The organism is Bradyrhizobium sp. 157 (genome assembly GCF_023073815.1).
Lineage (GTDB): Bacteria > Pseudomonadota > Alphaproteobacteria > Rhizobiales > Xanthobacteraceae > Bradyrhizobium.
This window is the reverse complement of sequence record NZ_JADPKF010000120.1, coordinates 1-55,598: the sequence shown is the minus strand read 5'-3', so window position 1 is coordinate 55,598 and position 55,598 is coordinate 1. Positions and strand designations below refer to the sequence as shown.

55 protein-coding genes, 1 pseudogene and 1 riboswitch (1 of these 57 running past the window's edge) are annotated in these 55,598 nt (G+C 62.4%); of the genes and pseudogenes, 25 read left to right on the top strand and 31 right to left on the bottom strand.

The window, feature by feature from the left end; genetic code table 11:
* From IVA95_RS35910 to IVA95_RS35900, 3 genes are all read left to right on the top strand, one after another.
* A protein-coding gene (locus IVA95_RS35910) for a lectin (protein WP_247515135.1) crosses the window boundary here: on the top strand, positions 1-2 show a 2-nt sliver of it. The gene continues 628 nt to the left of window position 1, outside the view; only 2 of the gene's 630 nt are visible here; the start codon falls outside the window, past its left edge; its stop codon straddles the left edge of the window (only 2 of its three bases are visible, at positions 1-2).
* A gap of 129 nt (positions 3-131) precedes the next feature.
* Positions 132-407, top strand: coding sequence for a hypothetical protein (locus IVA95_RS35905; protein ID WP_247514811.1), 276 nt, complete (start codon positions 132-134; stop codon positions 405-407).
* Between the two features lie 233 nt (positions 408-640).
* Positions 641-1,348, top strand: coding sequence for a glutathione S-transferase (locus IVA95_RS35900; protein ID WP_247514810.1), 708 nt, complete (start codon positions 641-643; stop codon positions 1,346-1,348).
* A 124-nt stretch (positions 1,349-1,472) separates the two neighbouring features.
* Here IVA95_RS35900 and IVA95_RS35895 read toward each other — a convergent pair whose 3' ends face one another.
* The 5 genes from IVA95_RS35895 to IVA95_RS35875 form a co-directional block, all read right to left on the bottom strand.
* A complete protein-coding gene (locus tag IVA95_RS35895) occupies positions 1,473-1,832 on the bottom strand; it encodes a GFA family protein (RefSeq protein ID WP_213246127.1) in 360 nt (119 codons plus the stop codon).
* 16 nt (positions 1,833-1,848) lie between these two features.
* Positions 1,849-2,523 carry an isoprenylcysteine carboxylmethyltransferase family protein gene (locus IVA95_RS35890; protein ID WP_247514809.1) on the bottom strand — a complete coding sequence of 225 codons (675 nt, stop codon included), beginning with the start codon at positions 2,521-2,523 and terminating at the stop codon, positions 1,849-1,851.
* A gap of 90 nt (positions 2,524-2,613) precedes the next feature.
* The gene (locus tag IVA95_RS35885; protein WP_247514808.1) at positions 2,614-2,799 is read right to left on the bottom strand and encodes a hypothetical protein; all 186 of its coding nucleotides are present in this window, start codon (positions 2,797-2,799) and stop codon (positions 2,614-2,616) included.
* Between the two features lie 155 nt (positions 2,800-2,954).
* Entirely contained in the window at positions 2,955-3,431 is a 477-nt protein-coding gene (locus IVA95_RS35880; RefSeq protein ID WP_247514807.1) for a hypothetical protein, read from the bottom strand.
* An 86-nt stretch (positions 3,432-3,517) separates the two neighbouring features.
* Positions 3,518-4,069: a hypothetical protein gene (locus IVA95_RS35875; protein ID WP_247514806.1), complete on the bottom strand. Its 552-nt coding sequence runs from the start codon at positions 4,067-4,069 to the stop codon at positions 3,518-3,520.
* Positions 4,070-4,285: 216 nt separating this feature from the next.
* Here IVA95_RS35875 and IVA95_RS35870 point away from each other — a divergent pair, with 216 nt between their 5' ends.
* Positions 4,286-5,938 carry a fumarate hydratase gene (locus tag IVA95_RS35870; protein WP_247514805.1) on the top strand — a complete coding sequence of 551 codons (1,653 nt, stop codon included), beginning with the start codon at positions 4,286-4,288 and terminating at the stop codon, positions 5,936-5,938.
* The gene (locus IVA95_RS35865; protein WP_247514804.1) at positions 5,935-6,609 is read left to right on the top strand and encodes a DUF429 domain-containing protein; all 675 of its coding nucleotides are present in this window, start codon (positions 5,935-5,937) and stop codon (positions 6,607-6,609) included. The genes IVA95_RS35870 and IVA95_RS35865 overlap by 4 nt, the downstream gene beginning before the upstream one ends.
* 13 nt (positions 6,610-6,622) lie before the next feature.
* Here IVA95_RS35865 and IVA95_RS35860 read toward each other — a convergent pair whose 3' ends face one another.
* The 4 genes from IVA95_RS35860 to IVA95_RS35845 form a co-directional block, all read right to left on the bottom strand.
* Entirely contained in the window at positions 6,623-6,919 is a 297-nt protein-coding gene (locus IVA95_RS35860; RefSeq protein ID WP_065730525.1) for a hypothetical protein, read from the bottom strand.
* A 130-nt stretch (positions 6,920-7,049) separates the two neighbouring features.
* Positions 7,050-7,607 carry a septation protein IspZ gene (locus tag IVA95_RS35855; protein ID WP_247514803.1) on the bottom strand — a complete coding sequence of 186 codons (558 nt, stop codon included), beginning with the start codon at positions 7,605-7,607 and terminating at the stop codon, positions 7,050-7,052.
* Between the two features lie 40 nt (positions 7,608-7,647).
* Positions 7,648-8,226, bottom strand: coding sequence for a hypothetical protein (locus IVA95_RS35850; protein WP_247514802.1), 579 nt, complete (start codon positions 8,224-8,226; stop codon positions 7,648-7,650).
* Between the two features lie 289 nt (positions 8,227-8,515).
* The gene (locus IVA95_RS35845; RefSeq protein ID WP_247514801.1) at positions 8,516-9,919 is read right to left on the bottom strand and encodes a carotenoid oxygenase family protein; all 1,404 of its coding nucleotides are present in this window, start codon (positions 9,917-9,919) and stop codon (positions 8,516-8,518) included.
* A 111-nt stretch (positions 9,920-10,030) separates the two neighbouring features.
* Between IVA95_RS35845 and IVA95_RS35840 the strand changes: the two genes are divergently transcribed.
* Positions 10,031-10,765: a TetR/AcrR family transcriptional regulator gene (locus tag IVA95_RS35840; RefSeq protein WP_247514800.1), complete on the top strand. Its 735-nt coding sequence runs from the start codon at positions 10,031-10,033 to the stop codon at positions 10,763-10,765.
* 70 nt (positions 10,766-10,835) lie between these two features.
* Here the strand turns inward: IVA95_RS35840 and IVA95_RS35835 are convergent, their stop codons facing one another.
* Both IVA95_RS35835 and IVA95_RS35830 read right to left on the bottom strand, forming a co-directional pair.
* The gene (locus IVA95_RS35835) at positions 10,836-11,168 is read right to left on the bottom strand and encodes a hypothetical protein (RefSeq protein ID WP_247514799.1); all 333 of its coding nucleotides are present in this window, start codon (positions 11,166-11,168) and stop codon (positions 10,836-10,838) included.
* A 108-nt stretch (positions 11,169-11,276) separates the two neighbouring features.
* Positions 11,277-11,825 (bottom strand): hypothetical protein, encoded by a 549-nt coding sequence (locus IVA95_RS35830; protein WP_247515134.1) that lies wholly within the window; start codon positions 11,823-11,825, stop codon positions 11,277-11,279.
* Positions 11,826-12,038: 213 nt separating this feature from the next.
* Between IVA95_RS35830 and IVA95_RS35825 the strand changes: the two genes are divergently transcribed.
* Entirely contained in the window at positions 12,039-12,722 is a 684-nt protein-coding gene (locus tag IVA95_RS35825; RefSeq protein ID WP_247514798.1) for an SET domain-containing protein, read from the top strand.
* Between the two features lie 81 nt (positions 12,723-12,803).
* Here IVA95_RS35825 and IVA95_RS35820 read toward each other — a convergent pair whose 3' ends face one another.
* The 3 genes from IVA95_RS35820 to IVA95_RS35810 are packed head-to-tail and all read right to left on the bottom strand — an operon-like array spanning position 12,804 to position 14,229.
* On the bottom strand, positions 12,804-13,445 hold the full coding sequence (locus IVA95_RS35820) for a methyltransferase domain-containing protein (RefSeq protein ID WP_247514797.1): 642 nt from the start codon (positions 13,443-13,445) through the stop codon (positions 12,804-12,806).
* Positions 13,446-13,480: 35 nt separating this feature from the next.
* On the bottom strand, positions 13,481-13,771 hold the full coding sequence (locus tag IVA95_RS35815) for a DUF6522 family protein (RefSeq protein ID WP_247514796.1): 291 nt from the start codon (positions 13,769-13,771) through the stop codon (positions 13,481-13,483).
* Positions 13,772-13,800: 29 nt separating this feature from the next.
* A complete protein-coding gene (locus IVA95_RS35810) occupies positions 13,801-14,229 on the bottom strand; it encodes an Rrf2 family transcriptional regulator (protein WP_247514795.1) in 429 nt (142 codons plus the stop codon).
* Between the two features lie 96 nt (positions 14,230-14,325).
* Between IVA95_RS35810 and IVA95_RS35805 the strand changes: the two genes are divergently transcribed.
* Together IVA95_RS35805 and IVA95_RS38910 are read left to right on the top strand one after the other, a co-directional pair.
* Positions 14,326-14,784 (top strand): group III truncated hemoglobin, encoded by a 459-nt coding sequence (locus IVA95_RS35805; protein WP_247514794.1) that lies wholly within the window; start codon positions 14,326-14,328, stop codon positions 14,782-14,784.
* Complete coding sequence (locus IVA95_RS38910) at positions 14,784-14,918, top strand: hypothetical protein (RefSeq protein ID WP_256470369.1); 135 nt, start codon at positions 14,784-14,786, stop codon at positions 14,916-14,918. Before IVA95_RS35805 ends, IVA95_RS38910 begins: the two co-directional genes overlap by 1 nt.
* Positions 14,919-15,055: 137 nt before the next feature.
* Here the strand turns inward: IVA95_RS38910 and IVA95_RS35800 are convergent, their stop codons facing one another.
* Complete coding sequence (locus IVA95_RS35800) at positions 15,056-15,454, bottom strand: hypothetical protein (RefSeq protein WP_247514793.1); 399 nt, start codon at positions 15,452-15,454, stop codon at positions 15,056-15,058.
* A gap of 40 nt (positions 15,455-15,494) precedes the next feature.
* Positions 15,495-15,716, bottom strand: a complete 222-nt coding sequence (locus tag IVA95_RS35795) for a hypothetical protein (RefSeq protein ID WP_247514792.1) — start codon at positions 15,714-15,716, stop codon at positions 15,495-15,497.
* A gap of 100 nt (positions 15,717-15,816) precedes the next feature.
* On the opposite strand from IVA95_RS35795, the gene IVA95_RS35790 reads away from it, so the two are divergent.
* The 3 genes from IVA95_RS35790 (at position 15,817) to IVA95_RS35780 (ending at position 18,524) form a co-directional block, all read left to right on the top strand.
* The gene (locus IVA95_RS35790; RefSeq protein ID WP_247514791.1) at positions 15,817-16,638 is read left to right on the top strand and encodes a helix-turn-helix transcriptional regulator; all 822 of its coding nucleotides are present in this window, start codon (positions 15,817-15,819) and stop codon (positions 16,636-16,638) included.
* A 260-nt stretch (positions 16,639-16,898) separates the two neighbouring features.
* Entirely contained in the window at positions 16,899-17,564 is a 666-nt protein-coding gene (locus IVA95_RS35785; protein WP_247514790.1) for a DsbA family oxidoreductase, read from the top strand.
* 129 nt (positions 17,565-17,693) lie between these two features.
* On the top strand, positions 17,694-18,524 hold the full coding sequence (locus IVA95_RS35780) for an NIPSNAP family protein (RefSeq protein ID WP_247514789.1): 831 nt from the start codon (positions 17,694-17,696) through the stop codon (positions 18,522-18,524).
* Here the strand turns inward: IVA95_RS35780 and IVA95_RS35775 are convergent.
* From IVA95_RS35775 to IVA95_RS35760, 4 genes are all read right to left on the bottom strand, one after another.
* The gene (locus tag IVA95_RS35775; protein WP_247514788.1) at positions 18,433-19,377 is read right to left on the bottom strand and encodes a cupin-like domain-containing protein; all 945 of its coding nucleotides are present in this window, start codon (positions 19,375-19,377) and stop codon (positions 18,433-18,435) included. The two genes, IVA95_RS35780 and IVA95_RS35775, sit on opposite strands and share 92 nt — an antisense overlap.
* Positions 19,378-20,523, bottom strand: coding sequence for a GNAT family N-acetyltransferase (locus IVA95_RS35770; RefSeq protein ID WP_247515133.1), 1,146 nt, complete (start codon positions 20,521-20,523; stop codon positions 19,378-19,380). It abuts the gene before it with no gap.
* A gap of 225 nt (positions 20,524-20,748) precedes the next feature.
* The gene (locus tag IVA95_RS35765; RefSeq protein ID WP_247514787.1) at positions 20,749-23,475 is read right to left on the bottom strand and encodes an EAL domain-containing protein; all 2,727 of its coding nucleotides are present in this window, start codon (positions 23,473-23,475) and stop codon (positions 20,749-20,751) included.
* 78 nt (positions 23,476-23,553) lie between these two features.
* Positions 23,554-24,660, bottom strand: coding sequence for a FecR family protein (locus IVA95_RS35760; protein WP_247514786.1), 1,107 nt, complete (start codon positions 24,658-24,660; stop codon positions 23,554-23,556).
* 228 nt (positions 24,661-24,888) lie between these two features.
* Here IVA95_RS35760 and IVA95_RS35755 point away from each other — a divergent pair, with 228 nt between their 5' ends.
* Entirely contained in the window at positions 24,889-26,577 is a 1,689-nt protein-coding gene (locus IVA95_RS35755) for a POTRA domain-containing protein (RefSeq protein ID WP_247514785.1), read from the top strand.
* 2 nt (positions 26,578-26,579) lie between these two features.
* On the opposite strand, the gene IVA95_RS35750 is transcribed toward IVA95_RS35755, so the two are convergent.
* The gene (locus IVA95_RS35750) at positions 26,580-26,975 is read right to left on the bottom strand and encodes a hypothetical protein (protein ID WP_247514784.1); all 396 of its coding nucleotides are present in this window, start codon (positions 26,973-26,975) and stop codon (positions 26,580-26,582) included.
* 237 nt (positions 26,976-27,212) lie between these two features.
* Between IVA95_RS35750 and IVA95_RS35745 the strand changes: the two genes are divergently transcribed.
* Together IVA95_RS35745 and IVA95_RS35740 are read left to right on the top strand one after the other, a co-directional pair.
* Positions 27,213-28,661, top strand: coding sequence for a caspase family protein (locus IVA95_RS35745; RefSeq protein ID WP_247514783.1), 1,449 nt, complete (start codon positions 27,213-27,215; stop codon positions 28,659-28,661).
* 57 nt (positions 28,662-28,718) lie between these two features.
* On the top strand, positions 28,719-30,752 hold the full coding sequence (locus IVA95_RS35740; RefSeq protein WP_247514782.1) for a pyrroloquinoline quinone-dependent dehydrogenase: 2,034 nt from the start codon (positions 28,719-28,721) through the stop codon (positions 30,750-30,752).
* Between the two features lie 831 nt (positions 30,753-31,583).
* Here IVA95_RS35740 and IVA95_RS35735 read toward each other — a convergent pair.
* Positions 31,584-32,045, bottom strand: coding sequence for a PaaI family thioesterase (locus IVA95_RS35735; RefSeq protein WP_247514781.1), 462 nt, complete (start codon positions 32,043-32,045; stop codon positions 31,584-31,586).
* A 243-nt stretch (positions 32,046-32,288) separates the two neighbouring features.
* On the opposite strand from IVA95_RS35735, the gene IVA95_RS35730 reads away from it, so the two are divergent.
* From IVA95_RS35730 to IVA95_RS35720, 3 genes are all read left to right on the top strand, one after another.
* Entirely contained in the window at positions 32,289-32,567 is a 279-nt protein-coding gene (locus IVA95_RS35730) for a hypothetical protein (protein ID WP_247514780.1), read from the top strand.
* Between the two features lie 80 nt (positions 32,568-32,647).
* Positions 32,648-32,878 (top strand): hypothetical protein, encoded by a 231-nt coding sequence (locus IVA95_RS35725; RefSeq protein WP_247514779.1) that lies wholly within the window; start codon positions 32,648-32,650, stop codon positions 32,876-32,878.
* Between the two features lie 111 nt (positions 32,879-32,989).
* Positions 32,990-33,325: a PilZ domain-containing protein gene (locus IVA95_RS35720; protein WP_247514778.1), complete on the top strand. Its 336-nt coding sequence runs from the start codon at positions 32,990-32,992 to the stop codon at positions 33,323-33,325.
* Positions 33,326-33,341: 16 nt separating this feature from the next.
* On the opposite strand, the pseudogene IVA95_RS35715 reads toward IVA95_RS35720, so the two are convergent.
* Positions 33,342-33,583 (bottom strand): annotated as a pseudogene (locus IVA95_RS35715) (hypothetical protein).
* A gap of 213 nt (positions 33,584-33,796) precedes the next feature.
* Positions 33,797-33,976 carry a hypothetical protein gene (locus IVA95_RS35710; protein ID WP_213246058.1) on the bottom strand — a complete coding sequence of 60 codons (180 nt, stop codon included), beginning with the start codon at positions 33,974-33,976 and terminating at the stop codon, positions 33,797-33,799.
* Between the two features lie 1,686 nt (positions 33,977-35,662).
* Here IVA95_RS35710 and recA point away from each other — a divergent pair.
* The 3 genes from recA (at position 35,663) to IVA95_RS35695 (ending at position 38,848) form a co-directional block, all read left to right on the top strand.
* Complete coding sequence (gene recA, locus IVA95_RS35705; RefSeq protein ID WP_213246056.1) at positions 35,663-36,751, top strand: recombinase RecA; 1,089 nt, start codon at positions 35,663-35,665, stop codon at positions 36,749-36,751.
* Positions 36,752-36,861: 110 nt separating this feature from the next.
* On the top strand, positions 36,862-37,869 hold the full coding sequence (locus tag IVA95_RS35700) for a hypothetical protein (RefSeq protein WP_247514777.1): 1,008 nt from the start codon (positions 36,862-36,864) through the stop codon (positions 37,867-37,869).
* 181 nt (positions 37,870-38,050) lie between these two features.
* Positions 38,051-38,848, top strand: a complete 798-nt coding sequence (locus tag IVA95_RS35695) for a hypothetical protein (protein WP_247514776.1) — start codon at positions 38,051-38,053, stop codon at positions 38,846-38,848.
* 59 nt (positions 38,849-38,907) lie between these two features.
* On the opposite strand, the gene gcvP is transcribed toward IVA95_RS35695, so the two are convergent.
* The 3 genes from gcvP to gcvT form a co-directional block, all read right to left on the bottom strand.
* Positions 38,908-41,796 carry an aminomethyl-transferring glycine dehydrogenase gene (gene gcvP / locus IVA95_RS35690; protein ID WP_247514775.1) on the bottom strand — a complete coding sequence of 963 codons (2,889 nt, stop codon included), beginning with the start codon at positions 41,794-41,796 and terminating at the stop codon, positions 38,908-38,910.
* Between the two features lie 172 nt (positions 41,797-41,968).
* The gene (gene gcvH / locus IVA95_RS35685) at positions 41,969-42,334 is read right to left on the bottom strand and encodes a glycine cleavage system protein GcvH (protein WP_247514774.1); all 366 of its coding nucleotides are present in this window, start codon (positions 42,332-42,334) and stop codon (positions 41,969-41,971) included.
* A gap of 41 nt (positions 42,335-42,375) precedes the next feature.
* Positions 42,376-43,521, bottom strand: a complete 1,146-nt coding sequence (gcvT, locus tag IVA95_RS35680; protein ID WP_247514773.1) for a glycine cleavage system aminomethyltransferase GcvT — start codon at positions 43,519-43,521, stop codon at positions 42,376-42,378.
* A 139-nt stretch (positions 43,522-43,660) separates the two neighbouring features.
* A riboswitch (glycine riboswitch) is annotated at positions 43,661-43,751 on the bottom strand.
* 211 nt (positions 43,752-43,962) lie between these two features.
* On the opposite strand from gcvT, the gene alaS reads away from it, so the two are divergent.
* Positions 43,963-46,635, top strand: a complete 2,673-nt coding sequence (gene alaS, locus IVA95_RS35675; protein ID WP_247514772.1) for an alanine--tRNA ligase — start codon at positions 43,963-43,965, stop codon at positions 46,633-46,635.
* A 77-nt stretch (positions 46,636-46,712) separates the two neighbouring features.
* Here the strand turns inward: alaS and IVA95_RS39225 are convergent, their stop codons facing one another.
* A complete protein-coding gene (locus IVA95_RS39225) occupies positions 46,713-46,904 on the bottom strand; it encodes a hypothetical protein (RefSeq protein WP_346658095.1) in 192 nt (63 codons plus the stop codon).
* A 97-nt stretch (positions 46,905-47,001) separates the two neighbouring features.
* On the bottom strand, positions 47,002-47,982 hold the full coding sequence (locus IVA95_RS35665) for a tripartite tricarboxylate transporter substrate-binding protein (protein WP_247514771.1): 981 nt from the start codon (positions 47,980-47,982) through the stop codon (positions 47,002-47,004).
* Between the two features lie 170 nt (positions 47,983-48,152).
* On the opposite strand from IVA95_RS35665, the gene IVA95_RS35660 reads away from it, so the two are divergent.
* Positions 48,153-49,724 (top strand): winged helix-turn-helix domain-containing tetratricopeptide repeat protein, encoded by a 1,572-nt coding sequence (locus tag IVA95_RS35660; RefSeq protein WP_247514770.1) that lies wholly within the window; start codon positions 48,153-48,155, stop codon positions 49,722-49,724.
* A 661-nt stretch (positions 49,725-50,385) separates the two neighbouring features.
* Complete coding sequence (locus IVA95_RS35655; protein ID WP_247515132.1) at positions 50,386-51,414, top strand: fatty acid desaturase; 1,029 nt, start codon at positions 50,386-50,388, stop codon at positions 51,412-51,414.
* A 123-nt stretch (positions 51,415-51,537) separates the two neighbouring features.
* Here the strand turns inward: IVA95_RS35655 and IVA95_RS35650 are convergent, their stop codons facing one another.
* Positions 51,538-53,301 carry an adenylate/guanylate cyclase domain-containing protein gene (locus tag IVA95_RS35650; protein ID WP_247514769.1) on the bottom strand — a complete coding sequence of 588 codons (1,764 nt, stop codon included), beginning with the start codon at positions 53,299-53,301 and terminating at the stop codon, positions 51,538-51,540.
* 303 nt (positions 53,302-53,604) lie between these two features.
* Between IVA95_RS35650 and IVA95_RS35645 the strand changes: the two genes are divergently transcribed.
* Complete coding sequence (locus tag IVA95_RS35645) at positions 53,605-54,600, top strand: acetylserotonin O-methyltransferase (protein ID WP_247514768.1); 996 nt, start codon at positions 53,605-53,607, stop codon at positions 54,598-54,600.
* 216 nt (positions 54,601-54,816) lie between these two features.
* Here IVA95_RS35645 and IVA95_RS35640 read toward each other — a convergent pair whose 3' ends face one another.
* The gene (locus IVA95_RS35640) at positions 54,817-55,323 is read right to left on the bottom strand and encodes a DUF3455 domain-containing protein (protein WP_247514767.1); all 507 of its coding nucleotides are present in this window, start codon (positions 55,321-55,323) and stop codon (positions 54,817-54,819) included.
* Positions 55,324-55,598: the final 275 nt, after the last annotated feature.

Here is a 55,598-nt window from a genome sequence, read left to right as displayed (position 1 = left end):
GATCAGGCGGCGGTTTGCGCTCCTCCTATGGGAGAGGAAGTTATCGTAGATGACGGAACGGGCCTGGTCTGCCGCCTGATCTCGGAACTCCTGATTGTCTGGGGAGTTTTGATCGGGTTGGAGGCCTTGCCATGAAACGTCTGCTTGTCGCGTTGATTTTGACCGTCCTGGCGCCCACAACGGTGGCGCTGGCCGGCAACACGTCGTCGAATTCCAGTTCCAACTCATCGAACGGCGTTCACACCCGTGTCGATACCATCACAACGGACGATGCCCGTGGGCGGAGAATTTACGAGCGGCGCAGCGTCCGCATCGACGCTGATCGCGGACGACCGACATACATGCGTAACGCCGTTCGCGAACGCTACGGCCCGATGCGCCGCTGGCACCGTGGAGATGACGATTGAAACGATTTGCGGCCGATCCGATATCTGACGAGGAGGACGTCGCTCTGGTCGACAACATTCCCGGCGCCGGGCGGTGAAGCTCGTCAATTTTCAAGCTTTGTCGATCAAGCCGCCCCAGAGGCGGCTTTTTTATTTGCGCCGCTTTCGGAAGCAAGTCCGCAGCGTCTGGCGTGACGAACGAATGGCGGGATGATTTGTTGGGCCTGTCAAACCGGCATCAGGAGGTGCCTTCGATGCATTACGAGCTTTACTACTGGCCGACCATTCAGGGCCGCGGCGAGTATGTGCGTCTCGCGCTGGAAGAGGCCGGCGCCGGCTATACCGACGTGGCGCGCCACGGCAACGGTATGGCCGCGATGACGCGCATGATGGAAGTCGGGAAGGGAACGCCGCCCTTCGCGCCGCCATTCCTGAAAGCCGGGAAGCTCGTGATCGGGCAGACCGCCAACATCCTGCTTTATCTGGGCTCGCGGCACGGGCTGGCGCCGAAGGCGGAAGCCGGCAGGTTGTGGGTGCATCAGTTGCAGCTCACGATTTCCGATCTGGTGCTGGAAATTCACGACACCCATCATCCGCTCGGGCCGTCACTGTACTATGAGGAGCAGAAAGCGCCGGCAAAAAAACGCACCGATGAGTTCTGGAAGTCGCGCGTGCCGAAATATCTCGGCTATTTCGAAGATCTGCTGCAGGCCAATGGCGGGACCTATGTCACCGGCCGCCGCCTGACCTATGTCGACCTGTCGCTGTTTCAGATCGTCGAAGGCCTGCGCTATGCGTTTCCGAAACGGATGAATGCCTTCGAGAGCGAAATTCCCGGTCTCGTCGAGCTGCGCGACCGCGTCGCGGTGCGGCCGAACATCAAGGCGTATCTGGCGAGCGATCGAAGGATTGAATTCAACGAGGAGGGGATTTTCCGAAGGTACAAGTCGCTGGATGCTTGAATCGCGTCTTAGCTCTCTCCTTCGTCATGCCCGGGCTTGACCCGGGCATCCACGACTTTTCTTCGCGCCGCGTCAAAGGACGTGGATAGCCGGGACAAGCCCGGGCATGACGACTGATGTCGTATCACATGCTCCTGCCATCCACCGGCGTCATCTGCAACTTCGACAGTTCGATGCCGTCAAAACAGCTCACATTGACCGCCACCACGTCGGTGCCGTCGGGCTTCTTGCCGCGTGCGAAGACGTCGACGCCGCAATCGACGCAAAGCTGGTGGTGGATCGCGTGCTTGTTGAAGAGATATTCCTTCAGGTTTTCTTCGCCGGCGCGGAGGTGAAAACTTTTCGGGTCGAGAAAGGTGAAATGCAGCCCTTTCTTGGTGCAGATCGAGCAGTTGCAGGCCGTGACCATCGCGAGGTCGGTGGTGCATTCGAAGCGCACCTGGCCGCAATGGCAGCCGCCGGTGTAGGTCTTGCTATCGGGCATCTCTCCGTCATCCTTCTCACCAAATTCCGGGCACCAGACGATAGCGCACGCGGGCGGCGTAGTCAGCATAGCCCGGAAGCCCTTCGACCAATGCGCGCTCCTCGATGCGGGCGCGAATGGCGAACAGCACGGCGAATACCGGCGCGAACGCCACACCCCACCACGATCCCAGGAGCAGCGGTATTCCGATGAAGTACAGCATGATGGCGCTATACATTGGATGGCGGACGAACGCGTAAGGCCCGCTCGAGATCACGCGTTGGTGGCGCGCGGTCTGCACCTTCACGACCGGCGCGGCGAACGAATTTTCGCGGAACACCCACATGATGAATGCGATCGAGAGTAAGAACATCGCGAGGCCGAGCGCCTGCAGCAGCAGTGGAACGTCGGAGGCGTCGGCGCGGCGGTCCAGCCCGATCGCGACCAGCCATAGCAACAGCGCAGCGACAAATATCAGCATGAATATTTTGTCGGCAGCGGGCTGGTCGGCCTGAAATTTCGGCCGCATGCGCTCGGCGAGCAGCGCCGGATCGGTCTTGGCAAGCCACAACCCGCAGGCAGGACCGAGGATCGCGCTAACGATCAACATCACCCACGCCCCCGGCCAGTCCAGCGACCCCGCCGCGGCGAACAATAGCGCGCCCATGCCGACGACGACGATGGTGTTCTGCAGCAGAAGTTTGGCGATCATGCGCGGGTTCCATTACCCCACGCGCAACAGGATAGCGCATTTTTTCGTCAAACTTGCGGCGCTGGGTTGCCGCGGGCAGGCGGCCTGCCGTCAGGCCAGTTGGTCGATCCGCGTTCCCTGACCCGGCGGCAGGGGAGCAATCAGCGTCGGCCGCGGCGCGCGGGTGCCGTCGGCGGCAGCGCCGTTCTGCACGTCGGTGGTCTTGTCGGGAGCCTTGAACACGGGGACTTCAGGCGGTTTGACCACGACCGTTGCGGCGACAGCAGGGACATTCATCGGAAGCATCCTTTTGGTTGCCTCCGACAGTGGCTGGGTTGAAACGAACGATTGGTGAATCCGCAACCGCCATTCGCCGCCGCAGGCGTCAATCCCGTCCGATGGTGAACGGAGCGCTGCCGCTTTCGTTAGAATGCGATGTATCGCAGCTCCGGCTATTCGTCCTTGCCGCGGGTCACCACGATCGAGGCTTCGGTCTTGGTGCGTGTGCATTCCATGTTGAGCCGGCGGAAGCGCATGGAAACCTTGTCGCCGCGCAGGATGCCCATGCGCTTGATGCAGCGCGAGGAGCCGGTCGCAACGTCGGGCTTCGGAATCGTGAAAATGATGGCGCCGGCCGAGGCGACCAGTTCGAAGAATTGCGGCTTCGGCTTGCGGTCCGTCTTAGCGTAGAGCTCGTTGGAGTAATTGCGGCCGCGGCAGCCGAGCGACAGCTCTTTCGCCGCCGGATGCGTCAGATAGATCATGTTGCCGGTATTGACGCTGATCTTGAGGCCGTCGATCTGGTTCTTCAATTCCTTGGCGATATCGTCGCAGCGGTCGGCCTGCGCCGGCGATGCGCCGACCGTCGCAACCAGCGCCAGCGTGGCGGCAAGCAAGGTCGACCGGCGAAGTTGTGATCCCAAAGCCATCTGAATGCCCCTTTGCGCACATTGAAACCCGCGCGCGGATTTCCTGCAAGGGCGGCGCGCGGAAGTCAACTTGATCTTGATGTGTGTCAGAACCCGTAAATCATGATGCCGATCGCAAAGACGATCACGCCGAGCATATTGACGACCACGGTGAGGACGTCGATCAGCGTGGGAATGCTGACCAGGAGGGTGGCAAGCCCCAGCCGCTCCTTGCATGCTGCGAGCGCGATGGCGCAGGCAGCCATCAGCGGAAACGCAACGATCTGGACGGGTATCTGGAAGGCGGAGATGCCGCTGAAGTCGAAGCCGTGCCGCACAACCGACGGCATGTAGTTCAGCCAGTTCATCAGCACGAGCGCGCCGAGCGCGATCACGGCGTAATGCAGCCGGCCAACGGTGGCAAACCCCAGCGCCGCCAGCGCCAGCACGGGATGGCTGAACACATACGCCTTGATGACCGCGCCACCGACGCCGGGGCCGGGAATTTCCGACATATCGCCGAACAGCATCGGCAAATGCGAGAGCCCTTCGAAGGCCTCGATGGCGGCCATGATGATCAGAAACAGATAAAGCCCGAGCAACCGCGGGGGGCGGATCGGCGCAGCGGCCTCATCGTTCAATGTCGTGGCGGAGGTCATTTCTGATCGCAATCGATGGGCGCAATATCTGGAATTTCCGGTTTGTCTGAAACGTACCCGGAACGGTTCAATCGCCCGTACTGCTACGGTTACTGCCCGTTCCGGTCCCTCCGTTTGGGGCAAGCAAAACCTTCCTTTTGGTCAAAAAATGCTTAGAACGGGTCTATCTTCGCGGCGCCGTTCCGGCCGCCGCCGGCTCCAACCCGAGATATCGACATGAACGCCCCGACCGCTTTTCCTGACCAGAAACCCGTTCCGCCCTACAAGCATACGCCGCTGTTTCCGCTGGGGCCGGACACCACGCCCTATAAGAAGATCACGAGCGAGGGCGTGCGGGTCGAGAAGGTGCTCGGCAAAGACATGCTGGTGGTATCGCGCGAGGCGTTGCGGGCGCTATCGGAAGCCGCCTTCGGCGACATCAATCACTATCTGCGGCCGGGGCACCTGAAGCAGTTGCGCTCGATCCTGGAAGACAAAGAGGCCAGCGACAACGACAAGTTCGTCGCCTTCGATTTCCTGAAGAACGCCAACATCGCCGCCGGTGGCGTGCTGCCGATGTGCCAGGATACCGGCACCGCGATCATCATGGGCAAGAAGGGCTGCAACGTCATCACCGACGGCGACGACGAGGCAGCCTTAAGCGAAGGTGCGCGCGATGCCTACCTGCGCCGTAACCTGCGCTATTCGCAGGTGGCTCCGTTGTCGATGTACGAGGAAAAGAACACTGCCAATAACATGCCGGCGCAGTGCGAGATCTACGCCGAGGGTGACGACGCCTACAAATTCATGTTCATGGCCAAGGGCGGCGGCAGCGCCAACAAGAGTTTTCTCTTTCAGGCGACGCCTTCCGTTCTGACTAAAGATCGCCTGCTGGCGTTCCTGAAGGAGAAGGTGCTCACGCTCGGCACGGCGGCGTGCCCGCCGTATCACCTTGCCATCGTGATCGGCGGCACGTCCGCTGAGCTCTGCATGAAGACGGTGAAGCTCGCTTCTGCGCGCTATCTCGATGCGCTGCCGACTCACGGTTCGGCCGACGGCAACGCATTCCGTGATCTCGAGATGGAGCAGGAAATTTTGAGGATGACGCAGTCGCTCGGCGTCGGCGCGCAGTTCGGCGGCAAGTATTTCTGCCACGACGTGCGCGTGATCCGGATGCCGCGCCATGGTGCATCGCTCCCGATCGGGCTCGGCGTCTCCTGTTCGGCGGACCGCCAGGTGCTTGGCAAGATCACCAAGGACGGCGTCTATCTCGAAGAGCTCGAGCACAATCCGGCGCAGTATCTGCCCGCGGTCGAGCAGTCGCTCGGCGGCGAGGTCGTCAAGATCGACCTCAACCAGCCGATGAAGGAGATCCTGGCGACGCTGTCGAAGTACCCGATCAAGACGCGCGTCTCGATGACCGGCACCATGATCGTCGCGCGTGATTCCGCGCACGCCAAGTTGCGCGAGCGGCTGGAGAAGGGTGAGCCGCTGCCGGACTATTTCAAGAACCATCCGGTGTATTACGCCGGCCCCGCCAAGACGCCCGACGGTTACGCGTCCGGCGCGTTCGGCCCGACCACGGCGGGACGGATGGACTCCTTCGTCGACCAATTCCAGGCGGCGGGCGGATCGATGGTGATGGTGGCCAAGGGCAACCGCGCGGTCGCGGTGCGCGAGGCCTGCAAGAAGCACGGCGGCTTCTATCTCGGTTCGATCGGCGGAGCTGCGGCAAATCTCGCCGAGCACTGCATCAAGAAGGTCGAGGTGGTGGAATATCCCGAACTCGGCATGGAAGCGATCTGGCGCATCGAAGTGGTGGATTTCCCGGCCTTCATCATCATTGACGACAAGGGCAATGACTTCTTCAAGGAACTGAATCTGGGGTGAGGGCGCTCGGCCTCGACGGTTTCAGCAAGGGCTGGGTCGCCGTTTCGTTGGACGACGGCCAGCGGAAGATTAGTTTCCATCGCGACATTGCCGATGCACTATCCGCTTCATTCGACCGGGCAGCGATCGACATCCCAATCGGTATGGGCGACGACGGTCGACGAGGCTGCGATTTGCTGGCTCGCGAGAAATTGCGACCGCATACTTGCCGTGTCTTTAACGGCGCGCGGCGGTGGCTGTGGGAAGAATTCGATCACCCAGACAGGGCAAATGACGAGGCGCTGCGGCGTGGACAGAAGCGCGTGTCTCGCCAGCTCTGGCATCTCGGCTCCAAGATCATGCAGGTCGATGCCTTTGTCCGCGCAAATCCTTCTCTCGATATTCGTGAAACCCATCCCGAACTCGTGTTTCGGCGACTGAACCGCGGTGAACCGCTGCAGTCCAAGAAATCCGAAGCCGGAATCCTGTTGCGGCAAAAGCTATTGAAGCGGGAAGGCTTCGAAGATATCGAACGGTGGCTTACGCGCACCCGCATAGGTACTGGAGCGAAGCCAGATGATGTCTTAGACGCCTGTGCTGCAGCTCTCGCCGCGCATGACCCTTCGGGCAGCGTTCCCGAGGGATCGCCGCCCTTTGATGCGCACGGTTTATCCATGCAGATTTGGTTCTGACGCGCCGCGGGGCTCAGGCCCGCGCCCCCGTGAAGGGAAAGCTGCCCATCGGGCCGATACCCATTTCGCCGGACATGCTGTCGCCGGAAACCTTGCCGGTGAAGGCGAGCGTGAGCGGCATCGGGTTGGTGATGGAGATCTTCCAGGCGACGTCGTCGCCGTTGACGGTGCCGTCAAAGATTTCGCCGGAATTGCCGTCCGCTCCTTGCGTGCCCGTCAACGTGTTGCCGGCGCTTTGCAGCGAAAGCGTCGCCTTGCGCTCGCCCATCGGCGTGCTCATGGTGATGTTCCAATTTCCGTCCACGGCCATCTTTGTCTCCCGACATTTCTTCCCGGCAAACCGGAATGGTTTGCGGGGTCCCGCCAAAACTCGTGCGCGGTATAGCCTATCTCGCCACACAAGCCCAACGGTCTCAAGCGTCCTTTTGACGCGTATTTCTTTAGGCTTGCTGGACAGCGGCGCGAATTCGGCTGCCGACCACAATACGAAACGCGACGTATTGAATTGCGAAGGCGGCAATCTTGGCGCCTACCAGCACGACGGTCACATAGAACGTCCACAGCTTCATGTCGCCGGTCATCGCGACACCGATGGTGCCGGCGGCGAGTAGGAAACACAGTGCGGCCCAAGCATAGCCCGCGAAGGTGACATATTCGGGAACGGTCTGGGTCACGACGGAGGGCATGTAGCGCAACATCCAGCCGCGCTTGAGCATGATGACGCCGATCGCGAAATGCCCGATTGCGGGTTTCGCCAGCACGAAGCGGGGATCGTGGGTCAGAAGCGTCGCGCTGCCGAGCACGATGACCAGCGCCAGGCTGGCCCACGTCATGTACCCGAGCTCCTTGCCCTTGACGCGCGAGTAGATCACCTGGGCGATGGCGCCCGCGATTGCGACGCCGGTCGCCAGCAGCACATTGTCAGTCGCGAGGTAGATTGCGATGAACAGGATGGTGGAGAAAAAATCGGCGCCCAGTCTGGCGAATACGTCCTTCATCGTTTTGTTCTCTGCTGATGGGTTTCGGTTGGAAGCGTATCTAGTTGGCGCCGGGCAGGGCGTTCGCCGGCGGGACAACATGCTTCGCCCTGCGATATTGTGGATACCATGTCGTGAAATACGCGGCACTGTTGCGGGCGGCAAATGCGATGGCGAGTCCGATCCAGAGTGGGAAGCCCGGCACATAGATCGTCAGCATGTTGCCGACGATCATCAGGACGAATGCGCCGGTCCAGGCCCAGGTGATGATATAGATCGCCTTCATGAAGCCGGGCAGCTTGGCGGTCTCGTTGTCGACGGCTTCCAGCGCGTATTGCAGCACGAACGGCTTGCGGATGATGAGCGATGCCAGCGAGATCGCCAGCACGCCGACATCGGTTGCCAGCTTGACGGCCGAGTTGCTCAGGTTCGGGTCGATCAGCGTGACCCAAGCGCCTATCCCGGCGAAAACGACGACGCAGCCCGCGCCGAGCACCTTGATCGAACGGCCGCGAGCAACGTCGATGGCAACGACAGCAAGGCAGATCGCGGCCGAAGCGAACAGGCTGACCTGGGCCGACGTCACCAGCATCAGCAGGGCGAAGGAGCCGAAGGGAGCAAGGATCAGGAAGATTGTCATGGAAGCCTCTCGGGCTAATCTTTACACCGTAAAGATACACTAGGAGCCGGGCCGGGACTCGTCAAGCAAAATCTTTACACTGTCTAAATTCGACGGGGGCGGCGACGTGTGATTGTCTTTGCAACGGTTTGCGGGCGCTCCAGGCGCGCAATATCGCGAGCGAGAGCAACATGAGGGCGCAGGCGAGCAGCAAAACGAGCGTGATCGTGATCGTAACGCCGTCGACCCGGCCGATGCTTGCAACGTGGGGCGCGACAACGTCGCGCCCCGGCATCGCGGAGGCTATGGCTTAGGCCGCGCCAACCCAGTTGCCATGGATGCCGTCGGGGACACGATGTCCAAGCTTCACCAGTGCCACCGGCCCGGCGTTGACGTCGGTGGCATTGAAGACCGCGAGGTCGCTGCGGTTTTCGCGGGCTCGCCAGACCACCGACATCAGCCAGCCGTCACCCTCGCTGGCGTCATCGCCGCGTGGAACGAACACTGCTTCCGAGATCGTATCGCCGGCGGGCAGCAGGTACTGGCCAAGCCGCGATCCATTGCCGTCGACATGTACCAAGCCCGACAATCCGCCTGAAGTCGGCAGGTCGGGATTGGCGCAGGCGTACCATCCATGCCGGTTGGCTGAACCGACGCTTCGATCGCAGACGCGGGGGAATTCGCCGGTAATGTCGTCGAGCCAGGTTTGCGTGAAGCGATCGGTATTGCCTGCGAGATCGAAGGTCCAGCGGCACAGCCGGGCGCGCGACTTGGCGGGATTAGTGGGCGTGCCGTCGGGATGGGTGAACAGTGGCGGCTCCTCGTACTGCATGACGTCGGCAATGATGCGGTCGCCGTCCTCCCACGCGTTCATGACGTGGAAGACGTAGCAGCACTCGGCGCGAAACCAGACGATGTCCTTGGCGGAGCCGTTGCGCTTCATGACGCCAACATAGGCGCCCTTGTCCGGCTCCCAAGCATAGGGCGGCCGGCCCGTCATGGCGCGCTCGATGCTGCCGGTGAGCGGCAGGATCGGAAACAGCAGATGATTTTTGGTGACGATGAAGTCGTGCACCATGCTCGCATAGGGGGCCTCGAAGCGATCGAACCGTGTCACCACGCCCGCGGCGTTGACCGATCCGAAGGAGAGGGCGGGCGTGAGGGGGCCTGCGGCGTTGTAGCCGAAGAACACCATCTCGCCGGTGGCGGGATCGATCTTGGGATGGGCGGTGAAGGGGCCTTTGATCGCGCCGTTGTAGTCGCAATAGCCGAGACGATTGAGCGTGCCGGGCTCGATCTCGGTCGGCAGATGGCCTTCCTCCAGCGCCAGCAGTTTTCCGGCATGGAAGATGATATTGGTGTTGGCGACGCCGCCATCGTCGGTGGTCCCGGCCGGTGCGCCCGGCAGCTTGCGGCCGAAGCCGCCGAACAGCGCGCGGCCGGCGTCGTGCTCAGCCAGCCATTTCGGAGTGCGGACCCAGCGATTGCGATAGCTGGCGCGGCCGTTCTCCAGATGGAAGGCGTGCAGCATTCCATCGCCGACGAACCAGTGCGCGCCGGGCGCGTCGAATTGCGGGTTGGGGCCGTTGCGATACAGCGTGCCGTTGAGTTCGCGCGGCAATTCGCCGGTCACTTTCAGGAACGGCGCATCGCATTCCATCGGGATCGGCGCCAGATTGGTCTGGGCCATCTCGGTCGTTACCTGGTCGAGCATCGCGTTTCCTCCGGCTTCATCTTTACATCGTAAAGATATCAGTAGGGACGTCGCGAGCCGCCGTCAAGCAAAATCTTTACAGTGTAAAAATTGTGACTATAAGGGAATCGCATGGCAAGAACATCTCGAGAAACCAGGACGATCCGCCCCGGCGCAAGGCGGAGGGCGGCGAAACCCGTGGCGGAGAGGCCGGCCAGCCGGCGTCGTCGTCCGGCCGGCGAGACCCCGTATCATCACGGCGATCTGCACGACGCCTTGCTCGCCGCGGCGGAGCGGGTGCTGGAACGCGACGGGCTGTCGGGCTTGACGCTGCGGGCGGTTGCGCGCGAGGCCGGCGTGTCGCATGCGGCGCCGACCCATCATTTCGGCGATCTCACCGGGCTTCTGAGCGAACTTGCCGCCATCGGATTCCGGCGCTTCAACGAGGCGATGACCGCGGCGGGCGACACCGAAACGCAGCCGCTCATGAAGGCGTTGGCGCGCGCCAAGGCCTATGTCGCCTATGCGCAGGCGCGCCCCGGCATGTACGGGCTGATGTTCCGGACCGAGCGGCTCGACATGACGCGGCCCTCGCTGCACGAGGCGGCTACGGCCTCATTCCAAGGACTGGCCACCGCTGTGAGCCTCAGCCGCAACGAGAAACTCGCCGGCGAAGCGCTGGAGACTTTGTCGCTCGACCACGCCGCCGCGATCGCACGCGCGTGGTCGCTGGTGCACGGCTTCACCACGCTGCTGCTTGACGGAAGGCTCAAGGACATCCTGCACCGGCTGCCCGAGGGGACTGGCGTCGACCAGCTTCTGGATGCGATGCTGCGTTCGACAGTGCCGCGGCCGCCGGGGGCATAGGACGGCGGCGCTCTGCGGGAGTTCGCAGGCGGAATGGAGTTGCGCGGCGACGGTTGCGGCTGGCGTCCCGCTAGCAACCCCTGCAAATCTTGGTTTGCCGTGCGAGCCTTGCGTCGGCTTCCGCATCTTCGTTGGGTTGCCGCGTCCACTCGTCGTAGCGCGCTTTGGTGTCCGATCTGGGCGGGGCTTCGTTCAGGGGGCCGAGAATGATCTCGCGATTGCGGGCGGTTCTCCGTTTAGGGCGCTTGTCCTCGCCTGGCCCGTCATTTGCCGACGGCGGTTCACCCAACCCATCCCAGGCGATCGGCGCGCCCGCCATCTGCGTCGAGCAGCCAGTTCCGGAGGCGCAGCAGCCGGAGAGGGCGATGCCGACGATGAGGAGTGCCAGGAGTTTTATGTGCATCGCTGCCCCGGATGGTGCCGTGAAATAACTAGGTTTGACAAGGTTCAAGCACTCAAGCCTGAAGCTTTGACGTTAATGCGGCAAGAAAACGCCAGACTGCATCTACCATCACCGCCTTGCCAATTCCACCGCGCGGCCGCGCTCGCCAATCACCTTCACTTCGTCCTTGCCGCACTTGAAATCACGCGCAAATTCGTCCGCGGCCTGGCGCGCGAGCTCGTTGGCATTGCGGTTGGCCTGGCCATCGATATAGGCGACGTGGCAGACCGGCCCCGGCGGCAGTCGCGTCACCGCGAGCATCGGTTTCGTGATCGGGCTTCCGGTCTTGCCCAGGTCGTTGTTATCGGCGATCAGCCAGCGCTGAATGATCGCGAACGGCCTGCCATCGACCGCCCGCCATTCGACGGTGTGGCTGGTCGAATTGAAGGGGCCGAACCAAGCCTCCGCGGCCGGCTCCTTAGCGGCGGCCTCGCGGTTTCGCCCGACCGAGACGGTTTCACGCAGGTCGCCCTCGCTGATCAGTACCACCAGCCCCGATTTGCCGGGGCAGACCTGCGTCGTGCCGCCGTCAGACTGGGGCTTGCGGACCGTATGGCAGTCCTTTGGCGCGGTCGACGTGTAGCTGCTGCTGAAAGTCTGGGCGTTCGCCGGCGACATCAGGCCGGACAACAGAGCTGCGGCCGATGCGATCAATTGTGCGGAACGTTTCATCCTGCCACTCATTTCTTCTGGAACCTCGAAGATCAGACATGTGCAATCTGGGGAAGGTTCACGGAAACGTCGCGAAATACCTGACATTCGGTTGGAATCGTCCTAGAAGGGCGGCTTCTCAATTCCTCGTTTTTGCAAGCGTGCAGTCATCCAGTCGTCATGCCCTCTATTCCCTCAAATAAACCCTATCGCGTCGGCCGCTCCCGCACCGGACTTGGCCTTTTCGCCACCAAGCCGATCAAGAAGGGCACCAAGATCATCCGCTATTTCGGGCCGCTTCTTGATTCGAAGAAGAAAGAAGAAGACGCGATCGAGAACAAATATTTGTTTGAACTGAACGACCGCTGGACCATCGACGGCTCGGTGCGCAAGAACATCGCCCGGTATATCAACCATTCCTGCCGGCCGAACGCCGAATCCGATGTCAAACCTCGTAAACGCAAGGTGTTCATCCGCGCCATCAAGAACATCGAGCCGGGCGAGGAGATCAACTACGATTATGGCACCGATTATTTCAAAGCCTATCTGAAGCCGATCGGCTGCAAATGCGCAGCCTGCGAGAAGAAGCGCAAGAAGAAGCGTGCCGAAGCGCGGGCGGAGAAGGCGCAGCTGAAGGCGAAGGCCGAGCGCAAAGCGCTGAAGCAGGCGGAAAAACTGGCCAAGGCCGACTCGAAGCTAAAGGATAAATTGAAGGCGAAGGCTGAGCAGAAATCGAAAAAGCTCAATGGCCATTCGCTCAATGGTAAGCATCTGAACGGCAACAGCCGCGCCAGGGTTGCCGGCAAGAAGCCCGCCGGCCGGAAACAGCCGCCCTCCGCGCCAGCGCCGGCCCTCCAGGCATAGGGCTGCTTCGCCCTGATTGAATCCGAGCAAGGCTCTCGCCCTTTGTTTCGACGCGCTTCTTCAGGAGCGCCGGGGACTCACTTAGCGCGAAAATGACCCCGCAACGTCTGCCTTCACGAACGCCAGGTTTGTCCATGTGATGCCGGCAGCGCGATTTCTCTCCTGGTGGGATTCAGAAGCCACGTTCAAGACACAGTGCAAGCCGTGCGCCTGCGCAAGCGCGACAGTCTCCTCGGCGGGGATTTCAAACATGCGCCGCGCAGGCGGCGCGGGCCCATGCCGAACCGTCATAGCGATAGTGCCGCGTGATCCAATCAGCGAGGCCAGATTCGGCATCGCATATTGACGCTGGGTTTGATCGAGATGCATCCACACCGCAGTCAGCATCACGAGATCAAACGTCTCGCCGCGTGCCCGCAGGCGGACCAGATCGGGCAGGCTGTCGCCGAGCCATTCGATCAGGGGAGAGGGATGCAGCGCCATCGCGGGGATACGCAGGGCATCGGTAGGCTCGACGGCGATAACACGATGCCCGAAGCTTGCGAACCAGGCTGCGTCCCGCCCAGTTCCTGAACCGATATCGAGCACGCGGGAAGGGGCTTTCGGTATCAGATGGAGAACATGGCGGTGATTTTCAGCCGGCCGAATGCCGTCGTAGCGCTGGAACAACTGTTCCGCCTCGCTGGCATATCCTTCCGTGCCGCTGATTTGTGCTGATGCCATCTGTTTCCTGCACCGCTTTCTGAGCGTGCGGCGGTTTATCCGCCAGGCTTGCGCACCGATTTCGGCAACGACGAATCGCCGAAGTCGACCGCCGATCGTTGAACGATAGTGCCTGTTTCGTCGACCACGACGCGAAACCGCCGATGTGCGGACAGGAAGGTCAGCCGATGCCGGCCAAAGTCGGCATCGACGCCGCGCTCGGCAAAGCTCGTGATCTTGCCCGCCCGCATCTCCTTCTGAAGGGCCGGCAGCGCAAGGCCGAGGCCTTCGGCGACGATCGCGGCATCGATCTGCACGATGCCATTCTCGAATTCGATCGGTTTCATGTTCAAGTCCTGATGCTTCGGTGCGGGGCTCACGCGGTCACCGGACTGCGTCTGGGCTGCGCAGGATAGGCGCATTCCGCCAGCGTCGTGGCATCGAGCTCGCGCATGAAGGCTTCGCGGGCGGCGGCCAGCTTCGCTTTCAGCCGGCAGCGCGGCTTCAGCACGCAATTACCGCCGTCTTCGCGAAAACATTCGACCAGCGGCGGCCCTTCCAGCGCGCGAACCACCTCGCCGATGGTGATCGACTGGGCCGGGCGGGCCAGCATGAAGCCGCCGCCGACGCCGCGCTGGGTTGAGATAAAGCCGCTATCGGCGAGATCGCGCACTACCTTGGCCAGATGGTTGCGGGATATGCCGAACTCGGCCGCAATTTCATTGGTGGCAAAGGAACGGCCGGGTTCGCCCGCCAGCCGCATCAGGGCGCGCAAGGCAAAATCCGTGAACGACGTCAGGCGCATGGAGCCCTTCTCAAAAGATCTGATTGCAAATCATCTATAGCCGTCTAAATAAGTATTTGAAATACCTATTTAAGGGCAGGCGAAATGGAAGCGATCATGGCAGGGCCGGAGCGGCGCGAACGGCTCACGGCCGAGATCATGCAACGAACCGGAATTGACGAGTCGATGATCGAGCGCATGGTGCGCGGCTTCTACGCCAAGGTCCGCGGGGACGCGGTGCTGGGGCCGATCTTCGAGGCGCGTATCAAGGACTGGGAGCCGCATTTGCAGCAGATGTGCGCATTCTGGTCGTCCGTCGCGCTGATGACCGGCCGCTATCACGGTACGCCAATGGCCAAGCATATGCCACTGCCGGTCGATGCCGCGCATTTCGACCGCTGGCTTGTCCTATTCGAGGCCACCGCGCGCGAGATCTGCCCGCCGGAGGCGGAAGCGCATTTCGTGGAACGGGCGCGGCGGATTGCAGCGAGCCTCGAGCTTGGCATTGCCGGCGCCAACGGCGTCATGCTCGCAAACGGTGAAAGATTTCGACGCAATCAGGCAGGAGCAGTGTGATGGCTTATCGTGCACATGTCGTGACGAACAAAGAACCGGCCAACCCGTACTCGGGCAGCAGCCTGGTGCCGATGCTGGTCATCGGGCTGGTGCTGACTTTTGCCGGAATGATTGCGGCGGTGATTTTGAGCTGAGGCTTATCTCCGTCATTGCGAGGAGCGCAAGCGACGAAGCAATCCATCTATCCCCGCGTGGAGGCATGGATTGCTTCGCGGAGCCTGTCATCGGGCGCGCATTCGCGCGACCCGTTGCTCGCAATGACGGGTGTGGCCTAAGCGGCGATCACACCGCCACTCTTGCGCAGCCCAATATACTGCAACTCGGCAAACACGCCGGTTGCAATCGCCTGCGCCACGATGAAGACCTGACCGAGCAGGTTCGGCGACACCGCGCCGGAGAACAGCAGCGCAATGCTGCCAAGCGTCCAGGCCGCATTACCGATGATCACGAACAACACGAGCGCCTTCATCACCGTTGACCTCGTCGCCAACCAGCCGACCAGTGCCGTATAGGCAATCAAGAAGAGGCCGGTTTCGCGCAGCAAGACTTCCGGCAGGTTGAGGAACGGCGCGAGCGCGCCGGCGCCGACCGTCAGCGCCACAGCCGCGACGCCGCTGAAGATGGCGTCGGCGAGCAGGGCGCGGCTCAGGAAGGTGGACGGATGGATCATGACGTTTCTCCTTTGCTGGGGGACTTTGGGCGAAGTGGGGTCAGCGTTGCAACAGCGACCGTAGCCGACGCATCAGCCGCACCGGGCAGAGCGCCTTGCCGACCTTGTGCTCGATCGTCTGTACCTGGACGAACACGAACACGCCGGTGTCGTGCACCAGGGGCTCGGGCATGTTCAGGGAGCGTGCCACGAGCCAGGTGACCAGATTGCGTACCAAGGGGACCATGGCGGCGGCGAAGCGGAACAGTGAAAGCATCAGCATGGGTCATCTCCTGTGCCCCCAAGATGACCCAGCCCGCGACCCGTTTCGATTACCTCGGACGTAATGGAATGGACGAAATTCGCATGGTAGGTTTTCCAACATGAACGCACATGCTGCCACGGCCCGAGCCGAACGAACCCAACCCCTACATATTGGCGATCACTTGCGCGAATGGCGCCAGCGCCGCCATCTGAGCCAGCTCGATTTGGCCAGCGACGCCGAAATATCCGCGCGTCACCTCAGTTTTGTCGAAACCGGCCGCGCCGCGCCATCGCGGGAAATGGTGCTCAAGCTTGCCGAGCGATTGGAGGTTCCTTTGCGTGAACGCAACGTGCTCCTGGTCGCGGCGGGTTTTGCTCCGGCCTTTCCGCAACGCTCGCTGGATGATCCGGCGCTCAAATCAGCCCGGCAGGCGATCGACCTGGTGCTGAAGGCCCACGAGCCCAATCCAGCGCTGGCCTATGATCGGCACTGGAATCTGGTGACGGCCAACCGCATGGTGGCGCCGCTGCTTGAAGGTGTGCCGCCGCATCTGCTGGGGCAGCCCTTAAATATTATGCGGCTCGCCTTTCATCCCGAGGGGCTCGCGCCGCGCACGGTCAACCTCGCCGAATGGAGCGCGCATTTGCTGGAGCGGCTGCATCGCCAGTGCGAGGCAACGGCCGATCCCGAACTGCTGAAGCTGTATCAGGAGCTGAAAGCCTATCGGATGCCGGCGCGCTCGGGGCCGATCTCGGCCGACAATGTCGCTATTCCCTTCAAGCTGCGCCACAATGGCGATGTGCTGAGCTTCATCTCGACCACCATGGTGTTCGGCACGCCGGTCGACATCACACTGCAGGAGTTAGCGCTAGAAACGTTTTTCCCCGCCGACGATCTGACTGCCGAGCGGATGCGGAAAATGGCGGCGAAGCTGCCGTAGGATGGGTGGAGCGAAGCGATACCCATCATTTTGAGACCGGCACGGTTGCTGGGTTTCGCTTCGCTCTACCTATCTTACATTGTGCGGTCGGCTGGGGGAGTCGCCGATTTGCGCCGTCGTCAGCGCCGTGGTCGCGCTGCTCTGCAGCATATCGGGCGATAACCGCAGAGGTGAAGTGATACGAGACATGCGGCGATTGCCCTTGTCTCCTCGTCGGATCGGACTACCTTCCGGGCTTCATTTAGCGAAGGACGACCCCGATGAGCACCCTCAAACCTCTCAAGATCGACATCGTCTCCGACGTGGTCTGCCCCTGGTGTTACATCGGTAAGCGTCGGATCGAGAATGCGCTGGCGCTCGTGCCGGACGTTCCCGTCGAAGTGCGCTGGCGGCCGTTCTTCCTCAATTCCTGGGTGCCGCGCGAGGGCATCAGCCGCGACGAATATCTCACCGCAAAATTCGGCTCGGTCGAGGCCTACAAGGGCATCGCTGGCCGCGTCGTCGCTGCCGCGGGCGAGGAGGGACTGACCTACCGGCCCGAACTCGTAAAGCGCCAGCCCAACACCATCGATTGCCATCGCCTGATCCATTGGGCGGAAGCGCAGGGCAAGGCAGCCGAAATGAAGCAGCGCCTGATGGAATTGTATTTTCGCGATGGCGGCGATCTGACGGACGTGAACGTACTGGTACAGGCCGCGGCCGATGTCGGCCTCGATTCCGACGACGTCCGCAAACGGCTTGCCACCGATGAGGACGTCGCACTGATTTCCGGCCAGGCGCAGGAAGCGTCCGACAAAGGCATCTCGGGCGTTCCCACTTTCGTCTTCGCGCAGAAATATGCAGTATCCGGCGCCCAGCCGGCCGAGCAACTCGCCCGCGCGATCCGGCAGGTTTCCGGCGAAATCAACGCGCAGGCCGCGGAGTAGCCGAGGGTTCTTCTCCCTCGCCCCGCTCTTGCGGGGAGAGGGTCGGGGCCTCTCTCCGCACAGCGCAGCGTAGCGTTTGACAGGAGTGCTGCCCCAAACAACCAACAGCAAAAAACTTGGGGAGCCATCATGATCTACGAACTGCGCACCTACACCGTAAAACCCGGCACGCTCGGCGACATGATCAAGGCCGCCAGCACGGTATCGCGCGATATCCGCAAGGACGATTACGGCAAGCTCGAAGGCTACTGGTCGACCGAGATCGGTCCGCTCAACCAGGTTCTGCACATGTGGAGCTACAACAGTTTCGACGAGCGGGCGCGGCTGCGGGCCGAACTTGCGAAGAATCCGCGATGGACTGGCGAGTACGTTCCACTGATCCGCCCCTTGCTGGTGCGTCAGGAGGTTCGCCTGATGAACGCGGTGAGGCCTCCGGTTGCCCCGGCATCGACCGGCAATGTCTATGAACTGCGCAATTACCGCGCCAAGGCGGCTGGCGGCCTGAAGCAATGGCTCGATGCGTTCACCACCGTGCTGCCGGAGCGCGAAAAATACTCAAAGATCGTCGGCCTCTGGACGACCGAAGCGGGCCAGCCGAACGAAGCCTGCCACATCTGGGCTTATCCCAGCCTGAACGCGCGCGCCGAAGCGCGCGGGAAAGCGATGAAGATCCGGCCTGGCAGGAATTTCTCGGGAAGGGTCCAGGATTCCTCGAGGAGATGCATTCGACCATCATGCTGCCGGCGCCGCACTCGCCGTTGCAGTGAGTGCGGGGGAACTGTAGCCCGGATGGAGCGAAGCGCAATCCGGGGACCGGCACCCGGGATTCCCGGGTTACGCTTCCGCTTCACCCGGGCTACGGGCGCGACTACGCCCCCTTCAAATAATAGTTCGCGCGTTTCCCGAGCGCGATCCGCCGCAGCACACGGCGCATCGCCATCGAGGCACGCAGCGGCCTGATTGCGGTCGTCACGGTGCGATAGAACGCAAGCTTGAGCGCGTCGAGCACCGGCTGATTACCCGGCGGCTGCTGCGGCAGACCGATGCTGCGCAGGATAGAATTGAAGAAGTGCAGATCGTTCATCCGGCGCACCTCGCGTGTCTTCCAGGTGATCGCCATCGAGATCGAGAACGAACCTGCGGTGCGCACCCAGTGCGGCCATTGATACGGCACATAGCAGCCGTCGCCTGCGAACAGGTGGAATTCCTTGCCCAATGGCGCAATGCTCTCGTCATATTTCAGGTTGCGATGCTTGGTCATCGAGCGCTCGATCTCGTCGTCGGAGACGATCGAACGATCGGTATTGTCGAAGATCGTGAAGAATTTTTCGCCGTGGATGTGCACGAAGAAATTGTCTTCGCTGTCGAGATGAAATGGCGTGGTCGAATTCGGCGAGGACACGAACAGGAACCCCTCGACGTGCTCGAAACCAGCATCAGCCAAGCTGTTGAAGCCACGGGCACGGGCGACCGACAGCAGCGTATCCTCCAGCAGCGCCCGATATTCCGGCGAATTCTCGACGCGCTTGAGCACCATCCAGGCGCCGGCCGTCTCAATGCTTTTCACGACTTCGACGGGGTCGAGGTTGACGGTCGGAATCGCGTCCGGATTCTGGCTGATAGCGACCTTGCCGGAATTATATTCGATCAGGTCGCGCGGCAGCTCGGAAGCCAATTGCGCGATGCGTGGCAGCGTCAGCAGCGGATGGCCGGCGAGCTTGTGGCGGATCGCGAACGGTTTTAGCGGAAAGTCGCGGCGGAGCGCGTCATGGTCGGCCGTAATGACGGGTGCTATGGCGGTGAGCGTATTCATTTAGGATTTCTCCTGCCGTGCTCTGATAAAATGAACGATGCGGCGTACCGGTTCACGGATCGCGCCGCGCAAGCGGAGCGCAACGCGAATCAACGCCACGACCGGATCGTTCCGCCGCAGCGGAATCAACACGTCGCCGATTGCAAGGCGTCCGCGCCAGATCGGGTTGATCATGGGATGGTCGGGATTTGCGGTGGAATCCACCATGGCAATGGCTGGATCGGCGCAAAGATGCTGCGTCAGCTCCAGCGTCAGTTGCACGCCCGGCGAAAACTTCGCAAAGCGCTCATCGACGCCGAGCTTGAAATAGAAGGCGCGATCCTGATGGCGCAGCACGATCGCTGCCGCCAGCGGCGTCTCGCCGGCACGCAAGGTCACGATCTCGCACTGGCCGGTTCCAGCCAGCTCCGAAGTGGCGCGGCGGATGAACGCCGCATCGCCTTCGTCCTGGCCGAGCGCGGTGCCACGCTGGCCCTTCCAGCCGCTGGCCTCCAGTTCCAGGAATGTTTCGACGGCGGCAGCGATCTCAACGGGCGTCCGCGCCACGTCGAAGTGGACGGCGCCGTGCTCGGCGAGGCGATTGCGCTGGCGGCGCAGCTCTTTCAGTTTCTTTGCGCCGAGCGCGTCGCGCAGTACTGTATCGGCGTCGGCCGTGGCATCCAGGCAGGCGCGGACATGCGACTGCAGCACCAGCGGCTGCATGCCGCCGCGATGCAGCACCTCGGTAAAGGCCTTCATGGCTGCGCCATCGAGCGAGGTGGCGCGGAAAATCAGCGCATGTGCGCCGGCCCGCCGGGCCCGGCGCAGGATGCTTGTGACGGCTTCTTCCGCCATTTCGCGATCGAGCAGCGGCGTGCAAAGCGTGCCGTAGGGATCGGCGCTCACCAGAGCGGGGAGCGGGATCTTGTAGGCGCGCCACATCGAGATCACGGGCACGAGGCCGATCAACGTGGATGCATCGCGCCACGCGCCGAGCGCGGCGGCGTTCATGCGACCCCGCGCCGAAGCATTCACCGCCAATTCCCATTCGGGCAAGTAATAGCCGTTCGGCTCGGCGGCACCTTCGGTGAGCGCGCGCCACTGGGTCGCGGAGATGCCGGTAAGCGGCGTCAGTGCCTCGCCAATGTCTGGCGCGCGAGCGTTAATTTCATTGCTCGATGCTCGGCGCACCGTCGATGTATCGGTAATATCGGCCACTTCCCCGAATCCCCGTTCGCGATTTTTGTACGGGCGACACCTTGAGAGCGTCGTTGGTTCATCGCGTTCACGGGGCGACGCTAGTGCAAAGAGGTGGAAAATAGCGTTGTTACGACGCTCGGATTTGAGGTGTCGCATTAACCGATCGTTCAGCCTGATCAGGCGGCCCGGCCGTCACGCCACCTCGGCGGTCGCGGGAGCGGTCAGGAATCTGGCTTCGAAATCCCGAGCGGGCATCGGCTTGCCGAAGCAATAACCCTGTCCCTCTTCGCAGCCCATCCTGACCAGGAGGTCGGCCGTTGCGCGATCCTCGATGCCTTCGGCGATAACGGACAGGCCAAGTTGCTTGCTAAGTCCGATCGTCGAACTGACGATCGCCGCGTCGTCTGGATTGGTCAGCAAGCCCAACACGAAAGAGCGGTCGATCTTCAGCCCGTCGAGCGGGAATTTCTTCAGATAGCTCAAGCTGGCAAAACCCGTCCCGAAATCGTCGAAGGACAGGCGAACGCCAAGCTCCTGAATCTCGAGGAACGTATTCAGCGCGGCCTGCTCATCGTGGAGCAGGATGTCTTCGGTGACCTCGAGCTCGAGGCTGGTTGGACTCAAGCCGGTGCTGGCGAGCACCTGCGCGACCGAGACCGCGAGGTCGCCAGACTCCAACTGGGACGGCGAAAGGTTGACACCGACGCGGAGCTTGTGTCCCGCGCGTTCCCAAGCGGCTCCCTGGGTGCAGGCGGCTTGGAGAACCCATTCGGCGATCCGCTCGGAAATCGGAGAGGTGTTGACGACCGGCATGAATTCGCCCGGCGAAACCAGGCCCCGCTCGGGATGACGCCAGCGGATCAAGGCTTCGGCGCCGATCAATCGGCCATCGGCCAGATGAAATTGCGGTTGGTAGAACAATTCGAACTCATTGCGTTCCGCGGCCAGCGCCAGCTCCGCTTCCAGCGTCAGGCGCTTCTCAAGTTCGCGGCGGATCGAGTCTTCGAACAGCACGTAGCCGCCGCGGTTGATCGCCTTGGCGCGGCTCAGCGCCAGATGGGCGTTGCTGAGGAGTTCGTCCGCCGTTCGTCCATCGCCTGGGCAAACGGCGGCTCCAATGCTGACCTTGACGCGGAGGTGGCGGTTTCCGGCCAAAAGCGGCGCGTCGAAGCCGTCGCCGATCTGTTCGGCGAAGCGGCTGAGGTTTTCTCCGATGTCGCTGGTCGGAACGGCGATGGCGAATTCGTCTCCGCTCAAACGAGCGACCAGACCCGCCGACGGAATAGCCGCCGTCAGTCGCTGCGAAATGGCGTGGAGCACGAGATCGCCACAGGTGTTGCCCAGCATGTCGTTGATCTGCTGGAAGCCGTCGATGCCGATCACCAGCAGCGCCACCTTGCGGCCGTCCGTCTCGGCCGCGGAAATCTTGGTCTCGAGCTGGGCGTGAAGCGTGTTGCGGTTGATGAGTCCCGTCAGCGTGTCGTGTTCCGCCAGATATCTCACTCTCTCGGCTTCGCGCTTGCGTACCGAGATATCGCGCAGAATCGCGCCGAATTGAAACCCGTCGGTGCCTTGCCAGCCGGAGAAGGAGGCCTCGACCGGAAACACCTCGCCATTGCGGCGACGTCCGTCGAACTCGACCACCGATCCGGCAGCGAGATGAGCAGCGTTCTTGATGGAAAAGCCAGATGTGGCGAGGGCTTCGTCACGTGCGCAAATCTCGTCGAACGGCCGGCCGATGATCTCTTCGGGCAGATAGCCGAAGATCGCGGTCGCGCCCGGATTCCACACCGTGATCAGGTAGTTGGAGTCGGTACAGATCAGGCCGTCGCCGAGCGACATCGCCACGCGCTGAAAGCGGCTCTCGGCGACCCTGCCGAGCAGGTCCCGGATGTCGATTTCATCGAGGGCGATGGCCGCGACGTAAACGATGATGGCGATGTGAAACAGCGACGTATCCAGAATGAGCGGAAACGCCGCCTGCAGGGCAAACGCCCCGGCCTCGAGGGTGCCAGCCGTGGCGCCGAGCAGCGCCAACCGCTTGCCGGCGGAGAGGCGGCGCCATGAGAACAGCATCAGCAAGGCGAGCAACGCCAGGCCGGCCGCCGTGACGACGCCCGAGGTCCATTGCAGCGCGCGGTTCTGCAGCAGCGACTCCGCAGCCAGTGTCTGCAGTACCGGGCCGGACAGGATTACACCGTTCGGCACGCTGAAGCGGTCGCCGAGTTCGAGCGCCGTGCCGCCGATGACGACCTTCTTGCCCCTGAGTTTTTGCAGTGTCGCCGGGTCGCCGCTCAGAACGTCGGCAAAGGACACTTTGGGGATTCCGGTCGTTCGGATGCTGAAGTCGATCAGAAAGGGCGTGCGCTTTTCGGCGTATTGGCCGGCGAGCACGGCAGCCATCGAGGGTACGAATTTGCCGTCCAGCTTCTCACCGAACGGATAGCGCCGGACGAGGCCATCGGGCCCGACCTCGACATTGACGATCGCCGACCACGAATGTTCGGCGAATTGCTGCAACGGGCGATTGATGTGAAGCGTCGTCCTGTCGGTGCGGGGTTGCTGGAAGGACGGCAGCACGATCGATCCGCCGGCGCTCCGGAGAGCTTCGGCAAAGCTTCGGTCCGACGACGCGTCGGAGGGCGTGGAGAAGTCGACGTCGAGCGCGATGTCCTGGACGTCCGCCCCCTGAAGCTGCCGGATCAGTTCGGCGTAGAGCGGACGCGGCCACGGCCAGACGCCGATCCTGTCGATCGACGATGCGTCGATCGCGACCACCACAACATCGCCAGAGGCCTGTCGCGACTGCCAGGCGAACCGCAGGTCGGCCAACGCGTGACGAAGCGAGCTATGCCAGCCGCCCGCCAGGACGACTGCCAACGCAATCATCACGAAAATATGCGGCCGATATCGTTTCACGTGGTCACCATTCTGGTGTTTCGAGTTTGATTGCCGTTGGCTCGTCAGCCAGCAGACTTGTACGGTTCGTACCGGTTTCTACTTGCCCTTCCCGATGCCGATGCCGATGCCCGTTCCAAGGCCGAGGGCGATGCCTTTTCCGTTACCATTCGCGTTACCGTTCGCGTTGCCGTTACCGATGCCGAGAGCAAGGCCGTTTCCATTGACGCCGCCCGAACCGCTGACGGCTGCAACGGTGCTGCTCACGCCAGATGTGGCGGCGACACTGTTCACCGTGTTGCCCTGACTATTGTTGGCCAAGGTCGAGTCGGCTCCCGAACCGGAGGAACCCCAGATCGTATCCTTGTTGGCGGCGTTGCGCAGACCGCCATGCATCGCCGACTTGTCGCGGGCGAGCCCCTGCGTCACGCGGTGGACATTCAGCCGGACTTCACCGATCGATGACGAGATGCGGGTGACGCCATGCCTTGCGGGCTGCACGCTTGCTTGACGCGACGGCTGGACGCCCGGTCCATTCGTGGCGTGGCGGATGGCGGTAAAGCCTCCGCGCGGCACCGGAACGCGTTCGACGGACGGCGCGCGGGGCTTGCCTTGCTCGATCGGGGCGAGGGCGCCGGCTCCGCCCAGCGAGAGACCCGTCTTGCCGTTGGCGAAGGCCGTCGCATGTTGGCCCGCCATCACCTGAGCGATCTGGCCCGATTTGAAATCTGCGACCTCAACCTGACCGCGGACCACGTCGACGGTGGTCTTGCCTGCGTTAACGGTGACGCGGAATTGCGTGCCCTTCACCACGGCTGCGAGATAGGGAGTCTCGACCTCGAAATGCTTGACGTTGCGCTTTTCAACGTCGAGCAGGATCGAGCCGGCCTGCTGCATGATCGTTGTCGAGAGCCCGTCCTTCTTCTGGGCGGGGACGCCGACCACGGAATTCGGCGAAACCAGGATCATTTCGTCGCCGCGCTTCAGGAGGACGCGTCCGGTGCGGCCGGTGCGAACGGTATCGCCCGGCTTCAACACGTCTTCCGTTTTTAACGATGCTTGCTGGACGTCGCTGCCGCTGAGCCATACCTCGCCCGAGGACCTGCTGACGGTCCAGTCGCCGCCGTCAGCGGCGAAAGCGACGGAAGCCGTTGCCAGCATGAACATGGTCGCGAGTGCTCTTGAGACGTGTGTGATCGCACGCATGAAACTCTCTCCGATTGCCGCTTTATCCCGGACGCTATCGGAAAGGTTTCAACATCGAGTGAGTGGAAGCCGTGCTTCTGCGGGGAGTGCGTTAATCTTTCATTAACTATAAAAAACTATTAAAATCAGATGGCTAGCGGCTCCACCCCCGATTTGGGTTCCATATCCGTACAAGTACGGAACCGGGCGTTTTCATCTTTGTCCTGCTTGGTGACGCCTGGCCTTGCCATGTGGACACTGATCGCCTGCTTTCCGGCGCAAGCGCAGCACGCGAACCAACCCGGTTACGATCCCAGGCAGACCGAAAAACGTTTCGACGACCAGCAATCGAGCCAGGGAGCGAACGGACGGCCCCGATTACCGTCGCCGCAATTCGCCCGGCCGGAGGGGCAGGGGGATTCCAAGCCGCTGTTCGTGCTTCGGCGCGTCTCGATCACCGGCGCCGTCGCGATACCGCAGGACCGGCTGGTGACGGCGTATCAACCCTATATCGGGAAAAAGGTGTCGCAGGCGGATTTGGCGGCCATGGCCAGTGCAGTCAGCGAGGTCTATCGCGCCGCCGGCTTTCACCTCAGCCGGGCGATCATCCCGCCGCAGGATATCCAGAGTGGCGAGCTTCGCATTCAGGTCGTCGAAGGCAGCATCACGGAGTTGACGCTGAAGGGGGACGGCGCCGACGAATTCGGCGTCCGGCCCATGCTCGATGCCGTGCTGGCGGAGCGGCCCTCGCAGCTTGCAACACTGGAACGGCAATTGCTGCTGATCAACGGCCGCCCAGGCATGCGGATCGTGGACACCGCGATCGACGAGATCGGCACGACAACCGGCCATTTCCGCCTGATCCTCTCCGTAAAGACCTGGCATGTCTTCACATCGTTCGGCATTGACAATCTCGGATCGTCGTCGGTCGGACCGTGGCAAAGCTATGGGACGGCGGCGTTCAATTCCTATCTCGCGCCCGGCGATTCGCTCGTGTTCAACCTTTCGACCACACCCGGCGATCCGAGGCAGCTCGCGTTTGGCCGCCTGTCCTACGAAGTGCCCGTCGGCACCGACGGCGCCCGCATCGGCGCGTCCGGCTATTACAGCGAAGTCTGGCCCGGTGATTACCGCCGTCTCTACAGCGACAACATCAAAACCCATTCGTTCGAAGTTCGCGGCAGCATCGCTCCGGTGCAATCGCAGAAGTCCAGCCTGACGCTGACCGCGGCTGCAGGATTCACCAACGCCACCGAAAACGACGTGTTCGGCCTGATCTATGCCGATCGCATCCGCACCGCGAGCCTCACATCGGACTACCGCCTGCAGGACCATTTCGGCGCTATTAATTATCTGATAGTGAATTATCGCCAGGGGCTCGACATTCTCGACGCCTCGCACCGCGGCGACGACTACTTGTCGCGCGTCGGCGCATCCGGCACATTCTCGGCGCTGAATTTCTGGTTCACGCGCTATCAGACGCTGACGGATGCATGGTCGGTGAAGCTCGCCGCTGCCGGCCAGGCGGCATCCGGCCCGCTCTTCACCTCGCAGCAATTCTATCTCGGCGGCATCGCGTTCGGGCGCGGCTATGGCAGCGCCGAGATCAGCGGCGACAATGGTCTCGCAGGCACGGTCGAACTGCGCTTCGACCAGAAGACGAACCTGCAATATCTGAGCGGCTACCAGTTCTACGGCTTCGTCGATAGCGGTGTGGCCTGGAATCGCGGGTACCGGCTCAGCGACGGGCTGTCGCTGACCTCGGCTGGCGGCGGCGTTCGCTTCTTCCTCGCCGAAGGCCTGCAGGCCGATATCGGCGCCGCCGCGCCGCTCAGCTATCGCGCGCCTGATAATCCCACCCGGGGCGCGCGCGTGCTGTTCTCCCTGACCAGCGCGCTGAAGCTCTGCCCGGTGCGGGCGACGACGCGCTGTCTGTAGGGCTAGACCGGCTCGTAGCTCTCGGTCGCACAGGTATCCTCGGCTTCGACCTTTTGGCGATCGGCGATCGCGCCGTCGGAAATTTCGATCCGATAGGTCTGCGTGCCCAGCGGCTTGCCGGTCACCGAAACGACTTCGGCCTTGACGCAGGCGGTCCAGCCCGGGCCGCGGAGGTTCGGGCGCGGCTCGGAAACGCGGACCTGGGTCGGCTGCGAGGCCGCGACGAACACCGAATCCAGTTTCTGCCGCAGCAGCAGCTTGACGTCCGGCGGCGTTCCCAGCGCGGGCGGGTCGGGCGCCTTGCCGCGCATGAACTCCGGCACCGGCGCGCGGACGTCGGCAAAGCCGCAGCCCCCAAGCGTCAGCGCTGCGCCCGCCACCAACGCTATATGTACCACGATCCGCCGCATCGGAGGTTGTTTGTATCGCGAAGACGGCGTTCCGGACAGGGCATTGCGGTGCAATCAACATAACGATTCCGAGACTGTGATGCAGATCACTGCCGAGGACTTGGGTCTGCGACAAGATCGCCGTTGAATCGGGCCATCGTCACGCCTCACATGGCGCCGCCGGCCTGAACCTTTGGCTGCGGGGGCACGACCAATCCACAGCCTGTATTGTCGGGAGGTGGCATCATGCTCCGTCACGCGCTGTTTGGGTTGATCGTTCCCGCCGCGTTGCTTCTGGGTACGCATTCGGCCTCCGCCGAAAGTCGCCTCGCACTGGTGATCGGCCAATCCGCCTATCGCTCGGTGCCTGCGCTGCCCAATCCAGCCAATGACGCCAGGGCGGTCACGCAATTGCTGACCGATTCCGGCTTCGAGGTTTCGACCGCGGCCGATCTTTCGCAGAATCAAATGCGGGAGGCGGTCAGCGAATTCGCCGGCAAGGTGGCTGCGAGGGGCGCCGATACGGTCGCCCTGGTGTTTTACGCCGGCCATGGGCTGCAGATCGACGGCGAGAATTTTCTGGTCCCGGTCGACATCGATCCGAAGCGGGAAGCCGACATTCCGATCCAGGCGGTGCGCCTCAACGACATCCTGAACACGCTGACATCGGTGCCGAGCAGGATGCGCATCCTGATGCTCGATGCCTGCCGCAACAATCCGTTCCCCGATCTCAAGACCGCCGGCAGCGGGCTTGCGCTGGTCGACGCCAAGGTCGGCTCGCCCGGCACGTTCCTGTCGTTCTCGACTTCGCCCGGCGCGGTCGCGGAAGACGGCTCCGGCTCCAACAGCCCGTATACGACCGCACTGCTCGCGGCCGGCAAGGAGCAGGGGATTCCAATCGAGGAGACCTTCAAGCGCGTGCGCCTCGCCGTGAACAAGGTCACCGAGGGGCGGCAGACGCCGTGGGACAGCTCTTCGCTGACCGAGGATTTCCGTTTTTCCGGCGCTTCGGTTGCGGGGCCCAAGCCTGCCGCGCAGCCCAAGAAGACGGTGGCCGAGTGGACGCGCGATCTGAAGGGCAAGCCGGTCGAGGCGGCGAACGAGTTGATCGTGGCCGACGGTACCGACGAAGCCTATGAAGCCTTCGCCGGCCTTTACCCGCAGACGACGCTCGGGCGCCTGGCGCGCGACTGGCTGGTTCGGCACCGGCGCATGGTGGCGTGGAATGAGGCCGTGCTCATCAACACTGCGGCCGGATATCGCTCGTTCTTGGCGAAATTCCCCGACAGTGATCTGGCCGCGACCGCGCGCAAGCTGGAACAGCGGCTGCGCAACCGCCCCGACTTCACGCCGGCGGTCGCTGCCGCCAACGCCGCCGTGCCGCAAAACGTCGCGCTGGCCGCGCCGATGTGCCCCTGCAACGTGCAGCCGCCGCAGCAGCAGCCGATCAAGGTCAACGCGCCGGCCCGGCGCGTCGAGCCCGATCCGCCGAAGCGCGTCGATCGCAAGCCGCCGCGTCGCGTGCGTGAGGTAGATGAGGACGTCGTAGTCGTTCGCCGTCCGCCGCCGCGCGTGGTCTACGAGCAGCCGCCACCGCCGCCGCCGGTCAGCATCGGCATCGGGATCGGTCTCGGCGGATTTGGCGGCGGACGCGGCGGCAATTATGGCGACCACGGCGGCCGGGGTAGATACTGACATGCCGATAGGGTAATCGATCCCGCAAGCGTTGCGTTGCGCTTGCGGGGGCAGGGGATGCGAAGTCCGGTTCGTCTGTTCACTGTCGTCGTTGCCATCTTCATCGGTATCTCGATTCCGGCCTCCGCCTGGGAGCATTGGGGCGGCGATCGCGGCGGGTCGCGGTTTTCGCCGCTGAAGCAGATCGCGCCCGACAATGTCGGCAGTCTGGTTCGCGCCTGGGAGTTTCGTACCGGCGACCTCGATCGCCGGCCGGTCGAGGCAATGAAGCGGACCAAGTTTCAGGCCACGCCGCTGCTTGTCGAGGACAGCCTGATCTTCTGCTCGCCCTTCAACGAGGTCATCGCGCTCGATCCCGGCAGTGGTGTGCCGAAGTGGCGATACGATCCTGGTATCTCGACCGCGCAACGCCCGGCCAACCGCTACACTTGCCGTGGCGTCGCCTATTGGCTCGACGCGCGCGCCACGGAGACTGCCGCCTGCCGTGCACGGATATTCATGGGCACCAACGACGTGCGCGTAATTGCGCTCGACGCCAGGACCGGCGTCCCTTGCGCCGATTTCGGCAACAATGGCGAGATCAAGTTCGCACTCGGTCCATTGGAGTGGCCCGGCGAATTCCAGATCACGTCGGCGCCCGTCATTATCAGCGACACTGTCATCGTCGGCTCCGCAATTGCAGATAATCGCCGTGTCGACGCACCGCCGGGCACGGTGCGCGCTTTCGATGCGCGAACCGGGCAACCGCGCTGGAGCTTCGGTCCGCTGGTGCGTGATGGCGTGATTGCCGGCCACGCCAATGTCTGGGCGCCGATGTCGGTGGACGAGGAGCGCGGCCTGGTATTCTTGCCCACGTCCTCGCCGAGCCCGGATTTCTGGGGCGGCAAGCGGCCCGGCAACAACGACTACGCCAATTCGGTTGTGGCGCTGCGCGCCGAGAGCGGCGAGCGGGTGTGGTCGTTTCAGACCGTGCACCACGATGTCTGGGATTACGACCTGCCGGCGCAGCCGACATTGGCGCGTGTCGATACCGGCCAAGGCCAGCGCGATGTCGTGATCCAGCCCACCAAACAAGGTTTTGTGTTCGTGCTCGACCGCGATACCGGCGAGCCGGTGTGGCCGGTGGAGGAACGCGCGGTGCCGCAGGGCGGCGCCGAAGGCGAGCAGCTCTCGCCGACGCAGCCGTTCCCGACCCACGTCCCGGCGCTGCTGCCGCAACAGATCTCGACCGACGAATTGTTCGGCCTGATTCCGTTCTGGGACAGCGGGGCCTGCCGCGCGCAGGTCGCGTCGGCGCGCAATGAAGGCCTCTACACGCCGCCGTCCACGCAGGGCACCGTGCTATTTCCGATGACCGGCGGCGGCGTGAACTGGGGCGGCGCCGCGTTCGATCCGGTCAGCCAGATCCTTTACGCCAATACGACGCGGGCGATTCACATTATCAAACTGCTTCCACGTGCCGCTGTGGCCGATGGCTTCAACCCGCCGCCCGGGCACGACTTCGGACGGCAACAGGGCACGCCATTTGCGATGACGCGCGCGGTCGCGCTGTCGCCGCTGGGGCTGTTGTGCAACAAGCCGCCCTGGGGCGAGATGGTTGCGGTCGATCTGAAGGCGGCGAAGATTCTCTGGCGATCCAGGGTCGGCACGACGGAAGATCGTGCGCCGCTCGGCATCGCCTTTCCGTTCGGCACGCCGCTCTTCAGTGGCGTCGCGATCACCGCCGGCGGCCTCGTCTTCACCGGCGCGATGGACGCATATTTGCGCGCCTTCGATGCGCGATCGGGACAGGAGCTGTGGCAGGGGCGGCTGCCGGTGCCGGGTGTCGCCAATCCCATGACGTACATGTGGAAGGGCGAGCAATATGTCGCGATCGGTGCCGGCGGTCATTCCGAGTCCGGCACCACGATCGGCGACAGCGTGGTGGCGTTCCGCCTGGCGCGTCCGGGCGAGGCGCCCTCGCTGTGGTCGCGCACCATCGACCGGCCCGGCGGGCGATTTATGAGCGGGGCGATTGCGGTTGGGCTGGTTGTGCTGCTGACTGTGATTGCGTTGTGGCGCTGGCGGCGGGGAAGGGTGGGGCGAGCGTGAGTGCACGCACCCTCTGCTGTCATCGTCCGGCTCGCTGCATTCGCTCTACCCATCCTACGCAGGCTGTCATCCCCGCGAAGGCGGGGATCCAGTACGCCGCGGCTTCTCGGTTTAATCACTGGCGTCTCTGGAATACTGGGTCACCCGCCTTCGCGGGTGACGACAACGGAATATGAAGTGACATTCTCGCGACGCATTGCGCCCGAGGTTTGCTTTTCACTTCCCGCCCTCCTCCAATCAGAGGGCGCAGGGAAGACCGGGTGCGCGCCGCACCCGCGGTCTCGTGTGCAATTTGCGCACTAAGAACGCGCACACGAGCATACAGGTACAGCGGGAGCATCCCGGCCTTCCCTGCGCAATGGCTTTACGGCTTACTTCGAGCTCTCCCCGGTGAACGGCTTTTTTGCCACCGTCGCTCCCGAGAAGCTTCGCTTCTCTCGGACTTAATGCCAGCACCGCGACATCAGGACCACACGACTTCGCCGTACGCTTTCTGCGCCTACGTCTTGCGCATTCAGCGTCCATCGCATCTCACCGCACGTTCGTGACGATCGCGAGCCGCCCCTCAATCGGGTGAGACGAGCGAGTTATGCAGATGATTTGCGTGACAAGTTAAGCGGAATATTTTTGCGCGAAGGGCTGGACAGGTTTTTAGTGATTTGCCCGTCGTGCCATCGTGTCGCAGGCCGCTGCACGAGATTGTGCTTGTACGCGCAGCAAATCAGCTCGCAGCTTGTGGGGTAGGCAAAGCGCAAGCGTGCCCACCATCATTTGCACCGGACGCTGGAATGGTGGGCACGGCGCAAGAGCGCCTTTGCCCACCCTACGGCGCTACAGCATCGCGAACGCGCTCGAGACCATAGCCACCGGCTTGTTGTCGGCGCCGGAAAGCAGCGTGACGCGGCCGAAGCTCATGGTGCGCCCGAGGCGGACCACGCGCGCATCGGCCAGCACGTCGGAGGCGGAGACCGCGCGCATGAAATGCGTGGTCTGGTCGACCGTCGTCATTGCGCGGTAGCCGCGGTTGGCGGCGAGGTTGGCGATCACCATCGCGGTGTCGGCGAAGGCCATGAGCGCCTGGCCCGAGACCGTGCCGCCATTGCGGCACAGCCGCTCCGAGAACGGCAGGCGCAGGATCGCACCCGGCTGCCAGTCAGCGGCATCGCCGGGCGGGGCAGAGTCAAAGCGCTCGATCGACAGATTGAGATCCATCACCCATGGCGCAAACACCTCGCCAAGCACCCGCCTGGCTTCAGCAATGCCGAACTCCGTTGCTTGTGGCTGTTGTTGCATGAACGCCCGTTTCCTTGCCTGATATTATTGTCTGCGCATTGTAGTGGCCATTGCGGCGAAGGGAACACCGACGCCGCGCCCCAAATACGGCGCGATCCGGAGCGATTGGACGCAATCGCCGAAATCCTGCAAGTGCACGCCTGCGCCCCGCGCCGAGCTACGTCGACCAAAGGTGAGAGCCGCCGTGCTTGGCGGCCCGGTTGAGGGGGTGGTACATTTGCGAAAACGTAAAAGGAGAGCGTCATGAGAATGCTGAGCGCGGCCGCGATGGTGGTGTTGTTGACGGTGTCGGCCTACGCGCAGATGTCGACCCCCAACATTAACCTGATGCCGGAATTCCAGTCGAAGACGCCGGAGGAAAAGGAGCAGGATGCGATCAGGGAAAAAGCCTACAAGGACTCTTTAAGGAAGATTCCCGATGCCAAGGCTTCTTCCGATCCTTGGGGCGCGGTGCGCAGTACCGAGGCGCCCAAGGCCGCCGCGCCCGCCAAGAAGAACAAAGCCGGCAGCAGCAGCCAGTAGCTCCCTCGCCAAAGCCGGGTAGGATTCGTTCGCCGCTACCACTATATTTGACCTGTCGTCATCGTGTCTGGAGTTACGACATGGTCTTTCGTCCGCGCGATCTCGCGAGCCGGATGGCCGGCCGGCGCAAGGCGGGCGACGGCTATCTGCGCGAGACGTTTACGCTGCCGCGCGACGAAGCGAGGGCGAGGGCGCGCGACTTCCTCAACCGCTATCCCAAGGCCGCCTATATGAGCTCGGTCGAAAGCTGGCGCGAGCTGCCCAGTGGCGACATCGAATTCACCATGCGCCGGCTTGCCAGCGCCGATTAGGCGACGCAGCTCACCTCCCGCCGGAATTAACACCGACTCCTCGATTTTTGCCGGATTCCAATAACCCGGTATTCAGGTATTCCGCCTAGTGTTCTCCGCTCAGGAGACATCATGGCGAGAGACCGCAAAGACCTTGGTGCCCGCAAATTCGTTCGGGTCGACTTGCGCAAGCCAGGTTTCCTGATTCCGGCGCCGGATGCGCCATGGATCGAGTGCTACATCCTCGACATTTCCGAGAACGGCGCCTCCCTGGATGTGGGCGACCTTGCGGTTCCCAGGGTGTTCGGCCTTTCTCTCACCGCAGGCGGCGAGGTGCGGCGGGTATGCACGCTGATCTGGCGCAGGGGCGAATTGGTCGGCGTCCGCTTCGTCTCCGCCCGGAAGCTGCGCAATGGCGTCGCGCCGCCAAGTGAACCCGATGCGGCTTCCCGGAAGGCCCATGCCTGACTGATCTGCCTTTCGTTTAATCGGCATCCTGCAGCGTCTCGGCTACCAGGCGAATCCGGAATATCGGCTTTTTGGATTCATCCAGCAATTCCATCTGCCACTCGGCGTTTTCGGGCAACTTGCGGGAAACGTCCGCGATCATGTCGCCGCAGACCCGGTCATTTCCTTCCACGCGGCGTTGTGATCGGCAAATTCCGCACCGTCAGTGCTGACACATGCATCCTCGCCATGTCTAACGCTGAAGAAAAAGAGCGGCATGGCAAGCTGACCAAATGCAAAAGGGGCCGCCGTTGGCCCCGAGATCCCCGTCCGCCGGGAGTGGATGCCTCGCGTATTGAAAGATCAACTCCGGGCTTTTACGGGCCCAAGCACGTTATCGGGCACGTAAACCGGGTTATCGCTCGGCTCTAAGCCGATGAGTTGCGGAGAAATTTCTCCGGTGGAAGGCTGCGGAAGCGGCCGCCGAGTGGGTTATTCCCGTTTGGCCTTTTTCAGCTCCCGATCAATCCGGAGCTGGACCCGCCGGATGGCAAGCAGATTGAGCTTGGCTTCGGTCTTGCCCGTGACGACCCTGTCCCCGATACGGAATTGCCATTTCCAGATGCCCGGAGCGACCGCCGTCACGGTGTATTCGACGCCCTTGTGGATCATATGGAAATCCCGCTGCGGCTCTCGACCGCTTCAAACCGGACCTCTCATTTAAAATTGGAATTGTTACAGCCGCTGACAATGCCTTTGCCGCGACGCACATGGCCGAAATCCGCTCCCTCCCATCGACAACCCATGGGCGTGACCGAATTCCCTTGCCGAATTCCCTTGCCGCCCCAATTTCCGCGACGCACAAAAAGCACTGCGCCGCGCAAGCGGAGTATGGTCGCTTGGCGGCGCAGGCCTATTCCCCGAGTGATGCAATATCCCAGGCAAGAATGTTGTCGGGGGCGATAGGAAAAAGGTTCAACGCGCCCGAGACAAATTTACTGGGCGATGAGCACGCCGAAGGGGGCCGCGTGGGGAGTACCTGCCCGCTTGGACGGCCATCCGGGATGTCCGGGGTGCCCGGCTTCCTATTCCTGCCGCGATGGATAAGGCTGCCGCGGCGGAATATGGGTTCGCGATGGCGCGTCCGGCCGGACGGGCTGCGGCAGCCTTGACGGCTCCGGCGTGCGGCTGAGGTTCAACAGCCATGTGAGGAGATCAGCGCCATGGTGTTGAAGCGTCGGCAGGATGGGTTCGTAGGCAAGGGCGGCCACGGGGCGGTCGTTTGTGTCTGCATGCCGCTGAGCATAGCGTGCGGCGCCTTGATGGACGGTTCAGATCTAACCGCAAGCACGCCTAAAATTGTAGGCGATGTCACCACGTCCCGATTTGCAGATCGGACACGATGAGGCCGCCGTTCGGCGGCCTCATCGCGAGAGCTAGCTTTCCGGCTGCTCTACATCAGGCGCCCGGGGGCTGGCGTCGGGCGCCCCTTCACTTCTGGCCCGAAGGTCGGCGGCCTTATCGAGAAAGCCCGCGGCGACCTCCGGATCCGTAGTGGCCATTGCAAATTTGAGAAAGGTTGCCGCTTGTTCCGTGAGGTATTTCTTGCCCGGCACAATACTGGTTCCCCGTTTACTACTGTCATTACCCGTCACACCTGCTGCGAATACGCATTGCGGCGAAATCCGTTCCGGGGAAAAGTACGAAACTATACTTAAGTCGGTGGTCTCACGCTGATCGTGCGTCCGGACTTGGGGCCGGGCGCGGAAGGCGCCAGCCCAGCGAGGCAGGGTGGGGCGCGATGTCAGTCCTCGCCCAAAAGCTTCCCGGTTTCCTATGGACCAAATGAAGCCGGGTACAGGCGAGGCAGACGACGGACACATACGAATTGGGCTCGCGAATTGGGCTCGCCGTCCGGTGCGGTCGCCGGAAGCCGATGCTGCACTTCGTGCCCAGCCGTGGGTTTGCGTAGTTGGGGGACCGTCCGGCCAACGAAAGGCGAAGTGCGGGGGTGGCCATCTGCGTCAGGACATGCCGCGAGCTGGGATTGAAGATTCGAAGTTCCGGTACCGAAACACCGTGGTGTTACGGACTCCAAAAATGCGTGTGGATGAATCTATGCTTAATGTCGCCGGGGCTGCTTTTCATTCCGAACCAATTTGTACCGGCAGAGGGCCGCCGAGAGGCGGCCCTCTTTTTATTTTGTACGGGCGAAGGACTCGGAAATGAATCCGGCGAAAAGAACATATTGCGAACATGGAACAAAGGTGGTACAAATCTTCTAAACGAAATCGAATCCTAAAAGCTGCTCACCGCCGTTTTCCCGCTCGCGAATCCCCGCCATAAGGAGCACGTATTATGTCCGCTACTGCCCTGCGTATCGTTGAAGGATCCTCCATGGATAAGACCAAGGCCCTGTCCGCCGCGCTCTCCCAGATCGAGCGCCAGTTCGGCAAGGGCTCGGTGATGAAGCTGGGCAAGAACGATCGCTCGATGGACGTCGAGACGGTGTCGTCGGGCTCGCTCGGGCTCGACATCGCGCTCGGCGTCGGCGGGCTGCCGAAGGGGCGGGTGGTCGAAATCTACGGGCCGGAATCCTCCGGCAAGACCACGCTGGCGCTGCACACGGTGGCGGAAGGGCAGAAGAAGGGCGGCATCTGCGCCTTCATCGACGCCGAACATGCGCTTGACCCGGTCTATGCGCGCAAGCTCGGTGTCAACATCGACGAGCTCCTGATCTCGCAGCCCGATACCGGCGAGCAGGCCTTGGAAATCTGCGACACGCTGGTGCGCTCCGGCGCGATCGATGTGCTGGTGGTCGATTCGGTGGCGGCCCTGGTGCCGAAGGCCGAACTCGAAGGCGAGATGGGCGATGCGCTGCCCGGTCTGCAGGCGCGGCTGATGAGCCAGGCGCTGCGCAAGCTCACCGCCTCGATTAACAAGTCCAACACCATGGTGATCTTCATCAACCAGATCCGCATGAAGATCGGCGTGATGTACGGCTCGCCTGAAACCACCACCGGGGGCAACGCGCTGAAATTTTACGCCTCCGTCCGCCTCGACATTCGCCGCATCGGCGCGATCAAGGAGCGCGACGAAGTCGTCGGCAACACCACCCGCGTCAAGGTGGTGAAGAACAAGCTGGCGCCGCCCTTCAAGCAGGTCGAGTTCGACATCATGTATGGCGAGGGCGTCTCCAAGATGGGCGAGATCCTCGACCTCGGCGTCAAGGCCGGCATCGTCGAAAAATCCGGCGCCTGGTTTTCCTATGACAGCCAGCGGCTCGGCCAGGGACGCGAGAACGCAAAAGCCTTCCTCAAGGCCAACCCTGACATGACTGCCAAGATCGAGATGGCGATTCGCCAGAACTCCGGCCTGATCGCCGAGCAGATTCTGGCCGGTCCCGCCGAGCGCGACGCCGAGGGCGAGGAGCCGGCAGACGAATAAGCTTTGGAAATGCTTCAGGGGTTAAGGCCTGAAGTGACGGACGGGCGCTGCGGACGTTGAGTTGCCGACGTTCTCAGCGCCCGTTTTGTTTGGTGGTGTGGGTGGGTGTGATGAAGCCTCTGATCCTGACCGGCTGGCTGATCCCGGAATTCACCAAGTCGGAATTCGCCGATCTCGCGCTTACTTTCTTCTTTCGCTTCGGCTGGGGACCGTTGCCTTCGCCGGACGAACTCGCAACCTGTCTTGGCCCGGGCACGTCCGATGTCGCACCGGGGCATCACTGGTCGGACTTTGCCACCGGGTGGAATAAAACCAAAAACAGAAGTCGCAGGGATCTCAGTCTGGCTGAATTCTGTCAGCACTACGAGACCGTCGAACTATGGTTCGACACGCAACCCAATGCGCAGTTGCAACTGATCTGGCTGCTCGATTATTTCCGATCTTATCCGGAGACTGTCGCGAAGTTGAAGTTTCGTCTGGTTGACCTCGCGATGATTGAGCTTGAACGGCTCGGCAGGTGGCAGCCGCCGGCCGTTGACATCACGGAAAAGGAATTGGCGACAGCGAGCGCGGCCTGGCAGGCCTATCGCGCGCCGACGCCGGAGGCCTGCTTCGATCTGCTCTACAAGGACTTGAGCGCTCTTCCGCTGCTCAAGCCGGTCCTGATCGATCTGCTCGAAGAATTGCCGTCAAGTTCAACAGGCCTTGGCGCCACGGAAATGCGGATGCTCGAGCTGATCGCGCGGGGGTACTCGCTCACGAGTGCGCTTTTCCATCTCTACCAACTGCGGCAAACGCGCGTCTTCAACGAGTGGGAACACGGCTACTTGCTGGATGGGCTTGCGCACGGCCCGCGTCCGGCTGTGGCGGGCCTCGACCAGGAGCTGCGCACCCTCGACCGCGAAAATTTGCGGGACCGGCATGCGGCTTATTTGCGAAGCAGACTCTCGATCACCGAATTCGGCGAGGCTGTTCTCGCCCACAAGGAAGACTTCAGTCGGCACAATCCGATCTACCGCTGGTGGGGCGGCACGCACCTGACCAACGACAATCTCTGGCGCTGGAATCCGGCGCTGGTGAAGCCCGGACGCGCGCGGGCTGAACGAGGCGTACCATGACGCGCCTGATCCTGACGGCCGATTCCTCAAGCGCGGGCGGCGTCGTATCGGCCGGTCATGCCGATCTGGCTGTCGCCATCGAGCTCCGGATGGTTTGGGGCCACCGCCTTCCGATGCGGAGCTTGCAGCGTCTTTGGCGACGAGGACAACCCAAAGGCCGGATTCGCATTGGCTCGATTCGGTGCCGCCGCCGCGCCTGCAGAAATTCGGAATCAACGACCTCGGATTGATCGAGGCTTGCGAACGTTTTGAGGCCGTCGAGCTCTGGATGGAAGCGGCGCCCAATGCTCAACTGATACTGATCTGGCTGTTGGATTATCTCGGCCCGCAGGCCAAAAGCTTGGATATCATTCTGCGACACGTGGACGCCTCCCTTAACGAGATAGAACCGGCGCGTCTTGCCGAATTGAATTTCCCGGGCGTGGAGATAACCGACGGTCATCTTGAAGTCGCAAGCCTTGCCTGGCAGGCCTACCGTTCACTCACGCCAAAACCGTGGTTCGATCTGCTGAGCAGGGATCTCAGCATCTTGCCGCAGCTCAGGCGGTGTGTTCTGGAAATGCTCGAAGAGCTTCCAGGACGCGCAACCGGGCTCGGCGCCTCCGAACTGCGGATGCTGGAATTGATCTCGGCCGGCTACGGGCATCCCTTTGACGTCTTTCCCCATCACAGGCAGCGCTTTCAGCGACGCGTGTTCGGTTACTGGGAAGCCGGTTTGCTGCTGGAGAGACTTGCGCTGGCACCGATCGCGGCTGTGTCGGGCCTCGCCGAATGGCCATTCACTCTCGAGATGCACGACGAGCATGAGCGTTTCGCGCGATATAAGGATAGCCGGCTATCGCTCACCGCGCTCGGCAAGGCAATTTTGGCCGGCACCGAGGATTTCAGTCGCCACAACCCGATCGACCGCTGGTGGGGTGGCACGCACCTGACCAACGATAATTTGTGGCGTTGGGATCCGGTGCTTGTTGCGCCGTAGCGGCGCGACCGTAGACCGTAGCATGGGGAGAGCGCAGCGAAACCCATCCTACAAGAGCGTCACTCCGCCGCCTGCGCGTAGTCATTCACCGGCGGGCACGAGCACACCAGATTGCGGTCGCCATAGACATTGTCGACCCGTCCCACCGGGCTCCAATATTTGTCGGTGCGCGAGACGCCATCGGGGAAACAACCCGTGGCGCGGCTATAGGCGCGGTTCCACGCATCATCAACAATGTCATGCACGGTGTGCGGGGCGTGGCGCAAGGGCGAGGCTTCGACCTTCCAGCGGCCGATCTCGATCTCCGTGATCTCGCTTCGGATCGCGATCATGGCGTCGCAGAATCGGTCCAGCTCCGCCTTCGATTCCGATTCCGTCGGCTCGATCATCAGCGTGCCCGGCACCGGAAAACTCATGGTCGGCGCGTGGAAGCTGTAATCGATCAGGCGCTTTGCGATGTCGTCGACGGTGACGCCGCTCGTCGCCTTCAGCGGGCGCGGATCGACGATGCATTCATGCGCGACGCGACCCTTGGCATTCTTGTAAAGCACTGGGAAATGCGGATCGAGGCGGCTCGCAATGTAATTGGCGTTGAGGATCGCCATTTCAGTGGCGCGCGTCAGGCCTTCGCCACCCATCATCAGGATGTAGATGTAGGAGATGGTCAGGATCGACGCCGAGCCGAACGGCGCCGCCGACACCGGCCCGACGGGATGCGGCACGGCGCCGTCGGTCGTGGGATCGCAATTTGAGGGATGACTCGGCATATAGGGCGCGAGATGCGCCTTCACGCCGATCGGGCCCATGCCCGGGCCGCCGCCGCCATGCGGGATGCAGAACGTCTTGTGCAGGTTGAGATGCGAGACGTCGGCGCCGTAGTCGCCGGGGCGCGAGAGGCCGACCTGCGCATTCATGTTGGCGCCGTCGAGATAGACCTGACCGCCATGGCTGTGCACTATGTCGCAGATCTCCGTGATGTGCTCCTCGAACACGCCATGTGTCGAGGGATAGGTGATCATCACGGCGGCGAGATTTTTGGAATGCTTCTCCGCCTTGGCGCGGAGATCGTCGACGTCGACGTCGCCCCGCGCGTCGCAGGCCGTCACAACTACCTCCATGCCGACCATGCTGGCAGACGCCGGATTAGTGCCGTGCGCGGAGGAGGGGATCAGGCACACCTTGCGGTGCGGCTCGCCGCGCGCGGCATGATAGGCGCGGATCGCGAGCAGCCCGGCATATTCGCCCTGCGCGCCAGAATTCGGCTGCAGCGAGATCGCGTCATAGCCGGTGATGTCGCACAGCCATTTTTCCAGCCGCGCAAACAGCGCGTGATAGCCGGCCGCCTGCTCGCGCGGGGCGAACGGATGGAGCGAGCCGAACTCGGGCCAGGTCAGCGGGATCATTTCCGTGGTCGCGTTCAGCTTCATGGTGCAGGAGCCGAGCGGGATCATGGCGCGGTCGAGCGCGAGGTCGCGATCGCTGAGCTTGCGCATGTAGCGCAGCAGCTCGGTCTCGGAGCGATGCGTGTGGAACACGGGATGGACGAGAAAGGCGCTGTCGCGCTTCAGTTCGGCGGGCAACGTTTCGCGCGCGCCCAACTCGACATCTGCATAAGACAGCTTGCCGCCGAAGGCGCGCCATACCCCCTCAATCGTTGCGGGCGTGGTGGTCTCGTCCACCGCGATGCCGAATATGCCGTCACCGATGCGAAGATTGATCTTCTCGGCGAGCGCGCGCGCGACGATCTCGCTTTGCTTCGCGCCGGCCGCGACGGTAATGGTGTCGAAGAAGGCGTGCGATTGCGGCGCATAGCCGAGCTTTGTCAGCCCCGCTGCCAGCACCGCGGCGCGGCGATGCACCGTGCGCGCGATATGCGTCAGCCCCTCGGGGCCGTGATAGACCGCGTACATCGAGGCGATCACCGCCAGCAGCACCTGCGCGGTGCAGATGTTGGAGGTGGCCTTTTCGCGGCGGATGTGCTGCTCGCGGGTCTGCAGCGCCAGCCGATAGGCCGGCTGCCCCCGCGAATCCACCGACAGTCCGACGATGCGGCCGGGCAGCGAGCGCTTTAGCGCGTCACGCACCGACATATAAGCCGCGTGCGGGCCGCCATAGCCCATCGGCACGCCGAACCGCTGCGTCGCGCCAATGGCGATGTCAGCGCCAAGCTCGCCGGGGGAGGCGATCAGCGTCAGCGCCAGCAGATCGGCGGCAACCACGGCAAGCGCACCCTTCGCGCGCAGGGCCGCGATCGCGGGCCTGAGATCGCGCACCGCGCCCGTCGTTCCCGGATATTGCAGCAGCCCGCCGAACACGTCAGCGCTTTCGAGATCGGCGAGGGGATCGCCGACGACGAGATCCCAGCCCAGCGGCTCGGCACGGGTGCGCAGCACGGCGAGCGTCTGCGGATGCACTTCCGCATCGACGAAGAACGATCTTGTTTTCACCTGCGAGGCCCGCTCGGCCAGCGCCATCGCCTCCGCCGCGGCGGTGCCTTCATCGAGCAGCGAGGCGTTGGCCACATCGAGTCCGGTGAGGTCGCAGATCATGGTCTGGAAGTTGAACAGCGCTTCCAGCCGCCCCTGGCTGATCTCCGGCTGATAAGGCGTGTAGGCGGTGTACCAGGCCGGGTTCTCCAGAATGTTGCGCTGGATCACCGTGGGCAGAATGGTGCCGGAATAGCCTTGGCCGATCAGCGAGGTGAACACCTGGTTCTGCGCGGCGAGCTCGCGCATGTGCGCCAGCGCTTCGGTTTCGCTCAGCGCGGGGCCGAGATCCAGCGGCGCCTTCTGCCGGATCGTCGACGGCAGCGTCTGGCTCATCAATTCGCCGAGGCTTTTCGCGCCGACGCTCTCCAGCATCGCGCTGATGTCGCGGGGCGAGGGGCCGATATGCCGGCGCACGAAATCGGTGGCGGCTGCAGCGGTGGTCTTGAGCGGCGCGTTCATCGCAATTTCCCTTGTTGATCGTCATGCCCGCCTCCGGCGTCATACCCCGCGAAGGCGGGGTATCCAGTACGCCGTGACGTCAGCGATTGAGCCGAGACTTCCCGGCGTACTGGATCGTCCGCCTTCGCGGACGATGACAGCGAGTATGAGGTTGCCGGTTGCCTCATCATCCTCACGCCGTATGTGCCTTGTAGGCAGCCTCATCCATCAGGCCGCCGAGTTCGCTTTTGTCCCCGATCTTCAGCTTGAAGAACCAGGCCTTGCCGCCGGCATCGGAATTCACCAGCGCGGGCTCGGCGGCGAGCGCTTCGTTGACTTCGATCACTTCGCCGGAGATCGGCGCGTAGACGTCGGAAGCGGCCTTCACCGACTCCACCACGGCGGCGGCTTCGGCCTTCTTCAGGGCGCGGCCGACTTTCGGCAATTCGACGAACACGACGTCGCCGAGCTGCGATTGCGCGTAATCAGTGACCCCGATGGTGGCGACATCGCCCTCGATGCGGAGCCATTCGTGGTCGGATGTAAACAGCGTCGTCATGAAAACTTCCTTCAGCGTTTGCAGGTTCAGCGTTTGCAAGTTCAGCGTTTGTAAGTGTTGGGAACGAAGGGCATGGCTGCGACCTGCAGCGGCAGGCGCTGGCCGCGCAGTTCGGCGAAAACCTGCGTGCCGTTTGCGGAGAGCGCGATCGGCAGATAGCCCATCGCCACCGGCGCATTGAGGCTCGGGCCGAAGCCGCCCGAAGTGACATTGCCGACGGCCTCGCCCGATGCCACATCCGCAAACAACAGCGCGCCTTCGCGAACCGGCGCGCGGCCCTCGGCGCACAAGCCGACGCGGCGACGCGCTGCGCCTTTTTCAAACTGTGAGAGGATTTTTTCTGCACCCGGAAAGCCGCCCGCGCGGGCGCCGCCGCTGCGGCGGCTTTTCTGCACCGACCATTCCAGCGCGCCCTCGACCGGCGTCGTCGTGGTGTCGATGTCGTGGCCGTAGAGGCAGAGCCCAGCTTCCAGCCGCAGGCTGTCGCGCGCGCCCAGGCCGATCGGCAGCACGTCGGCATTTTCCAGCAGCGTCGCTACCAGCGCCTCGGCCTGTTCGGCCGGCACCGAAATCTCGAAGCCGTCCTCGCCGGTATAACCGGAGCGAGAGACGAAGCAATCGAAAGCGGCGACCTTACGCGGCCCGCTATCCATGAACCTCATGGCTGTCACGTCTGCACAAAGGTTCGCCAGCACCGATTCCGCCTTCGGTCCCTGCAGCGCGATCAGCGCGCGGTCGGCAAGCGAATCGATGATGCAGGTATCCGAGAGATGCGCGCGCAGATGCGCTTCGTCCTCGGCCTTGCAGGCGGCGTTGACGACCAGAAACAGGTGGTCGCCGAAATTCGCCACCATCAGATCGTCGAGAATGCCGCCGTCTTCATTGGTGAACTGCGCGTAGCGCTGCCGTCCCGGCGCAACCGCCAGGATGTCCTGCGGCACCAGCCGCTCCAGCGCCAGCGCCGCGTCCTCTACCTTGCCGGATTTCGCCCGCAGCGCGAGCTGGCCCATATGGGAGACGTCGAACAGGCCGGCGGCGCTTCGCGTATGCAGATGTTCCCTGAGCACGCCGGCCGGGAATTGCACCGGCATCTCGTAGCCCGCGAAGGGAACCATTTTGCCGCCCCGCCCGACGTGAAGCGCGTGCAATGGGGTGCGTTTCAGGGGAGATTTGTCGTGTGCCAGCATCCGTCAGGCCCTCATGGGTTCCGGAGACCAGCCTCCGAGAAACCCAAAGAAAGCCCCATCTGTCGCTGTGCCTGAGAGTATTATCCCGTCGGCGGACGCCCTGGGCACATGTTTGCCCGGCGTCTCTTTCCAGATGCTATTTCATCACGCGGTCCGTTTGCCTGAGAGTTTCCGGGGCGGTTGCTCCTTCGGCGCCGGCGCTGAAGCCGATCTCTCCCGACGTGACGTCTTACAGATAAGAGGGAAACACAGCCCTGCCAAGCCTGTCAACGCAGCCGCAGCATTATCAACGGGACTTGCGCGCCATCTTGTGTGCTGCGGCAAGCCTATGATCCGCCTGCACAGTTTCTGGACACCGCGACGGCCCTTGTCTAAAAGCGTTCGGCCGGAAGATTGGGCTATTTGCAGCCCAACCCGGCCATATTTCCGATTGGAATGGACATGAGCGGCGTTAACGAGATCAGGTCGAAATTTTTGGACTTCTTTGCCGAGAACGGCCACGAGATCGTGCCGTCCTCGCCGCTCGTGCCGCGCAACGACCCGACGCTGATGTTCACCAACGCCGGCATGGTGCAGTTCAAGAACGTCTTCACCGGCGTCGAGAAGCGGCCCTACCAGCGCGCCACCACCTCGCAGAAATGCGTGCGCGCCGGCGGCAAGCACAACGACCTCGACAATGTCGGCTACACCGCGCGGCATCTCACCTTCTTTGAGATGCTCGGCAATTTCTCGTTCGGCGACTATTTCAAGGAGCGTGCGATCGAGCTCGCCTGGAACCTGATCACAAAGGAATTTGGGCTGAAGAAGGACAAGCTGCTGGTCACCGTCTACCACGACGACGAGGAGGCGGCGCGCCACTGGAAGAACATTGCCGGGTTCTCGGACGACCGCATCATCCGGATCGCCACTTCGGACAACTTCTGGGCGATGGGAGACACCGGCCCGTGCGGTCCGTGCTCCGAGATATTCATCGATCGCGGCGAGCATATCTGGGGCGGGCCTCCGGGCAGCCCGGAAGAAGACGGCGATCGTTTCCTTGAATTCTGGAACCTGGTCTTCATGCAGTTCGAGCAGGTGACGAAGGACGAGCGCGTCGCGCTGCCGCGCCCGTCGATCGATACCGGCATGGGGCTGGAGCGCATGGCCTGCATCCTGCAGGGCGTCGACAGCGTCTTCGAGACCGATCTTTTCCGTCATCTGATCGATGCCGCCGCTTCGGCCCTCGGGCATGGGCCGGAGGAAAAGAACGTTGGGTCGTTCCGGGTCATCGCGGACCACCTGCGCTCTTCAGCCTTCCTCGTTGCCGACGGCGTGCTGCCGTCGAACGAAGGCCGCGGCTATGTGCTGCGCCGGATCATGCGCCGCGCGATGCGCCACGCGCAGCTCCTCGGCGCGCGCGAGCCGCTGATGCATCGTCTGGTCTGGGCCCTCGTGCGCGAGATGGGCCAGGCTTATCCGGATCTGGTGCGCGCCGAAACGCTGATCGAGGAAACGCTGCGGCTGGAAGAGACCCGCTTCCGCAAGACGCTGGAGCGCGGGCTAGCGATTCTCGACGAGAAGAGCGCCGGCCTGAAAAAGGGTGACATGTTCGATGGCGACACCGCTTTCACGCTGTACGACACCTATGGCTTCCCGCTGGATCTCACGCAGGACGCGCTGAAGTCGCGCGGCATCGGCGTCGATCAGGCGGCGTTCTCTGACGCCATGGAGCGGCAGCGCGAAAAGGCGCGCGCGTCGTGGGCCGGCTCGGGCGATACCGCCAGCGAGGCCATCTGGTTCCCGTTGCGCGAAAAACTCGGCGCCACCGAATTCCTCGGCTACGACACCGAGAGCGCCGAGGGCGTGGTGACCGCGCTGGTCAAGGACGGCAAGGATGCCGACAGCCTGAAGGCCGGCGAGACCGGCGCGATCGTGCTGAACCAGACGCCATTCTATGCGGAGTCCGGCGGTCAGGTCGGTGACACCGGCTTGCTGACGGGCGAGGGCCTCAAGTTCCGCGTTACCGACACGCAGAAGAAGGCCGGCGATCTCTTTGTGCATCTCGGTACGGTGGAGCAGGGCACGCTGAAGGTAGGCACCGCGCTGCAGCTCGAGGTCGATCATGCGCGCCGGTCATCAATCCGCGCCCATCACTCGGCGACGCATCTGCTGCACGAGGCGCTGCGCCAGGTGTTAGGGGATCATATCGCCCAGCGCGGCTCGCTGGTGGCGCCTGACCGTCTGCGCTTCGACTTCGTGCATCCAAAACCGATCACGGCGGAAGAACTCGCCCGCGTCGAGGACATCGCCAACGAGGTGGTGCTCGAAAACGACGAGGTGACGACGCGGCTGATGGCGGTCGATGATGCCCGCGAAGCTGGTGCGCGCGCCCTGTTCGGCGAGAAATACGGCGATGAGGTCCGCGTGGTCTCGATGGGCAAGCAGGCCCGCGCGCACGGCCAGAACGCGCTCGGCTGGTCGGTCGAATTGTGCGGCGGCACCCATGTGCGCCGCACCGGCGATATCGGGCTGATCTCGGTGACCGGCGAAAGCGCGGTGGCCTCAGGCGTACGGCGCATCGAGGCCCTGACCGGGCGTCATGCGCGCAAGCACGCCAATGATACGATAGCGATCGCGAAGACGGCGGCGTTGGAGCTGCGCACCTCGGTTGACGACATGCCGGCGCGCATTGCGGCGCTGATGGAAGAGCGCAAGAAGCTGGAGCGCGATCTGTCGGATGCGCGCAAGAAGCTCGCGATGGGCGGCGGCGCGGGCAACGGCGCGGCGGCCGGCGGCGTGCGCGAAGCGGGCGGCGTCAAGCTGCTGGCCCGCGCGGTCGAGGGCGTCGAGACCAAGGATCTCAAGAGCCTGGTCGACGACGGCAAGAAGCAGATCGGCTCCGGCGTCGTCGCGATCGTCGGCGTCACCGAGGACGGCAAGGCCGGCATCGTCGTCGGCGTCACCGCCGATTTGACCGCGCGCTTTAACGCCGTCGAACTGGTGCGCAAGGGCTCGGAAGCGCTCGGCGGCAAGGGCGGCGGCGGCCGCCCAGACATGGCGCAGGCCGGCGGTCCCGATGGGGCCAAGGCGAACGCGGCGCTATCGGCGATTGAGCAGGCGATGGCTGGGGCCTGACCTGCCGCCATTTCTGTCATTGAACCTTGCGGCGTCGCATTGCCGCTCGTTATGATGCTCGGCCCGTTCGGCTCCAGTCAGGTCGCCGCCATCTGATCGATTGTCATGGTGCTGGGCGCAATCGTATCGCTCGGATCGAACGTCAGTACGTTGCGACAGGCGATGGTCGCCATGAGCGCCGCCGAGGTGCGGCGATCGGATCTCATCAGCAGGATCGAGCTTCGAGTGGTTGGTGACACGAGAATGAAACGGATCTGAGGTGCTTGCATGTGCAGGCTCCCGGTTTGGGTAGGAGCCAGCTTCGCCAGTCCGCTGTGCACCTGGCTCGGAATGCAGGATATTGCCTTGTAGGCGCCCCCGGGACCTTCAATCAGTCGGGACGAACCCTGTTGCTTGAACGATCGCTTTCCATCGTTCGGATTGCGATGCGATCAGCCGGGCAAAGTCCCCCATGGAGATCGCGTCAAGTTCGACTGCCAATTTTGCCATGCCGGACTTTACCTCGTCGGTGCGCAGGGCCCTTTGGATAGCAGCATTGAGCTTTTCGACGATATTCGCTGGCGTCTTCGCTGGAACGAAAACCCCATACCACGTGAGGTCCTCAAGCGACGGATATCCAGCTTCTCCCACCGTTGGCACAGCGGGAAGAAACGGACTGCGGTGCGGTCCGGTGGTTGCCAGTGCGCGAAGATCTCCGGATCGGACGAGGCCCAGGGAGCTGCCGACTGGCATAATGGCTGATGCGATCTCCCCTTTGAGCAAATCCTGGATCGAGCCGTTGCCTTGATAGGGTACGTGAAGAAAATCGAAGCCGGCGGTGCGGCCCAGCATCGCACCGAGGAAATGCAGCGTGGTGCCGGCACCCGCCGTGCCGTAGGTGGCCTGCTTTGGGTTGGCGCGGCACCAGGCGACGAAATCTGCAAGGGTCCTTACGTCACCCGGCACCTTCGGACCTACCGTCAGCAAGGTCGGGGTTGAGGCGACGGTCGACACTGGGGTGAAATCCCGCGGCTCGTATCTGAGTGTCTTATAGACGTGTGGAAAGAGCATCATGAATCCAAGCGGTGCGAGCAGCATAACCGTTCCGTCGGCGTTAGCAGTCTTCACGGCCTCGACCGCAACACGACCGGCTGCACCGGGCCGGGTCTCGACCACGATCGTCTCCGCATAGTCTTTCATCTGGCCGGCAACGAGCCTTGCCAGGGCGTCCTGCAATCCGGGCGTGAAGCCTGTCAGTATATGCGCGGTTCTTGCGAGCGGTTGTGCGGAAGACCTCTGCACTAGATCCGTGGCGGACAAACAGACACCGGCCGCCGACACGGTCAACAAGTCACGACGTGTGATCATTAACTGTCTCCCCGACTCGTCTCATTTCTTCAGCGTGGGCTCTACCTTCGGGTGTACCATGGCAAGGATGGACATACTTACGCACCAGCTTACTTTTTCCTTACCGACAGCTTATTATTTCGCTCAGGCACTGGGACTTCGACGGTTGGACCGCCGTGCAGGGAAGCGGCTTGCGCTATTTCTTTGATGATTTTTCATTCGATACCGCCCGGCGCGAGTTGCGTCGCGGGACGGATGTCATCGCCGTCGCGCCACGAGTGTTCGACTTGCTGAATTATCTGATCGGCAACCGGGAACGCGTCGTCAGCAAGGACGAACTCATAAGAGCCATTTGGGAAGGTCGCATTGTCTCGGATGCAGCTCTCGATACCCGCCTGAATGCGGCGCGGAACGCGATCGGTGATTCCGGAGATGAGCAACGCCTCATCAAGACCTTTCGGCGCAAGGGCGTCCGTTTTATCGGTGCGGTACACGAAACGCCGGCGTCAACGGGAGCGACCGTCACGACCAACTCGCCGACCCCCGCTTTTGCCGCTCCAGGTAAACCCTCGCTCGTCGTTTTGCCGTTCGCCAATCTTAGCCCCGATCCCGAACAGGAATATTTCGTCGACGGCGTGACCGAGAGCCTTACCACTGATTTGTCGCGCATGGTTGGAATCTTCGTGATCGGCCGAAACACCGCTTTCACTTACAAGGGTAAGCATGTCGATTTGAAGCAAATCGGTCGAGAACTCGGCGTTCGCTATATCCTTGAGGGGTCCGTGCAGCGTGGGCAAGGCCGCATACGCATCAACGTCCAGCTCATCGATGCCGGAAGCGGCAATCATCTGTGGGCCGAACGATTCGATAAGCCAATTGCCGATTTCCTCGACATGCAGGATGAAATTGGCGCGCGTCTCGCCAATCAGCTCGGAACCGAGTTGGTCACGGCCGAGGCACGACGGGCGGCGCAGGCGCCACATCCGGATTCGATGGATCTGTATTTTCAGGGCATGGCGAGTGTGCATCGGGGATCGGACCCCGCAAACCTATCGCAGGCGCGTAAGTTCTTCGAACGAGCCATCTGCCTTGACACCAGCAACGCTGAAGCAGTGGTTGGCATGGCGTTCGTCGATGCGATACGAGGAACTTCCATGCAGACCGGCGACCGGACAGCACGCCTCCTGGCGGCCGAAACGTCTTTGGCCAAGGTGCTTGCGCACCTGCCAAACCATGCCATGGCGCATTGCCTCCTTGGCGTCGTCCAGATCTTTACCAAACGTGCTGCTCAGGGTATCGCCGAATGTGGGCGTGCATTGGCGCTAGATCGAAATCTAGCCACCGCTTACGCGTGGATTGGGCTCGGCAAATGCTACCTGGGTCGAGCCGAGGAAACCGAAGCTTGCGTCATGCAGGCATTTCAACTTTCTCCCCGCGACAACAGGGCGTTCACCTGGATGATTAATGCCGGCGTCGCACAGTCGTATCTTGCGGTCGATGAAGCTGCTGTCTACTGGTTCAAGCGGGCCATCGAGACCAATCCGAATGTCGCCGCGTTCGTTCACGTCTACCTTGCCGCGGCGTTGGCTCATCTCGGGCGGATCGAAGAAGCGCGGGCTTCGATACAGATGGGACTGGCCATCGACCCCAATTTCACTCTCGCCCACTTCCACGCCAGTTCGCCAACGGACAACCCGACCTGTCTCGCACAACGGGTGCGGATTGCCGAGGGCATGCGCAATGCGGGGCTACCGGAAAGGTGATTGGCAAACCGGCATTCTGCTTCGAGATGGGTCAGTAGGATTCCACGTACAAATGACTGCATTTGGCACATCGCGTCATTTCACAGCGCTGCGGAATTTGGTCGCTATTGAAGCAATAGCGGACGTGTTCCTACAGCCCAGGCAGCGCTGCCTGTTCTCGACCTTAGAGGCTAGTTTGAAAATGGAGTGGCCAATTTCGTTTTCGGCGAACCCGTGCAAATACGGACAGCATTAGTCCGATCTGAACTTTCGTCGGATGGCTGTCTAGAGCATCCAGCGCGGTGAGTATTAGTGGCGCACCCCATGGAGTGCTTCATTCACAAAGAGAATATCCGTCGTGTCAAACCGACGCGAATGACCTAACGGGAACAGCGGTGACGCGGATCCGCAAGTCCTTGACGTCGTCTCAGTTCGTGTCCATATGTCGGGAAATCGACACTTGGGCGGACGACTGGCCGCTTTGCCTTGTTCCTGACAGGCACGCACGTTTCAGACCCTTCTCCAAAATCGATCAACCGACGAAGCTGCCGATCCTTCGGCGCTTCGATCTTACGTGCACCTGTCAGAAGGGGATATCTCTGTGCCTAAGAGCACTGTGCAGCGGTCCAACGGGCAAGAGGGCTTCGGCTTCATTCAATCTCCCTCCATTCAACCTCCCTCCATTCAACCTTCCAATGACGGCGATGACGCGCTCGACGCCCGGCGTTGGAAGCGCATTTTGGCCAGCTACAGCACGCCAACTCGGCTGCGCAGCATTGCCGAGTTGGCGATCACGGCCTTGCCGCTCGTAGTGCTTTGGACCGCGGCCTGGTTCACATTCTCCCTCGGCTATGCCTGGGCTTCATTGCTTATCGCGATTCCGGCTGCCGGCTTTCTCGTACGCCTGTTCCTGATCCAGCACGATTGCGGTCATGGCACTTTTTTTGCCGGCCGCCTGGCGAATGACTGGGTCGGCCGCGTCCTTGGCGTGCTCACGCTCACGCCCTACGACTGTTGGCGCCGCACGCATGCGATTCATCATGCCACCACCGGCAACCTCGATCGCCGCGGTATTGGCGATCTCGATACGCTGACAGTGCGCGAATACCGGGCGCTTTCCTGGTGGGGTCGTCTGAAATACCGTCTCTACCGCCACCCGCTGATCATGTTCGGTGTCGGACCAGCCTATCTGTTTCTTTTGCAACACAGGATTCCGGTCGGCCTCATGCGCAATGGCTGGCAGCCCTGGGTCAGTACGATGGCAACCAATCTCGCGATTGCCGTCATCATCGCTACGCTCACGTGGTTTATCGGCATCAAGGCGTTCCTGCTCGTGCATCTTCCGATTATGCTGCTCGCCGCCACGGCCGGCGTATGGCTGTTCTACGTACAGCATCAATTTGAGCACACGGCGTGGGAGCGCGACGAGAGCTGGAACCTGCATCAAGCCGCTCTGCACGGCAGCTCACATTACGATCTGCCGGCCCTGCTGCGCTGGTTCACCGCCAACATCGGTATTCACCATGTGCATCACCTCTCCAGTCGAATTCCGTATTACCGGCTGCCGCGCGTGCTGCGCGACTATCCTGAACTGCGCGACGTCGGTCGCATAACGCTGCTGCAGAGCTTCCGGTGTGTGCGGCTTGTGTTGTGGGACGAGGCGCAGCGCCGTTTGGTGTCGTTCCGGGAAATCAGAACCCGGGACTTTTAGGAAGCAGCGCCAGATCTCGCCGCACCATCGCGGTGGCGACTGCGAGTTCTCGATCCCCCGATAGCTGCGATCAGTCGAGATCGCCGTCGGGCGCCGAAACGAGAAAGACTTTTGCGACATCGCTCAGCCGTTCCACCCAGCCTTCGCCAGACCTTCTTCGATGCGCTGGGCGTAGATAGCGTCTCGAAACGGAAGCCTCGCGCTATACGCGCTTCGCGAGATCTCGGGCTCCCGGCGGCGGATTTCCTGGATACATTGCGCCGCGTCCGCCTTGCGGCCGAGCTGCCCACGACTGGCAGCCAACATCTGATGACCGAGCCAGTAGAGTGGCGTCAGCGTCACCGCGCGGCGGGCGGTCTCCTCCGCGGCCTCATAGGCTTCGAGCTGGTAGTGGGCGACGGCCATCGCCGGAATACAGCGCCCGACGGTACGATCGTGCGGGCGCAACTGAAACGAATGGGCGACGGTTTTCAGCGCTTCCTCGAATTCGCCGACGCAGTCGAGCGCATAGCCAAGCACCGAATAGGCATGCGCGAGACTCGGATTAAGCGCAATCGCCTGCCGGGCCGCCGCTATGGCCTCCTCGTGCCGGCGCAGCCAAAGCGAGCTTTGGGCGAAAAACATGTGCGCCCGCGCATCCTTCTCGTCGAGGGCGACTGCCTTGCGGGCGAACTCGAATGCGCTTTGCAGCTTTGACTCAAAGTCCGCACCAAACTGCGCCGAAATGTACTTGCTGTAAGCCATGCTGGCATAGGCCGGAGCATAATTGGGATCCGCCTCAATGGCTGCCGTGAACAGGCGCTGCGCCTCGGCTATGCTTTCCGGATTGAATCTATAGAGGTGCCAATTGCCGCGCTGGACCAGATCGTAGCCGGTGAGGCTTCTGCGCGTCGTTGCCCGGCGCTCCTCTACTTCCATGATCTCCGGCTCGACCGCGGCCGCGATGCTGGTCGTGATGTCGTCCTGAATCGCAAACAGATCGCCGACCTGGCGATCGTAGCGCTCCGCCCAAACGTGGTGTCCGGTCAGCGCGTCGATGAGCTGGGCGGTGATGCGGACCCGGTTCCCCGCCTTGCGGACGCTTCCTTCCAACACGTAGCGGGCGCCGAGCTCCCGGCCGACCTGTTTGATGTCGATTGAACGGCCCTTGTAGACGAAGGAGGAGTTGCGGGCGATCACCGGGAATCGGCACCACGTCGCAATCGCTGTAATGAGATCCTCGCTGATGCCGTCGGCAAAGTACTCTTGCTCGGGGTCGCCGCTCATGTTGGCGAACGGCAGCACGGCAAAAGTGGGGCGATCGGTGAGATTCGGCAGTTGCGTGCCAGTTGCGACGGAACCGACCGGTGCCTGGGGCCGATCGAAGACGACGCGGTAAAGCCGCACCGGCCGGACGATGTTCTTGAGCTGCCGCTCGCCGAGGTCTTCGAAGCCGAGATCGAGCCGCCCGCTCGCGTCCTCCTGGACGCGGGCGGAGACGCAGATGCCGCCCGGCTCGGCCATGGTCTCGAGCCGCGCTGCGATGTTGACGCCGTCGCCATAAATGTCTCCGCCGTCGATCATCGTATCGCCAGCGTTGATGCCGAGCCGGAACACGAGGCGCTGCGACTCCGGCACGGTGGCATTCCGCTCGGCCATTCCGCGCTGCACCTCGACGGCGCAGCGGACCGCGCCGAGAACGCTCTCGAAAGTGGCGAGAAAGCCATCCCCCGTGGTCTTTACAATCCGGCCGCGGTTCTCCCGGATCTTCGGTTCGATCAACTCTCGAAAATGCGCCACGAGCGCGGCGTGAGTGCCTTCCTCGTCGACGCCCATAAGCCGTGAATAACCGGCCACATCGGCCGCCAGGATGGCGGCGAGCTTGCGTTCAACTTCTGCGGTGCCCATCACTGTCGCCTTGTTCGAAAGTCGGGACCGTGACGACGAAGTATAACCGAGGCCGCGACAAACTTCACGGGCTTCAGTCCCTCGTTTTCCTCCTGACCCAGGGGGCCGGAGAAGGTTTGCTTCAGTCCTCTCAAGCCCGATTTATGAGCGCGCGCTGGATCGTTTGAAGCTCGTCATGCCTATGGACAGCATGGAACGCTAGATCAATCCGGCAATCCAAGGTAATGATCGTGCGTCACCGCTACTTCAGTATTTCATTTAAACGTAAATCCGGTGAGGCTCTGGCCGCTTGGAAAGAAAATCATGCTCAGTCCCTCTCAACAACTCATTCGACTCGGCTTCGGCTTCATGATCTCTCAGGCATTGAATGTTGCTGCAGACCTCAACGTTGCGGATCGCCTGGCCGCTGGAGAACGGAGCGTGGACGATTTGGCGGCAGAGACGGGCTGTCGCGCTGACGCGCTCTATAGGATCATGCGGGTTCTCGCCGCCGAAGGCATCTTTAGCGAGACCGCGGACCGTCGTTTCGAACTAACCGAATTAGGCTCGGCGTTGCGTTCCGACGAGCCCTCAAGTCCCCGCGACCTGATCCGAATGATGAACCGGGAGCCATACCTTGCCTTCGCGCAGCTCGGCCATTCGGTGCGCACCGGCTTACCGGCATTCGATAAAGTGTTCGGAAAGCCGAGGTTCGATTGGTTGGCCGACCATCCCGACGATGCTGCGCTTTTTCAGCATGCTATGATCGCCCTAAGTCAAGGTGATAACGAAGCCGTAGCCGAGGCATATGATTTTGGGCCTTTTGCTCGGGTCGTCGATGTGGGTGGCGGCCATGGGAAGCTCCTATCCGAGATCCTCATGCGACATCCCCACTTGTCGGGCGTTCTATTCGATCTACCAGCCGGCGTTCAGATGGCGCGGGCCCGTGCGGGGGATTTTCCGCCACATACCGAGTTCGCGGCCGGGAATTTCTTCGACTCTGTTCCAACGGGCGCGGACGCTTATATTCTGAAGAAGGTCATTCACGACTGGAATGACGAACGCGCGGTGCGCATCCTGCGCAATTGCCGGGACGCGATGAAGCCGCACGGAAGAGTACTTGTTGCGGAGACAATCATTCCCCCTGGGAACGAATTAAGTACGATTAAATTAATCGACGCAAATATGCTTGTCGTCACCGGGGGCGTCGAGCGTACCGAAGCCGAATATGCAGCTTTGTTTACTGCTGCGGGGCTGCGCCTTGAGCGCGTCATCTCTACTGGTCAGCCGATTTCAGTTCTTGAGGCAAGCCAACTTTGAAAGCCTTGAAGTTTATCGGCTAGAGGAGCCGACGCTATTGGCACATCGCTTCATTTCACCGTGCGCGGAAATTTGATAGCTATTGGAGCAATAGCGGATATCGATTGAGCTGCACCAATCAAGCTTGATTTATGACTCGCGCTGGTTCGATCATGCCCTGGGGCAAAGCGCGAAGCGCATCTTCGCGCCAGGTGTCCCGGCCATGGCGGATCGCGTTCAGTTCTTGCGCAGGAACACGTAGTCCGCGGAGTAGGGCACGTTGCGATAGGTGCCTGGCTTGTCGCAGGCACCTTCGAGCTTTCCGCCCACCGTGTTGATCCGCTGCACAGTGGTCACGCCGTTAAGAATCCCGGTGCCGCGCCCGGACGTCACAGTCAGCTTCAGCCACGGGATATCGTTAGGCGTACCGCCGGGCGCGTTGCCGATTGCCTTGCCGACGACGGCGCTGCTGTCGATGTGTTCCCAGTTCGGACCGGTGTAGTGCCGGCCGACGGTCTTGCCGTCGAGCAATAGTGTCGCGATCGGCTCGCGGAATGCCCAGGCGAGCTTGCCGTCGGCGGCGGTCTTGCATTCGTAGACTTGCGCGCCCTCGGCGTGAAGGGTCAGCACGGCTTTCTCTCCCGGCGCCGCGATGGCGTCGGGAAGAGGTGTCTGGGCAGATGCGGGGAGGAGGGAGCCGGTCAGGAAAAATGCGACGAGCGCGGTATCCCTAAGCAACGACATGATGGTCCTCCGTCGTTTTCACCGTCATTGCGAGGAGCGGTAGCGACGAAGCATCCAGACTGATTCCGTGGAAGGATACTGGATTGCTTCGCTGCGCTCGCAATGATGGGGTGGACGGCCCCCGAACGGCATCGATGTGCCAGACTGGCGATGCTGAGTCGAACCAGACAAGGGGACCGTCCATGACGAAGATTAGCACGATTGGGTTGGATCTGGCTAAGAACGTGTTTCAGGTTCACGGGATTGATGCATCGGGAAGGGTTGTGCTGAGGCGG

What these genes read in the sequence shown, in the direction of transcription:
- IVA95_RS35870 (WP_247514805.1), top strand. Translation starts at nt 4,286, where the DNA reads ATGAACGCCCCGACCGCTTTTCCTGACCAGAAACCCGTTCCGCCCTAC.
- IVA95_RS35880 (WP_247514807.1), bottom strand. Translation starts at nt 3,431, where the DNA reads ATGGCTTTGGGATCACAACTTCGCCGGTCGACCTTGCTTGCCGCCACG.
- IVA95_RS35855 (WP_247514803.1), bottom strand. Translation starts at nt 7,607, where the DNA reads ATGAAGGACGTATTCGCCAGACTGGGCGCCGATTTTTTCTCCACCATC.
- IVA95_RS35835 (WP_247514799.1), bottom strand. Translation starts at nt 11,168, where the DNA reads ATGCACATAAAACTCCTGGCACTCCTCATCGTCGGCATCGCCCTCTCC.
- IVA95_RS35640 (WP_247514767.1), bottom strand. Translation starts at nt 55,323, where the DNA reads ATGTCGTTGCTTAGGGATACCGCGCTCGTCGCATTTTTCCTGACCGGC.
- IVA95_RS35860 (WP_065730525.1), bottom strand. Translation starts at nt 6,919, where the DNA reads ATGGCCGTGGACGGAAATTGGAACATCACCATGAGCACGCCGATGGGC.
- IVA95_RS35775 (WP_247514788.1), bottom strand. Translation starts at nt 19,377, where the DNA reads ATGAATACGCTCACCGCCATAGCACCCGTCATTACGGCCGACCATGAC.
- IVA95_RS35805 (WP_247514794.1), top strand. Translation starts at nt 14,326, where the DNA reads ATGGCAGGGCCGGAGCGGCGCGAACGGCTCACGGCCGAGATCATGCAA.
- gcvT (WP_247514773.1), bottom strand. Translation starts at nt 43,521, where the DNA reads ATGCTGGCACACGACAAATCTCCCCTGAAACGCACCCCATTGCACGCG.
- recA (WP_213246056.1), top strand. Translation starts at nt 35,663, where the DNA reads ATGTCCGCTACTGCCCTGCGTATCGTTGAAGGATCCTCCATGGATAAG.
- IVA95_RS35895 (WP_213246127.1), bottom strand. Translation starts at nt 1,832, where the DNA reads ATGCCCGATAGCAAGACCTACACCGGCGGCTGCCATTGCGGCCAGGTG.
- IVA95_RS35810 (WP_247514795.1), bottom strand. Translation starts at nt 14,229, where the DNA reads ATGCGCCTGACGTCGTTCACGGATTTTGCCTTGCGCGCCCTGATGCGG.
- IVA95_RS35665 (WP_247514771.1), bottom strand. Translation starts at nt 47,982, where the DNA reads ATGATCACACGTCGTGACTTGTTGACCGTGTCGGCGGCCGGTGTCTGT.
- IVA95_RS35725 (WP_247514779.1), top strand. Translation starts at nt 32,648, where the DNA reads ATGGTCTTTCGTCCGCGCGATCTCGCGAGCCGGATGGCCGGCCGGCGC.
- IVA95_RS35830 (WP_247515134.1), bottom strand. Translation starts at nt 11,825, where the DNA reads ATGTCGCCGGCGAACGCCCAGACTTTCAGCAGCAGCTACACGTCGACC.
- IVA95_RS35700 (WP_247514777.1), top strand. Translation starts at nt 36,862, where the DNA reads ATGAAGCCTCTGATCCTGACCGGCTGGCTGATCCCGGAATTCACCAAG.
- IVA95_RS35780 (WP_247514789.1), top strand. Translation starts at nt 17,694, where the DNA reads ATGATCTACGAACTGCGCACCTACACCGTAAAACCCGGCACGCTCGGC.
- IVA95_RS35800 (WP_247514793.1), bottom strand. Translation starts at nt 15,454, where the DNA reads ATGATCCATCCGTCCACCTTCCTGAGCCGCGCCCTGCTCGCCGACGCC.
- gcvH (WP_247514774.1), bottom strand. Translation starts at nt 42,334, where the DNA reads ATGACGACGCTGTTTACATCCGACCACGAATGGCTCCGCATCGAGGGC.
- IVA95_RS35815 (WP_247514796.1), bottom strand. Translation starts at nt 13,771, where the DNA reads ATGAAACCGATCGAATTCGAGAATGGCATCGTGCAGATCGATGCCGCG.
- IVA95_RS38910 (WP_256470369.1), top strand. Translation starts at nt 14,784, where the DNA reads ATGGCTTATCGTGCACATGTCGTGACGAACAAAGAACCGGCCAACCCG.
- IVA95_RS35785 (WP_247514790.1), top strand. Translation starts at nt 16,899, where the DNA reads ATGAGCACCCTCAAACCTCTCAAGATCGACATCGTCTCCGACGTGGTC.
- IVA95_RS35875 (WP_247514806.1), bottom strand. Translation starts at nt 4,069, where the DNA reads ATGACCTCCGCCACGACATTGAACGATGAGGCCGCTGCGCCGATCCGC.
- gcvP (WP_247514775.1), bottom strand. Translation starts at nt 41,796, where the DNA reads ATGAACGCGCCGCTCAAGACCACCGCTGCAGCCGCCACCGATTTCGTG.
- IVA95_RS35710 (WP_213246058.1), bottom strand. Translation starts at nt 33,976, where the DNA reads ATGATCCACAAGGGCGTCGAATACACCGTGACGGCGGTCGCTCCGGGC.
- IVA95_RS39225 (WP_346658095.1), bottom strand. Translation starts at nt 46,904, where the DNA reads ATGCAAGCACCTCAGATCCGTTTCATTCTCGTGTCACCAACCACTCGA.
- IVA95_RS35840 (WP_247514800.1), top strand. Translation starts at nt 10,031, where the DNA reads ATGGCAAGAACATCTCGAGAAACCAGGACGATCCGCCCCGGCGCAAGG.
- IVA95_RS35820 (WP_247514797.1), bottom strand. Translation starts at nt 13,445, where the DNA reads ATGGCATCAGCACAAATCAGCGGCACGGAAGGATATGCCAGCGAGGCG.
- IVA95_RS35740 (WP_247514782.1), top strand. Translation starts at nt 28,719, where the DNA reads ATGCGAAGTCCGGTTCGTCTGTTCACTGTCGTCGTTGCCATCTTCATC.
- IVA95_RS35790 (WP_247514791.1), top strand. Translation starts at nt 15,817, where the DNA reads ATGAACGCACATGCTGCCACGGCCCGAGCCGAACGAACCCAACCCCTA.
- IVA95_RS35650 (WP_247514769.1), bottom strand. Translation starts at nt 53,301, where the DNA reads ATGGGCACCGCAGAAGTTGAACGCAAGCTCGCCGCCATCCTGGCGGCC.
- IVA95_RS35720 (WP_247514778.1), top strand. Translation starts at nt 32,990, where the DNA reads ATGGCGAGAGACCGCAAAGACCTTGGTGCCCGCAAATTCGTTCGGGTC.
- IVA95_RS35905 (WP_247514811.1), top strand. Translation starts at nt 132, where the DNA reads ATGAAACGTCTGCTTGTCGCGTTGATTTTGACCGTCCTGGCGCCCACA.
- IVA95_RS35825 (WP_247514798.1), top strand. Translation starts at nt 12,039, where the DNA reads ATGCCCTCTATTCCCTCAAATAAACCCTATCGCGTCGGCCGCTCCCGC.
- IVA95_RS35730 (WP_247514780.1), top strand. Translation starts at nt 32,289, where the DNA reads ATGAGAATGCTGAGCGCGGCCGCGATGGTGGTGTTGTTGACGGTGTCG.
- IVA95_RS35885 (WP_247514808.1), bottom strand. Translation starts at nt 2,799, where the DNA reads ATGAATGTCCCTGCTGTCGCCGCAACGGTCGTGGTCAAACCGCCTGAA.
- IVA95_RS35900 (WP_247514810.1), top strand. Translation starts at nt 641, where the DNA reads ATGCATTACGAGCTTTACTACTGGCCGACCATTCAGGGCCGCGGCGAG.
- alaS (WP_247514772.1), top strand. Translation starts at nt 43,963, where the DNA reads ATGAGCGGCGTTAACGAGATCAGGTCGAAATTTTTGGACTTCTTTGCC.
- IVA95_RS35745 (WP_247514783.1), top strand. Translation starts at nt 27,213, where the DNA reads ATGCTCCGTCACGCGCTGTTTGGGTTGATCGTTCCCGCCGCGTTGCTT.
- IVA95_RS35760 (WP_247514786.1), bottom strand. Translation starts at nt 24,660, where the DNA reads ATGCGTGCGATCACACACGTCTCAAGAGCACTCGCGACCATGTTCATG.
- IVA95_RS35850 (WP_247514802.1), bottom strand. Translation starts at nt 8,226, where the DNA reads ATGACAATCTTCCTGATCCTTGCTCCCTTCGGCTCCTTCGCCCTGCTG.
- IVA95_RS35645 (WP_247514768.1), top strand. Translation starts at nt 53,605, where the DNA reads ATGCTCAGTCCCTCTCAACAACTCATTCGACTCGGCTTCGGCTTCATG.
- IVA95_RS35795 (WP_247514792.1), bottom strand. Translation starts at nt 15,716, where the DNA reads ATGCTGATGCTTTCACTGTTCCGCTTCGCCGCCGCCATGGTCCCCTTG.
- IVA95_RS35755 (WP_247514785.1), top strand. Translation starts at nt 24,889, where the DNA reads ATGTGGACACTGATCGCCTGCTTTCCGGCGCAAGCGCAGCACGCGAAC.
- IVA95_RS35735 (WP_247514781.1), bottom strand. Translation starts at nt 32,045, where the DNA reads ATGCAACAACAGCCACAAGCAACGGAGTTCGGCATTGCTGAAGCCAGG.
- IVA95_RS35890 (WP_247514809.1), bottom strand. Translation starts at nt 2,523, where the DNA reads ATGATCGCCAAACTTCTGCTGCAGAACACCATCGTCGTCGTCGGCATG.
- IVA95_RS35845 (WP_247514801.1), bottom strand. Translation starts at nt 9,919, where the DNA reads ATGCTCGACCAGGTAACGACCGAGATGGCCCAGACCAATCTGGCGCCG.